45 protein-coding genes are annotated in these 45,541 nt (G+C 46.5%); 11 read left to right on the top strand and 34 right to left on the bottom strand.

Going from position 1 to position 45,541, the window contains the following annotated elements:
• Positions 1-171: 171 nt before the first annotated feature.
• The 4 genes from H8K52_RS18710 to H8K52_RS18695 form a co-directional block, all read right to left on the bottom strand.
• Complete coding sequence (locus H8K52_RS18710; protein WP_186924436.1) at positions 172-1,491, bottom strand: TolC family outer membrane protein; 1,320 nt, start codon at positions 1,489-1,491, stop codon at positions 172-174.
• Between the two features lie 107 nt (positions 1,492-1,598).
• Positions 1,599-1,922 carry a rhodanese-like domain-containing protein gene (locus H8K52_RS18705; RefSeq protein ID WP_186924435.1) on the bottom strand — a complete coding sequence of 108 codons (324 nt, stop codon included), beginning with the start codon at positions 1,920-1,922 and terminating at the stop codon, positions 1,599-1,601.
• 26 nt (positions 1,923-1,948) lie between these two features.
• Positions 1,949-2,599 (bottom strand): protein-L-isoaspartate O-methyltransferase family protein, encoded by a 651-nt coding sequence (locus tag H8K52_RS18700; protein ID WP_186924434.1) that lies wholly within the window; start codon positions 2,597-2,599, stop codon positions 1,949-1,951.
• 242 nt (positions 2,600-2,841) lie between these two features.
• Entirely contained in the window at positions 2,842-3,477 is a 636-nt protein-coding gene (locus H8K52_RS18695; protein ID WP_343044253.1) for a TetR/AcrR family transcriptional regulator, read from the bottom strand.
• Positions 3,478-3,627: 150 nt separating this feature from the next.
• Here H8K52_RS18695 and H8K52_RS18690 point away from each other — a divergent pair, with 150 nt between their 5' ends.
• From H8K52_RS18690 to recQ, 3 genes are all read left to right on the top strand, one after another.
• Positions 3,628-3,891 (top strand): YkgJ family cysteine cluster protein, encoded by a 264-nt coding sequence (locus H8K52_RS18690; RefSeq protein WP_186924439.1) that lies wholly within the window; start codon positions 3,628-3,630, stop codon positions 3,889-3,891.
• Between the two features lie 126 nt (positions 3,892-4,017).
• Positions 4,018-4,857, top strand: a complete 840-nt coding sequence (locus H8K52_RS18685) for an undecaprenyl-diphosphate phosphatase (protein WP_186924432.1) — start codon at positions 4,018-4,020, stop codon at positions 4,855-4,857.
• A gap of 20 nt (positions 4,858-4,877) precedes the next feature.
• Positions 4,878-6,710 carry a DNA helicase RecQ gene (recQ, locus tag H8K52_RS18680; protein WP_186924431.1) on the top strand — a complete coding sequence of 611 codons (1,833 nt, stop codon included), beginning with the start codon at positions 4,878-4,880 and terminating at the stop codon, positions 6,708-6,710.
• A 21-nt stretch (positions 6,711-6,731) separates the two neighbouring features.
• Here recQ and H8K52_RS18675 read toward each other — a convergent pair whose 3' ends face one another.
• From H8K52_RS18675 to H8K52_RS18625, 11 genes are all read right to left on the bottom strand, one after another.
• The gene (locus H8K52_RS18675) at positions 6,732-8,195 is read right to left on the bottom strand and encodes a hypothetical protein (RefSeq protein WP_186924430.1); all 1,464 of its coding nucleotides are present in this window, start codon (positions 8,193-8,195) and stop codon (positions 6,732-6,734) included.
• Positions 8,192-9,094 (bottom strand): ABC transporter ATP-binding protein, encoded by a 903-nt coding sequence (locus tag H8K52_RS18670; protein WP_246464682.1) that lies wholly within the window; start codon positions 9,092-9,094, stop codon positions 8,192-8,194. Before H8K52_RS18670 ends, H8K52_RS18675 begins: the two co-directional genes overlap by 4 nt.
• 70 nt (positions 9,095-9,164) lie before the next feature.
• The gene (locus tag H8K52_RS18665; RefSeq protein ID WP_186924429.1) at positions 9,165-10,109 is read right to left on the bottom strand and encodes a TraB/GumN family protein; all 945 of its coding nucleotides are present in this window, start codon (positions 10,107-10,109) and stop codon (positions 9,165-9,167) included.
• A 52-nt stretch (positions 10,110-10,161) separates the two neighbouring features.
• Positions 10,162-10,566, bottom strand: a complete 405-nt coding sequence (locus H8K52_RS18660) for a GntR family transcriptional regulator (RefSeq protein ID WP_186924428.1) — start codon at positions 10,564-10,566, stop codon at positions 10,162-10,164.
• A 333-nt stretch (positions 10,567-10,899) separates the two neighbouring features.
• Complete coding sequence (locus H8K52_RS18655; RefSeq protein WP_186924427.1) at positions 10,900-11,391, bottom strand: hypothetical protein; 492 nt, start codon at positions 11,389-11,391, stop codon at positions 10,900-10,902.
• Positions 11,376-12,593, bottom strand: a complete 1,218-nt coding sequence (locus tag H8K52_RS18650) for an MGDG synthase family glycosyltransferase (protein WP_186924426.1) — start codon at positions 12,591-12,593, stop codon at positions 11,376-11,378. Before H8K52_RS18650 ends, H8K52_RS18655 begins: the two co-directional genes overlap by 16 nt.
• Before the next feature lie 110 nt (positions 12,594-12,703).
• Positions 12,704-13,447 (bottom strand): tRNA (guanosine(46)-N7)-methyltransferase TrmB, encoded by a 744-nt coding sequence (trmB, locus tag H8K52_RS18645; protein ID WP_186924425.1) that lies wholly within the window; start codon positions 13,445-13,447, stop codon positions 12,704-12,706.
• A gap of 213 nt (positions 13,448-13,660) precedes the next feature.
• Positions 13,661-14,194, bottom strand: a complete 534-nt coding sequence (locus H8K52_RS18640; RefSeq protein ID WP_186924424.1) for a DUF3016 domain-containing protein — start codon at positions 14,192-14,194, stop codon at positions 13,661-13,663.
• A 176-nt stretch (positions 14,195-14,370) separates the two neighbouring features.
• Positions 14,371-15,381 carry a porin gene (locus tag H8K52_RS18635; RefSeq protein ID WP_186924423.1) on the bottom strand — a complete coding sequence of 337 codons (1,011 nt, stop codon included), beginning with the start codon at positions 15,379-15,381 and terminating at the stop codon, positions 14,371-14,373.
• A gap of 292 nt (positions 15,382-15,673) precedes the next feature.
• On the bottom strand, positions 15,674-16,891 hold the full coding sequence (locus H8K52_RS18630) for a multidrug effflux MFS transporter (RefSeq protein WP_186924422.1): 1,218 nt from the start codon (positions 16,889-16,891) through the stop codon (positions 15,674-15,676).
• Positions 16,892-17,155: 264 nt separating this feature from the next.
• On the bottom strand, positions 17,156-18,628 hold the full coding sequence (locus H8K52_RS18625) for an NAD-dependent succinate-semialdehyde dehydrogenase (RefSeq protein ID WP_186924421.1): 1,473 nt from the start codon (positions 18,626-18,628) through the stop codon (positions 17,156-17,158).
• A 291-nt stretch (positions 18,629-18,919) separates the two neighbouring features.
• Between H8K52_RS18625 and H8K52_RS18620 the strand changes: the two genes are divergently transcribed.
• A complete protein-coding gene (locus H8K52_RS18620) occupies positions 18,920-19,513 on the top strand; it encodes a hypothetical protein (RefSeq protein ID WP_186924420.1) in 594 nt (197 codons plus the stop codon).
• Between the two features lie 231 nt (positions 19,514-19,744).
• Here the strand turns inward: H8K52_RS18620 and H8K52_RS18615 are convergent, their stop codons facing one another.
• From H8K52_RS18615 to H8K52_RS18565, 11 genes are all read right to left on the bottom strand, one after another.
• Entirely contained in the window at positions 19,745-20,965 is a 1,221-nt protein-coding gene (locus H8K52_RS18615; RefSeq protein ID WP_186924419.1) for a THUMP domain-containing class I SAM-dependent RNA methyltransferase, read from the bottom strand.
• Between the two features lie 257 nt (positions 20,966-21,222).
• Positions 21,223-21,825, bottom strand: a complete 603-nt coding sequence (locus tag H8K52_RS18610) for a 2-hydroxychromene-2-carboxylate isomerase (RefSeq protein ID WP_186924418.1) — start codon at positions 21,823-21,825, stop codon at positions 21,223-21,225.
• 86 nt (positions 21,826-21,911) lie between these two features.
• The gene (locus H8K52_RS18605) at positions 21,912-22,334 is read right to left on the bottom strand and encodes a CopD family protein (RefSeq protein WP_186924417.1); all 423 of its coding nucleotides are present in this window, start codon (positions 22,332-22,334) and stop codon (positions 21,912-21,914) included.
• A 19-nt stretch (positions 22,335-22,353) separates the two neighbouring features.
• A complete protein-coding gene (locus tag H8K52_RS18600; RefSeq protein WP_186924416.1) occupies positions 22,354-23,643 on the bottom strand; it encodes a glutamate-5-semialdehyde dehydrogenase in 1,290 nt (429 codons plus the stop codon).
• Between the two features lie 350 nt (positions 23,644-23,993).
• On the bottom strand, positions 23,994-25,013 hold the full coding sequence (gene holA, locus H8K52_RS18595) for a DNA polymerase III subunit delta (RefSeq protein ID WP_186924415.1): 1,020 nt from the start codon (positions 25,011-25,013) through the stop codon (positions 23,994-23,996).
• A 13-nt stretch (positions 25,014-25,026) separates the two neighbouring features.
• Positions 25,027-25,545, bottom strand: a complete 519-nt coding sequence (locus H8K52_RS18590) for an LPS-assembly lipoprotein LptE (protein ID WP_186924414.1) — start codon at positions 25,543-25,545, stop codon at positions 25,027-25,029.
• Positions 25,546-25,622: 77 nt separating this feature from the next.
• The gene (gene leuS / locus H8K52_RS18585; protein ID WP_186924413.1) at positions 25,623-28,250 is read right to left on the bottom strand and encodes a leucine--tRNA ligase; all 2,628 of its coding nucleotides are present in this window, start codon (positions 28,248-28,250) and stop codon (positions 25,623-25,625) included.
• A 120-nt stretch (positions 28,251-28,370) separates the two neighbouring features.
• On the bottom strand, positions 28,371-28,856 hold the full coding sequence (locus H8K52_RS18580) for an ExbD/TolR family protein (RefSeq protein ID WP_186924412.1): 486 nt from the start codon (positions 28,854-28,856) through the stop codon (positions 28,371-28,373).
• 10 nt (positions 28,857-28,866) lie between these two features.
• The gene (locus tag H8K52_RS18575) at positions 28,867-29,526 is read right to left on the bottom strand and encodes a MotA/TolQ/ExbB proton channel family protein (protein ID WP_186924411.1); all 660 of its coding nucleotides are present in this window, start codon (positions 29,524-29,526) and stop codon (positions 28,867-28,869) included.
• A 27-nt stretch (positions 29,527-29,553) separates the two neighbouring features.
• Complete coding sequence (dapB, locus tag H8K52_RS18570; protein ID WP_186924410.1) at positions 29,554-30,360, bottom strand: 4-hydroxy-tetrahydrodipicolinate reductase; 807 nt, start codon at positions 30,358-30,360, stop codon at positions 29,554-29,556.
• Between the two features lie 12 nt (positions 30,361-30,372).
• Complete coding sequence (locus tag H8K52_RS18565) at positions 30,373-30,897, bottom strand: outer membrane protein assembly factor BamE (RefSeq protein WP_186924409.1); 525 nt, start codon at positions 30,895-30,897, stop codon at positions 30,373-30,375.
• Between the two features lie 124 nt (positions 30,898-31,021).
• Here H8K52_RS18565 and fur point away from each other — a divergent pair, with 124 nt between their 5' ends.
• Complete coding sequence (fur, locus tag H8K52_RS18560) at positions 31,022-31,450, top strand: ferric iron uptake transcriptional regulator (protein ID WP_186924408.1); 429 nt, start codon at positions 31,022-31,024, stop codon at positions 31,448-31,450.
• A 44-nt stretch (positions 31,451-31,494) separates the two neighbouring features.
• Here the strand turns inward: fur and H8K52_RS18555 are convergent, their stop codons facing one another.
• The 3 genes from H8K52_RS18555 to H8K52_RS18545 form a co-directional block, all read right to left on the bottom strand.
• Complete coding sequence (locus H8K52_RS18555) at positions 31,495-31,926, bottom strand: response regulator (RefSeq protein WP_186924407.1); 432 nt, start codon at positions 31,924-31,926, stop codon at positions 31,495-31,497.
• 53 nt (positions 31,927-31,979) lie between these two features.
• Positions 31,980-33,011 carry a heat-inducible transcriptional repressor HrcA gene (gene hrcA / locus H8K52_RS18550; protein WP_186924406.1) on the bottom strand — a complete coding sequence of 344 codons (1,032 nt, stop codon included), beginning with the start codon at positions 33,009-33,011 and terminating at the stop codon, positions 31,980-31,982.
• An 81-nt stretch (positions 33,012-33,092) separates the two neighbouring features.
• Positions 33,093-33,782, bottom strand: a complete 690-nt coding sequence (locus H8K52_RS18545; RefSeq protein ID WP_186924405.1) for an HAD family hydrolase — start codon at positions 33,780-33,782, stop codon at positions 33,093-33,095.
• A 102-nt stretch (positions 33,783-33,884) separates the two neighbouring features.
• On the opposite strand from H8K52_RS18545, the gene H8K52_RS18540 reads away from it, so the two are divergent.
• The 5 genes from H8K52_RS18540 (at position 33,885) to H8K52_RS18520 (ending at position 39,430) form a co-directional block, all read left to right on the top strand.
• Entirely contained in the window at positions 33,885-34,364 is a 480-nt protein-coding gene (locus H8K52_RS18540) for a GNAT family N-acetyltransferase (RefSeq protein WP_186924404.1), read from the top strand.
• A 234-nt stretch (positions 34,365-34,598) separates the two neighbouring features.
• Positions 34,599-35,492 (top strand): NAD kinase, encoded by an 894-nt coding sequence (locus tag H8K52_RS18535; RefSeq protein WP_186924403.1) that lies wholly within the window; start codon positions 34,599-34,601, stop codon positions 35,490-35,492.
• A gap of 283 nt (positions 35,493-35,775) precedes the next feature.
• The gene (gene recN / locus H8K52_RS18530; protein ID WP_186924402.1) at positions 35,776-37,422 is read left to right on the top strand and encodes a DNA repair protein RecN; all 1,647 of its coding nucleotides are present in this window, start codon (positions 35,776-35,778) and stop codon (positions 37,420-37,422) included.
• Between the two features lie 77 nt (positions 37,423-37,499).
• Complete coding sequence (gene hemH, locus H8K52_RS18525) at positions 37,500-38,606, top strand: ferrochelatase (RefSeq protein ID WP_186924401.1); 1,107 nt, start codon at positions 37,500-37,502, stop codon at positions 38,604-38,606.
• Positions 38,606-39,430, top strand: a complete 825-nt coding sequence (locus H8K52_RS18520; RefSeq protein WP_186924400.1) for a symmetrical bis(5'-nucleosyl)-tetraphosphatase — start codon at positions 38,606-38,608, stop codon at positions 39,428-39,430. Before hemH ends, H8K52_RS18520 begins: the two co-directional genes overlap by 1 nt.
• Before the next feature lie 52 nt (positions 39,431-39,482).
• On the opposite strand, the gene H8K52_RS18515 is transcribed toward H8K52_RS18520, so the two are convergent.
• From H8K52_RS18515 to H8K52_RS18495, 5 genes are all read right to left on the bottom strand, one after another.
• Positions 39,483-40,226 (bottom strand): lysophospholipid acyltransferase family protein, encoded by a 744-nt coding sequence (locus H8K52_RS18515; protein WP_186924399.1) that lies wholly within the window; start codon positions 40,224-40,226, stop codon positions 39,483-39,485.
• A gap of 111 nt (positions 40,227-40,337) precedes the next feature.
• On the bottom strand, positions 40,338-41,621 hold the full coding sequence (locus H8K52_RS18510) for a dihydroorotase (protein ID WP_186924398.1): 1,284 nt from the start codon (positions 41,619-41,621) through the stop codon (positions 40,338-40,340).
• Between the two features lie 47 nt (positions 41,622-41,668).
• Positions 41,669-42,640: an aspartate carbamoyltransferase catalytic subunit gene (locus H8K52_RS18505; protein WP_186924397.1), complete on the bottom strand. Its 972-nt coding sequence runs from the start codon at positions 42,638-42,640 to the stop codon at positions 41,669-41,671.
• Positions 42,641-42,674: 34 nt separating this feature from the next.
• The gene (gene ruvX / locus H8K52_RS18500) at positions 42,675-43,082 is read right to left on the bottom strand and encodes a Holliday junction resolvase RuvX (protein WP_246464680.1); all 408 of its coding nucleotides are present in this window, start codon (positions 43,080-43,082) and stop codon (positions 42,675-42,677) included.
• The gene (locus H8K52_RS18495) at positions 43,082-43,792 is read right to left on the bottom strand and encodes a YqgE/AlgH family protein (RefSeq protein ID WP_186924396.1); all 711 of its coding nucleotides are present in this window, start codon (positions 43,790-43,792) and stop codon (positions 43,082-43,084) included. The genes ruvX and H8K52_RS18495 overlap by 1 nt, the downstream gene beginning before the upstream one ends.
• 111 nt (positions 43,793-43,903) lie before the next feature.
• Here H8K52_RS18495 and H8K52_RS18490 point away from each other — a divergent pair, with 111 nt between their 5' ends.
• Complete coding sequence (locus H8K52_RS18490; RefSeq protein ID WP_186924395.1) at positions 43,904-45,391, top strand: cryptochrome/photolyase family protein; 1,488 nt, start codon at positions 43,904-43,906, stop codon at positions 45,389-45,391.
• Positions 45,392-45,541 lie beyond the last annotated feature (150 nt).

Here is a 45,541-nt window from a genome sequence, read left to right as displayed (position 1 = left end):
CATTGAGTCTTCGTTTGAAAAATACGTGGCGAAGTTCTTTTATTTTTAAAGTGCCTACTAGAGACGCAATCATTACCCAATAAAAAACCCCGCTTTTAATAAAAGACGGGGTTTGTCAGCGATCTGACCCGCATTTGGCGGGTTTTTTTATTGAACAACAATCGACCAGACTTATTGCGTCAACAAAGCATTCACTTCTACCAGGTCAGCTTCTTTCAAAGTACCTGCAGCAGCTTTCAAACGCAATCCACTCATGATGGAATCGTAACGCGCTTTAGCTAGACTTTGACGGGTATTTGACAGTTTTTGCTGTGCATTCAACACATCAATATTGATACGCACACCTACCTGGTAACCTAATTTCGTTGAATCGAGAGCTGATTGGCTTGAAATTTCCGCAGCTTCAAACGCTTTAATCTGCGCCAAACCACTGACCACACCGATGTACGATTGACGTGCGCCCTGCGCTGCTGCTCTGCGTGCTGTTTCGAGATCATTGCGTGCTTTATCTTCTAACGCGATTGTTTCACGCACGCGGCTATCTGTTGCAAAGCCACTGAAAATAGGAATCTTAACCGACACGCCTATCGTTGTTGGCTTAGAGACGCCAGATGGAAGCGTGGCCGCAGATGAGCCAGTACTACGCCCGGTCGTCGCGGAGAAATCGACAGTCGGCAAATGCCCTGCGCGACTCTTTTTAATTTCACGCTTTGCAACTTCCAAAGAAACCTCGGACGCCGCTACAGAAAAATTTTGCTTTTCCGCAGATGCCACCCAGTCATTCAGTTGTGCAGGTACTGGCGCGCTCAGCTGCACGCCCTCTTTCAATATAGCCAGATCACCAGCATCTTTACCAATGATTTGGCGAAGTGCTGCACGTTTCACATCCAAATCACCTTGTCCTGCTAATTCTTGCGCAGTGATCAGATCGTATTGTGATTGTGCTTCGTGAGTATCGGTAATAGTTTGCGTTCCCACCTCAAAATTACGTTTAGCGGAAGCGAGCTGTTCTGCCACCGCAACCTTTTGCGCCTGCAGAGTCTTTAAGGTATTTTGCGCACCCAACACGTCAAAATAAGCCTGACTAACGCGCAACATCAAATCTTGTTGCGCTGCTGAAAACTGCAAATCTGCACCTAAAACTGCTAACTTTGATTGCTCGTAGTTTTCCCAAGTCGCCATGTTAAACAAGCTCTGGGTTAACGACAAAGTCATAGAACGACCAGTACTATTACCGGTTGTAGTCGGTCCGACGTCTGGATCAAATTCCGAATGCGTCTTAGTCACACCAGCGCTTAGACCGACATTTGGCAAAAGGCTAGAACGGCCCTGTACAGAACGTTCTTGACCAGCCAATTTAGCTGCACGTGCGCTACCAAACTGTGCGTCATTGACTAAAGCTTCTTTGTAAATTTGCAGCAAATCGCTAGCACCAGCATTTAGGGAAATAAAAGCGGTCGCAATAAAGGTCGCGATAATAGATTTACGCATAACATGCTCCGAAAAAATTAAAAGTCGCCTGCTTGATCTTATCTAAAAAAGCAAAAACGACAACAAATCACTAACACCGAGATCTTTAGCACCACTAAAGACGACTCTTAATATGTGGGCATAGAAGTATCAACTTGCAATGCCCACGCGTGTACTCCACCGGTCAAATTCATAACTTGATTAAAGCCATTTCTCTCAAGGAAATGGGCGACTTGCATACTACGTCCACCATGATGACAAACACAAACGATCTCTGTATCAGGGTCTAACTCGTCTAATCGCAACGGTATGACGGACATTGGTATTAACTGAGCTTGGGCTATATGACAAGTCTCATACTCCCAAGGTTCCCGAACATCTAACAAGATCGGGGCTTTTTTTGTAGAATCAGCCAGCCATTGGGCTAATTCGGGAGCAGTAATGTGTTGCATAGTTAGCTTTTATTTTTATAGCAAAATTATAAAGTGAAAGTCGATACTGGTTCCATCTGAGATAACGCTGGTACCGAAGTTTCAAACAACTGCTTAGTATTAAAAAACAACTCTGATTCACGCGAAACAAGTTGCGCTGTCATCACCGGTGCTTTGCCGCATACGACGAACAACCGACCACCAACATTTAGTTGTTCTTGCAAGTTTTGTGGCACAGATTCTAGAGAACCGGTCACCACAATCACATCAAATGTTGCAAAATTGGAGTTCTTTAAAGCATCGCCCCATTGCACATCAACATTCGTAATGCCATTTTTAGCGATATTTTCTTGTGCCAAATTTTTAACTTCGGCAACAGCTTCCATCACTGTAACGTGACGCGCCTGGTGCGCTAACAAGGCTGCCAAATAGCCACTATCTGCACCAACGACAAGAACGGTATCGGTCTTTTTCGCAGCCACTTCTTGTACGATTCTCGCCTCTAGTTTAGGGGTTAAGGACAGGATACCCGACACCAATGGCAGATTAGTATCAAAAAAAGCCAAACTCTTTTGTTCTTGCGGGAAGAAATTTTCCCGTTTCACCGTTTCCAGCAATGCCAATACTTCTGGAGCACTCACATTAGTAGGACGAATTTGCTGCTCTATCATGTTAAAACGGGCTTGTTCGATATTCATGTTAGTTTCTCGTTGCATTAAATGTAAATATGTCTAAAGCGAATTTGCTTATTTGATGAGGCTAAATCAATGAAATCGCGTTTCACGAAACAAGCAAAAGACGCATTTTATCAAAGCGTTACTGTAAAAGAAGATTTTCCGAAGAGTTTTGCAGCATTCGACGCAGATAAATCAATTTCTCGAGCAAAAAATGCCTATTTCATCATACGCAATTACACAAAAACCATGTTTTACCCAACTTTTTACCTCTCGACCAAAATGCCTCGCAATGCCATGTCGATATAAAATGCCAGAAAAGAACCTAATTTTTCCGACTCCACATGACAAACGCCGCCAGAATGTTTCCACATCATCATCATAATGATTGGTGAAATTAAGATCTTGGGCGCCAATTCCAAATCCATTTCACGAATTTCGCCTCTAGCAATGCCACGCTTCAACATGGTGGTCACCAGCTTTTCACCACGATCAACCACTTCTTCTTGGTAAAATTTTGCAAGCTCAGGGAAATTTCCTGCCTCTGCAGTCATTAATTTCGGCAAACCAGAGAGCTTGGATGCACCAACATTGTCCCACCAGGTTGTCATCACCAGACGAAACAAATCTTCACTACTACCGGTAAATTGTTCAATAACACCTTCGGCTTCGCCTAATAAAGGAACAATAGACTCACGCACAACAGCCTTAAACAATTCCTCTTTGCTGCAAAAATAAAAATACAGAGTGCCCTTTGAAACACCTGCCGATTTCGCGACATCATCCAAACGTGTTGCCGCGAATCCACGAGCAACAAAATGATCCAACGCGGCATCCAACAACTCTTGCGGACGCGCATCTTTGCGTCTTTCCCAGCGTGGCTTAAATGGACATGACATCATGACGAAAAACACTTTAAAATTAACTTACTCAAGAGTCAGTAATGTAAGCTGACAAGCGAAAATGGTCAAGTCAAGATCTCTCGAATCCTATGGCGCCCAAGACATTTCAGATAGAATGCGCTTTTCCGATGAGCCCCTTCCATGAGCACGATGATCTGCCGCACACATTGCGCTGCTTGCTGTATTGCACCTTCGATCAGTAGCCCTATTCCCGGAATGCCTAATGGCAAGCCAGCTGGCGTCGCCTGCGTACAATTAACCAGTGACTTGCGCTGTGCGATTTTTGGCCGAGCAGACCGGCCTGCATGCTGCGCGGGTTTACAGGCATCGTTAGAAATGTGCGGTGAAACAAGGGACTATGCAATTACCTGGCTAAGTCAGCTGGAAACAGCGACAGCACCTTCCCTCCGATAATTCTGCAGATAAGCAGCACAACAATTTGCGGTCTATTTGTGGCACATGCATATGCAATTATCACTGCCAATCACATCGCCACATGATAAGCTTCGTGCCTTCGTTTTTAATTAGCAAGCTTGTACTATGGATTTTTATCTCGCACTCAAAATCATTATCATGGGGATCGTCGAAGGCTTGACGGAATTTTTACCCATTTCATCGACCGGACATCTCATCTTGGCTGGTAGTTTGCTCGATTTCACCGGCGAAAAAGTTAAAGTTTTTGAGATTGTGATTCAAGCTGGGGCGATTTTTGCTGTGTGTTGGGAATACCGAAAAAAAATCATCAATCTCATCACCGGATTAGGCAGCGACATCAAAGCACAGCGTTTCGCATTGCACGTCATCGTGGCATTTTTACCAGCGGCGATACTAGGACTTCTGTTTAGCAAATACATCAAAGCTTACCTGTTTAAACCCGTACCTGTCGCTCTGGCCTTCATTCTAGGCGGGATCTTTATCCTATGGACGGAACGGCGCCATCAACTCAGTGCACAACATCGCGCGCCACAAATCGACAATCTTGACGATATGCGTCTAATCGATGCTCTCAAAATCGGTCTGGCCCAGGCGTTTGCCTTAATTCCCGGCACCAGTCGCTCTGGAGCCTCAATTATCGGTGGTATGTGGTTCGGTATGTCACGGAAAGCGGCCACAGAATTTTCATTTTTTCTGGCCATTCCCACCTTACTTGGGGCGACCGTCTATTCCCTGTATAAAGCACGTAATGAATTATCGAGTGCCGATATTCCGATGTTTAGCCTCGGTACCGTAGCTGCATTTATCTCTGCATTTTTTTGTGTGCGTTGGTTGTTACGTTATGTCAGCACCCATAACTTCAATGCATTTGCCTGGTATCGGATTGCCTTCGGTTGCATGATTTTAATCACAGCCTACACGGGCGCAATCAATTGGGCCGAATAGGATCGTAGGAATAACATTCAATGCAATACGCCACCACGCCTGAACAAGATCAAGCACTGCATTTATTGCAGACCGTTTTTGGGTATCCGGCATTTCGATCACAACAAGGTCAAATTGTGGATCATGTGGTCAAGGGTGGCGATGCTTTAGTATTGATGCCAACCGGTGGCGGCAAATCTTTATGCTATCAAATTCCAGCATTAATCCGCCACGGTGTAGGGATTGTCGTGTCACCGCTGATCGCTTTGATGCAAGATCAAGTTGATGCTCTGGCTGAAGTCGGCGTGCGCGCAGCCTTCCTCAATTCCACACAAAGTTTTGAAGAAGCAATGCGAATCGAACGCCTGATGCGCGAAGGTGAAATCGATATGGTGTATATCGCACCAGAACGCTTGATGACGCAGCGTTGCCTCGAACTACTCAGCGTCACACCACTAGCACTGTTTGCCATTGATGAAGCGCACTGCGTATCGCAATGGGGGCATGATTTCCGTCCCGAATACATCAAGCTCTCTGTGTTGCACGAACGTTTTCCTGATGTGCCGCGCATCGCCTTAACGGCAACTGCGGATCAACAGACGCGTGATGAAATTATTCATCGCCTGCAATTAGAAAATGCGATGCAGTTTGTGTCTTCGTTTGACAGACCAAACATCCGTTATCAGATCGTTGAAAAAGCGAATGGACGCAAACAGTTACTCGATTTCATCAATGCCCAACATAGTGGCGATGCCGGCATCGTTTACTGCCTGTCGCGAAAAAAAGTCGAAGAGACCGCCGAATTTCTCAATGAAAATGGCATCACTGCCCTGCCCTATCATGCGGGCATGGAACAATCTGATCGCTATCGCAATCAAGCCCGTTTCTTGCGCGAAGATGGCATCGTCATGACCGCCACCATCGCTTTTGGCATGGGCATAGATAAACCCGATGTCCGTTTCGTCGCGCATTTAGATTTACCGAAAAGTATCGAAGGCTATTACCAAGAAACTGGCCGCGCTGGTCGCGATGGTGCTAGCGCGAATGCCTGGATGGCTTATGGTCTGCAAGACGTGGTACAACAACGCCGCATGATCGATGAATCGGAAGCCAACGAGACTTTCAAGCGCGTGCAGGGGATTAAGCTCGATGCCATGTTGGGCCTGTGCGAAACCTTAAATTGCCGGCGCGTGCACATTCTTGATTACTTCGGTCAAAGTTCACAGCCTTGCGGTAATTGCGACACCTGCTTATCGCCACCAAGTTCATTTAATGGAACGGTCTCGGCGCAAAAAATTCTCTCCACCATTTATCGTGTCGATCAGCGTTTTGCTGCGGGTCATGTGATTGACGTTATCCGCGGTATTGATACTGAACGGGTCAAACAATGGCGCCATGATCAATTATCAACATACGGCATTGGCTCGGACAAGAGTGAAGCCGAATGGCGCGCACTATTGCGCCAAATGATCGCTCTGGGTTTAGTCTCGGTCGATTACGAAAACTATAGCTCACTCAAGTTAACCGAGAGCTCGCGTGCAGTGCTGCGCGGAGAAACCCAGATACAACTGCGCCAATATAAGAAAGCCGAAAAAGCGGTTAAGCATAAACGTCAATCGGCAAAAGACTTTTCCGAAGCGAACTTATCGAATAGCGAGCAAGCGATCTTTGAACGCTTACGCTGGTGGCGCGTAGAAACCGCAAAGGCGCACAATACCGCCGCCTTCATTATTTTTCACGACAGCACCTTGCGGGAAATCGCCAAAGCCAAGCCACGCTCGCTCGATGATCTGCGCGGTGTGACTGGTGTTGGGGCGAAGAAACTAGAAAGTTATGGCGAGGAATTAGTCAAGTTGATTGCGGAGTTTTTGTAGACCCCGACATCAATCAGTCAGTTAGACAGCACGTCCCACCGGAAACATATTATTCTGCAGGTTCGACTGCATTTTTTTCCACAGCATGATCGAAGTTACCACTAGAACGACGCCGCAGTAACCCCATACTGCCTTAGGTGAAATCGCCAAAGCTAGTCCGCCACCAACTACAAACAACAACACACCAGACAGCAATAATTTCATCAGAGGATGATCATGAACTGATTTCATGTGTCCAAATCGCACGGTCAAACTCAAGCTCAGTGGGAACAAACAGGTAAGAAACAAACTCAGCATCGCTAATTTCATCTCACTCAAATTACCAAATTTCGCTATTAGGCATGCTGCCAATACACTGATACCGTACAGAATAAAAAACTGCTTCGTCAGATATCGCATATAAGTTTTATTTTGCTGTGCGCTATTGCCCAGATTGGGTGCCAGACTTAAGATTGATTGCTCTGCGCGAGTTTGGTATACCGTAAAAAACAGCATCAATACCATCGTGACCGGCAATATCAGAGCCACTAACCCACCAAAACCGACGCCGAATCCAAGTATAAAATCGTATGAATTGCGCATTAGTAAAACCTGTAACAAAGTGACAGCGAAAATGCCCGCGACAAGCAGGCCGAACATTTGGCCTGCAATTGTTGTCCAATGCAAACGAGGGCTAAGGCAAAAGATCAATAATGACGATTTGGACACCGCTCCTTGTCTTTGATGAGCGCGCACATTTTGTTCCATCCATCTGAAAAACAGAGTAGAGAAACCAAGCGTGATTTTATTGTCATTCGATTTTTTACCGTTGATACCGTCTTGAAATGCCAGAGTGCGTTTATGCATTTTGAACAAAGCATCGCCTTTAGCCGAAAACATCCAGTGAATACCGGCGACTAGCATCATAATCATGGTAATGAACAAAAACAGAGAAAATGGTATGCCTAGCACTTCCACCGCCTGATCCAGTTTTTGGTATCCCGCACGTTCAAAAATTCCCGGCAATTGAAAGCTCAAAATCATAGGAACCATCATCCACGGTGAACGTACACTTATTGCAAAAAACAGCATACCTGTGACACAAACAAAAGCAGGCCAAATCGAAAAATGTTTGTCTACAACGAATGAGATCATTGTTATCACGCACGCCGCCAATACAATAGGCAAGGCTATCGCTATTTGCATATATCTTTTTATTCTTGGTATCAAGCCAGCATTCGCAGGGGAATATTGCTGTCCCTGATATTGTGCCAGAATCAAAAACCAAACTACGAAAACGATAACCAGCATGACACCGAGGCTCATCAAAAAGGCATAGAGAAATATTTCAGCACCATACTTCTGACGATTACTCAAAAAAACCAAAAAAGCCAGTAATAGTCCAACAAGAGGGAAAATACTCAAAATCCAATACAAAGACTTCTTGCCATCGAGATTCATACGAGCGTAAATCGGTTGCACCCAAAGATTCAATATCGGCTTCATTTGGTCATCTCAATAAACAAATCTTCCAAACTTAAACGTTCGGTTCGCAGATCGCTGCGGGCAAACAATTCAGCACTTTGCGTGGCATTCCACTGACCAAGCAAGCGAGTATTGCCATCTGCTAAACGACTGGTTTGCAAAATTTTCTGTGGTGCCAGTTGATTGATTAATGGCGTCTCCCCAGTTACCAAGACAGTCACTTCCATCATGTCATCCAACATTTGTTGATGGGCGATTCTGCCATTGGCCAGAAACGCGACTTTCATCGCCACCCTTTCCAGATCTGACAAAATATGGGTGGAAAACAGGATGGTTGTGTTTTGATCGATGACGCTATCGACGATCTCTCGTAAAAAATCTCGACGTCCGGCAGGATCCAAGCTAGCGACTGGTTCATCTAAAATCAATAATTCCGGTTCGTAGGCCAGCGCCCGAATAATCGACAAACGTTGTTTCTGTCCACCCGACAATTGGCTAATCAGTTTATCGGCCGGCAGCGCCCAACGTTCCATCAGAGCCTCTACCTTGGCATCATTCCAACGTGGGTATAGCGCTTTGAAATACGCCAGCATTTGACGCGGGGTCAACCATTCAAATAAGTCACTGTTCTGTGGGACATAGGCAATCTTGGCTTTGGTAGCATCCGACAGTTGGCGTACATCCTCACCAAACAAACGCACTTCACTTTCCGGCTCGACATCACGCAATCCCAGCAAACATTCAATCAATGTCGATTTACCTGCGCCATTACGCCCCAGCAAGCCAACGATACTGCCAGCGTTGATATCCCAATCCAAATTTTTTAATACACGCTGTGGTTTAAACTGCTTACTCAAGCCTTTGATACTGATAACCGCTGGTGCGGTGGGCTGCAAAGTCGTTTGCATAGTGGGCTGCATAATATGTCCTGAATTCTTACTAAAAAATTGAAAATATTGCGAAAGGTGCGTTGAAGAAAACTCGCAATAATTACCGAATCTGCTTCACGTCCAAGCCTTGTTTTTTCAAAAGATCGACAACACTTTTTTCACCCGCAAGATGCCCTGCGCCAACAACCACAAACAATTTCTTACCCGCTCTCATCATGTCATTAATCTTGGCCACCATCCCCTCGTTACGATCATCCATCAGCATTTTCATCATCCTTTTCGACGCAGGATCTTTATTTGCTGAGGTCACAAATATTTTGGCAATGGCTTCAGCATCCGCAGCGTTCCAACTATCTACGATATGTTGAAACTCCTGCATCATTTCACGCTTTTTCATCGACTCTATCAAAGAAGAAATCAAGGCATCGCTTTCTTCATCATTGAGACTACCTACGATATTCGCTTGAAAATCTAAGCTCTCCAATTCAACTAGAGATTTTTTATCTTTCTTACTTCGATTAATGAAATGCAGATCAATGCCTTGCATTGGATCGAAACCCATTTGCATACCCATTTGAATGGCGATCATAGAGGTAATCATGAACGGTTTTAAACTCTGCATTTGCTCGGCACCTGGACCAAATAGGGTCTTAAAATTTGCCCAAGTTGCTGGCGTCAGATGCTTCTCTAATTTGTCCGGTGCGGTGTACATCAACTTAGGCATGAATGACTGTGAAGCTACAGGATCCGAGGTATCTGCTTCTACCGCGACGGTATCAGCCTGCAGATATGCCGCCTCGACTTTCGGTGACATAGGATAAAAGTCAGCCTTGGCGATATGAATAGAGCCAAATAGATAAGCGACTTTATCACCGGACTTGATCTCGTATAGCAAACCACGAGTATCGGACTTAGTGCTCGCCGTCGCTTGCATGTCAGCTTTGCTTACGAGATTTTCCGCCTGTACATTAGCAACAAAAAGTCCTAAGACCCCCAACGCAATTATTTTGACAAAAAGGGTATAAATTTGATGAAACATCCGCATATCCATTCTCCTAAAAAAATCCATTCAATACCGCTCAAACCCGTGTTCCGCGTTACGCTCGTTCTAAAATTTCTCTTAACATCTGCAATACATCCGCTGTTGCCAACTTGAGCTGCTGTGCTTCTAAGCCGACTCTCTCCAAACTAGGGCGCAGCAATTCCAAGCGTGACTCGGCTTCGTTAAATTGCGTATGTCGTTGCGCGACGATCATGCCAAGACCACGCCGACGCACCAGCAGGCCATCACTTTCTAGGAGGCTGTAAGCCTTCGATACCGTCATTGGATTAACACCAAGACCGCTCGCCACATCACGTACCGATGGCATTGCATCGCCGGCATGAATTTGTCCGCCTAAGATCTGGCGTCGTAATTGCTCGACCATTTGGCGATAGATAGGCTCGCTACTGCCAGTCGTGATCTGAAAAATATCGACCGATAAATCAGCGTTTTTCGTCATAAGATCGTCTTCAAAATATACTGTATGAATATACTAATACAGCAAAGTAAAAACTTCAAGAAATTTTTAAAACCATTGTAAAAATGTGACGGGAGTTGGCTTTACGTATGTCGACAAAGAGTCATTGCGGCATAGATGGGATGTGAATACACCGCTAAGAAGAGAACTCCACACAAGTTACAGTGCGACCGACTTTTGAATCTGCGATGCTCGCTGTGCGCCTGCGCAGATAGACCTCTCAACTGAAATGTAGACTAGTCGCTATGATTGTGCAGAGGCCGAAAGAAGAAAAAAGTAAGGGGTAAATACGCTCAAGACAATGTCCTTGAAACACTACGCCTGATTCATTGTGGAAATTTTTTCTCGGAATGAAAACCAAAACAAAATGACGGCAACGGTCGAAAATGTCCAATAATCTTTAGGCGCACCTAGCCACCATTGCTTATGCCAGAACACATCGACAGGATTAAATCTCGCCAATCCAAAGGCTGGATTCAACACAAACCAGAGAAAATCTTCGACGATCCAGAACAACATAATGCAAGCGAATGCGCGTGCTTGCAATTTCCATGACCAGGTCTGCAAAAAGAAAAAAGGTAAGTGAAAAATCATTGCGATAAATGGAAATACCCAGGCGTGATAGCCTGTCATCGCACGCCCACCCCAAAAAATATCGAGCAACCAGTGTTGCTCAATACGCCAAGTTGGCAAACTGGTCGCCCAACCGGCATCACCTTCAATTTGGATTTCGACCTCAGCAAAAAAGAACGCCATCAGGCTTACCCAAAACATGGTCAGCAGTAGCCCTTTTACATTGAATCGCATGCGATGTTTCCTTGTGCAGATTGACTTTGAAGTTGGTGTAAATCATTGATCACGCGATCAAATACCTGTTGCGCCGCATGTGGTCGCCCCAATCGCTTTGCTTGTGCTCGCATGTGATTTAATTTGTGTGGGTGCTCAATCAAGTCGCGTAGGCGAAACTCAAGCGCGAGACTATCCACAGCTTTAAGAGCCGCGCCCTGCTCCATCACATAGTCGGCGTTACGCTCTTCTTGACCTGGAATGGGGGCATTGACGATCATCGGCAAACCCAACGCAAGAGACTCTGAGGTCGTGAGTCCACCTGGTTTGGTAATGAGCACGTCAGCGCAAGCCATCAAGCGTTCCACCTGCGAAGTGAAACCGACAGGAAAAAGTCGGGTTGGATAAAGTTGCGCTAAGGCCTGTAAGGCTGCCAGGGCTTGACTATTTTTTCCGGCGAGGACAATCAGTTGAAAAGTCGGATCAGCGGAATGTTCGTCACGTTTCATCCGAAGCAACTGCGCCGCAAGCGTATCTAAATTACCTAAGCCAGCGCCGCCACCCATCAACATCAAAGTCAACTGATGCGGATCTAGCCCTAATTCTGATGCACACGTGTCGCGATCTAAAGGCTGAGTAAAAGCTGGCATGATGGGAATGCCTGTCACCTGAATACGCCCAGCTGGAATACCGCTCGCCCGCATACGAAACGCTACTTCCTCGTTCGCCGCAAAATAACCAGCCATCCCAGCATGTACCCACATACGGTGCAGATCAAAATCCGTCACCTGCACCCACACTGGGCAGCTTAGTTCCTCTCTTGCAATCAGCCGTGCCAGCATCTCAGCAGGCAGAAAGTGGGTGCAAATAATCGCGTCGGCCTGCAGTTGCTTTATCTCACGCAAGAGTGCTTTGGCATTCCACCGCTCGACACTGCGGCGCAATTTTTCCATTGAACTATCGCGCTTCGCTTCGTTGGTGAAGTTATACAAATAACCCCAGAGAGTAGGCGCTCGATTAACTAATTGCAGGTAAAAATCGGTATAGATCTTTCGAAATCCACTCGTGACAAAGTCCATCACATCGAGGTGAATTAAGGTACAAGTTGGATCCGCTTGTGCCGCATAAGCACGGATAGCCTCTGCCGCACGCGCATGCCCTGCACCTGCCGACACGCTGAGTAATAAAATGGTCTTGCGAGATTGTTTTGAGAAGTCTGCCATATGCGGCAGATTGTAAAGAGGCTACATGACAGAAGGATGACAAGTCATGCTATCAAGTTACAGAAATAGGAAACGCAGCTTCGCTATCAAGCTGCGTTCATTTTGTCAGTTTATCTTTTTTCAAAAACCAAGTCCCAAACACCATGGCCTAATTTCAAACCACGATTTTCAAATTTCGTCACTGGGCGATAATCTGGGCGAGGTGCGTATCCATCAGCAGTATTTTTCAAGCTAGGTTCTGCACCTAGCACGTCCAACATTTGCACTGCATATTCTTCCCAATCGGTAGCACAATGAATATACCCACCAGCTTTAATGCGAGAAGCCAATAAAGCGACCAATGGCCCTTGAATGAGACGGCGTTTGTTGTGGCGCGCCTTGTGCCACGGATCAGGAAAAAAGACGTGGACACCAGCCAAGGATTCTGGCGCGATCATGTGCGTCAAAACCTCAAAAGCATCGTGTTGAATAATGCGTTGATTTGTTAGTCCTGCGGCTTCGGTTAACTTTAATAAATTGCCGACGCCTGGCGTATGAACCTCAACACCAATAAAATTTTTCTCTGGCATCAACGCGGAAATTGTGGCACTGGTTTCGCCCATGCCAAAACCAATTTCAAATATCGTCGGTGCTTGACGTGCAAAAGCTGTATCTATATCAAGGATCGCTTTTTCGTAAGCAATCATGTACTTTGGCCCCAAATTCTCTATTGCTTTCGACTGTGCCTCGGATAAGCGCCCGGCACGGGTGACAAAGCTACGGATACGATACTCAGTTGGATCGTAAAAGAGCGATTTACGAGGCTCATCATCTGGCGTCTGTGATGCGCCTGTTTTTGGATTTTCTGTTGACATGGATAATTTATGAGGAACAAAATAGAAGTGAAACTGTGTCGATTACGCCGAAGTCGCATTTTCAAATTCGGCGCATTTACTTCCAGAAGGCGCTATTTTACGTGGCTTCGCCTGAGCTTGGCAAACAACAGCGAAAACGAGCACCAACTAAAAAGGCTAATCCAAATTTGAATTAGCCTAAAATCAACAAAAACAAAAATAAGTTTGCTACATTTACTGACTCGTCACGACAGCCTTCACTTCTCGCGATGGAAAGTGACCGGCAAGTACTTGCTTCTTAAACCAGTCTTGCAACATCTTTTCTTCGAACTCAAAAGTGGTATTGCCTGATGGGATACGAAAACGATGCAAGTAATCCATGTCTCGTAACTCTTCCTTGCCACTGATGATAATTTCTTGCTTTGCATTTTTCAATGTGTAGCTGAAATTCATACGCGGCCAATAAATCTCTCGCATAACCCGAATTTGCTGACCATACATCCATTGACCAGGGCGGGCATCGCCAGCCAAATCAATATCGGTAACATCAATATTCAATTCATAACCATCTGGAAGTTTCTTTGCAAACGCAGAAAACACGGCTTCGAATTCTTTAGTCAAGCGCTCTTGAAACCGCTCCTTGAATTCAGATCCAGCATGGATATCCGTAAATTCGTCCAATTTACCCCAAATGACCTTCGCCTCGCCAGCACTAGCTGCCGAAGAATACAATCCACATAATAATGCGGCAATTAAGATTTTCTTCATCATGACACCTCACTATACAAATCGGTTAACGCTTGCATTGTAGTGCAATTAAAAAGTGGGGCAAGGCTTATTACATTTACCTAAAATTCTTAGACAGTTTTTCACAAAAAAAAGCTGCCTTAACAGCAGCTTTTTTTCATTGAGCGCACAAACCTCATGCAAACAAATATCAATTATTAGAACTTATGACGGATACCAAAGTTGAACAAACGTGCAGTCGCGCCATTCAAGTCAGCCAAAGTTTTAACAGATTTTTCATTTTCTACACGTGCCAAAGACGCATACAAATTCGTGCGCTTAGACAAATCATAGGTGTAACCCAATGCAATACGGCTAGAGTTTGCATTTGTGCTAGTTTTCACGTTGGAATCTGTGTAGCTAACGATAAAAGTATTAGCACCATCCTTGATAGAACCACCAACCATGTATAACTGCTCTTTAGTTTCTTTCAACACTGTCAAACTTGTAGAGCCTTTGATTTCTTCGTACATGGCGTTCAACTTTACGCCAAAGAAATCTTTACCCAAATCATAAGAGACACCAGCCAACAATTTTTCACCACCAACAGCCAAATTGCCGTTTGTATCCTTCATCTGATCCCAAACGATATTCGCATTCAAAGGACCATTGATGTAAGAAGCAGCAACGCTTGTTACACGATTTGCTGTTGCATCACCAGTTTTTTCGCCAAAACCGTACTGACCTGCTACGGAGAAACCACTGAAACTGTTTGATGTGTAAGTGATAGAGTTATCACGCACAGTATTTAATTTGAACATCAAATCTGTTTTACCCAACAAACCATCCATGAATGGATCGATTTGTGCGCCGTAGATGTAAGTCAAAGATTTATGACGGCCCAAATTGACGGAACCGAAATCTTCGCCAGACAAACCTACCCATGCGCCACGTGCAAAGATTGCAGCGTCATTTGCGCCTGTGTCAGCTTTCAAACCCATTTCTAAGTTGAAATTGGCTTTCAAACCGCCGCTCAATGTTTCTGTTCCTTTAAAACCCAAACGAGATGTGGAGTTCAAGCCACTGTCGAGGGAAGTCAGTGTACCTGCGCCTGCATTTTTATAAGCCGCACCCACGTCAACAATACCATAAACGGTAACTGAGGATTGCGCCATTGCGGCACCAGAAAATGCACTCAAAGCGGCCAATGCAAGAATTGATTTTTTCATAGCTAAAGTTCCAGAAAATTAAAAAATAGTTTTTTTACAGCCTGCCAAAACAGCGCAGCAAAAAGCGGATTACAAGTCTAAAAATAAGCCTTGAACCATTTCAGCGATCCAACGACAGGCCGAAGTATAGAGAGTAAAAATGACATGTATGTGACATGGAAGTGACGGTTATATGACATAGAAAAAGGACACATACCTAGAAAATAAAAAAGCCGCATCATAAAACGCGGCTTCCATTCGCAATCAATGGGTCAGCGAAAGAACCGACCAGCTGAAAAATCAGTATGACATATCAATGCCCATCATTCACTTTACGTGAGCGCGCATAAACCCGACCTGCAGACCAAAGGCATAAGCCAAACAAAGCGAAACCTAGTTGTCCCAAGGCTAATGACAACACCGAATGATCTAATGCAGGTGCCATCACGCCAGCAACAAAAGCACTGAGTAAAGTTACAGAAGCTGATTGGCAAGACGCAACAATGCCGCGAATGTGTGGAAACAATTCAAGCACCATTAAGGTTACGCCCGGAAACACCACCGACATTCCAAAAGCATAAAAAAACAAAGGAATCACTGACCAAGGCAACATCGGCATAGCAAAGAAATGGAATGCTACATTCGCCACTGCAGCAATCAACAAAAACATAAAGCCGATACTGACCTGCCGCGCAATCGTCAAACGTCCAGCCAAACGATTCGCCGCCAGTGAGCCTAGGAAAATACCACCGACCATAGGCACAAATTGCCAGCCGAAGCTCTGTGCATCCAACTTCAAATGTTGCGTAACGAAAGCAGGTGCAGAAGAGATAAACAAAAAGATCCCTGCAAAATTACAAGCAATCGTACCCGCCATGAAATGAAAGCCCGGAGACTTAAACACGTCGCGATAACTTTCCCATAAAAAATTCACGTTAAACGGTTGCCGTTTCTCGACGGGTAAAGACTCCGGCAGGTATTTGTAACATGCAATCAACAGTAAAACGGTGTACACAAATAACAATAAAAAAATCGTTCGCCAATCCGAGTGCGACACCACCCAACCGCCGAGAATCGGCGCAATCGCTGGCGCGATTGAAAAGATCATCGTGACCAAAGATAACAAACGCTCTGCTGGAGCGCCTTCATATAAATCACGCACAATCGCCCGACCGATCACCATCCCCGCACCGGCCGCCACGCCTTGCATGATGCGGAACACCCACAGATAATGCACAGTATGCGCGGACGCACAGCCCAAAGAGCCGATTGCGAACACCACCAAAGCAACCAACACAACATTACGTCGACCAAAAGAATCAGACAATGCACCGTGCCACAAGGTCATTGCGGCAAACGACAGCATATAGGCGGTCAATGTCTGCTGCACCTCGATTGAAGACGCATGCAGACTAGCCTGTATAGAAGAAAACGCAGGTAAATAGGCGTCAATCGAGAAAGGACCCAGCATCGACAAGGCTGCGAGTAAAGTAGCTAGTCCCGCGTTGCTGAGTTTAATTTTGGAATGCATGAAGTGCTTTCATTGACTTACAAACTAATTTAAAGCGTAGGGTGCGCTATGCGCACCAAACATCGACCGACAATCATCAAAACGGTGCGCATGGCGCACCCTACCGACTCATACTGTTTCAAGCATTACCCACAAAACCAAAAGTATCGCTAGAACAAAACAGACTTTTAAAGACCCGTAGGGTGCGCCGTGCGCACCACAAATCGACCACCAAGCATCACAAGGAATACAAAATTTAAACGCCTGCGATCAGCATTCAACATGCTACATCCCACCGAGACACACATATTTCATTTCCAAATACTCCTCCATTCCATACTTAGATCCTTCACGTCCAAGCCCAGATTGTTTGACGCCACCGAACGGCGTAACTTCATTCGCGATCAAACCAGTGTTCACACCGACCATCCCGTACTCAAGCTTTTCAGCCACACGCCAAACGCGACTGATATCACGTGAATAAAAATAAGCAGCCAAGCCAAAATCGGTGTCGTTTGCAGCAGCGATCACTTCTTCTTCGCTACTAAAACGCGCAACCGCGGCTAAAGGGCCAAAGGTTTCTTCACGCATCACCAGCATCTGATGATTGACGTCAGCAATGATGGTTGGTTCAAAAAATAAACCACCTTTTTCATGTAACTTTCCGCCTGCCATGACACGAGCGCCTTGAGCTACCGCATCGGCCACATGCGCTTGCACTTTTTCTAAAGCTTGTTGATCAATCAAAGGACCTTGTTTCACACCCAGTTGCGTCCCTTCACCCACCACGACTTTTTTACTAGCGAGAGCAAATTTCTCCAAAAATTCTTCATACAAGGAATCATGTACATAAAAGCGATTCGTGCACACGCAGGTCTGTCCGGCATTACGGAACTTCGATTGCAATGCTCCTTCCACCGCAGCATCGACATCTGCATCTTCAAACACAATAAACGGTGCATGACCACCCAACTCTAAAGCCAGTTTCTTCAAAGTCGGCGCGCATTGCTGCATCAAGATACGACCCACTGGCGTCGAGCCAGTAAACGACAAATGACGCACCACCGAACTACCGCACAACACGCGACCAATTGCGATCGATTGCTCTGCATCTGCGGTTAACACATTCAACACACCAGCTGGCATACCAGCACGCAAAGCCAATTCCGCCAAAGCCAAAGCGCACAAAGGCGTTTGCTCAGCAGGCTTAATCACGATGGTGCAACCCGCCGCCAGAGCCGGCGCCACCTTACGCGTAATCATCGCCAAAGGAAAATTCCAAGGCGTAATCGCCGCACACACGCCGATAGGCTGCTTCAATACCAAGGTGCGCTTATCCGCCCAAGTCGATGCCAACACATCACCAGAAACCCGCTTCGCCTCTTCCGCAAACCATTCAACAAAACTCGCCCCATACAAAACCTCGCCCTTCGCTTCCGCCAAAGGCTTACCCTGCTCCGCCGTCATGATCGCGGCTAAATCGTCTGCATTCGCCACGATCAAATCGAACCACTTACGCAAAAGATTCGCGCGCTCTTTGCCGGTTAAAGCAGACCAAGCTGGTAAAGCGGTTTGTGCGGCGTGGATTGCGTCTTGTGCGTGTGAGATGTCTAGGTTAGCTACCTCGGCGATCAATGCTCCCGTTGCTGGATTATGAACAGCGAATTTCGCAGGGGTTTCTATCCAATTGTTTTGGATGAAGGCGTGATCGTGGATTAACTTGTTATTGATGAGTTGCGGACGGATGAAAGTAGTCATTTTTTAGTGTTCGAAAAATTTACTTAGTAGGAGGAGGAATTTGCAGCGACCAAATATTTAATATAAATGCATGAATAATGTCGACAAAAATGCTTTATGGCAATGTGTAAGGATACGCCAAAAAACTGACGCAGCCAAAATTGAAACTCTTAACAGGGAAATCTATCGTGATTAAAAAAAAACGCTTATCAACATTCAGTAATAAATTGTTAATATCTCATTTTCTGTACTCAAAATCTAAACAGGGCTATTATTTAAAAAAATAGCATTTGAATATTCACTCACAACAAAATGATATTTAGCCAAACCATTTCACTCAAAAAATCCAAATCAAAGATTCTCGCAGCCTGTGCACTGTTCTTAGTTTTTTGTATCTTTATGGCTGGTTTTTTCTTAAATATCGCACTAGAGGAGCATTTTTTCTTTGCATCTACAATTCCAATTGCATCGACTTCGTTTTGGGTATTCCTCGCCTTGATTCCATGCTTCACTGTATTGCTTATCAAAGCTAATTTTGACAAGCAGCATAGCGATTATTATCCAACTTGGTGGGTACGCCGTCTCATCATGTTCCCACTATTTGTCCTATTCTCTGCTGCCTTGGTAGCAACGGCACCGCTTGGTTGGCTCATCACCTATACATGGCTAGGAGAGCACCCAAACACACAAGTCTCAGCAAGAATAATAACGATTGAAAAATATCGCCAAAAGACACGGAGCTGCGATCAACAAGGCGAGGTCGTAGTCGGAGCAAGGCAAATTAGGATTTGTTTTGAGGGATTGATCGACTTACCTATCAAGCGTAAGGGTGATATCAAACTGTTAGGGAGACAATCATCATTTGGTTTTATGATCGAACGCATCCAGTACAATCAAACAGAATAAAAATGTGGCTAACAACTATACTCAGTCACACTTTTTATTATTCAAAACGATAAGTAGTCGTTCGCCACATCTTCAAATGAAACACCGTAGGCGCGATTAGTGAAACGTAATCACATGTATTGTTCGTATTGATCGGCGTGCAGATAACGCGTAACACCTCTACATGACGCATTTCACGGAATCTATACGTGCGAATACACTACGCCATTCGCACCTACGGAAAATAAAAAATCACTCAGCGTCTTTCGGCTTCGCCGCTTCTCTACGATTAAACCCTGCCACCATATCAAAGCGGAACAAACGACATTCCAATGCACCGTTAAAGAATGGTGTTTTGCGCGATTCTTTTAAACGCAAAAGTTTTGGCAAACCTAAATCTGCGGTGAACAGGAATACGCTCCAGCCTGAGAAACGTTGCTTGAGTGTGCTGCTGAAGGCAGCGAAAAATTCGCGTGCTAAATCATCCGGTTCAAAGCTTTGATCACCCCGCACGCCAATACGTTCGCCGTACGGTGGATTGGTTAATAAAATGCCTGGTTGTTCTGTCGGCGCTTTGATTTCTTGGGCTTCAATTTGCTTTAGGGGGACGTCGAATTTGATGCCTGCTTTATTCAAATTATTGCGCGTCATGATGACCATGTCGCCGGAAATATCACTACCGAAAATTGTCGGTTCAGTTGGTAGTGGATTGGCGCGTATGCTGTTTTTGATGTCTTGCCATTCTTCTTCGACAAAGCTGCCGAATTTTTCGAATGCAAATTCGCGGCGCATGCCGGGTGGAATGCCTGCGACCATTTGTGCTGCTTCGATCAAAATGGTACCTGAGCCGCACATAGGGTCGAACAGCGGTACGCCTGGTTTCCAACCTGAGGTGCGCAGTAAACCAGCGGCGAGATTTTCGCGCAAAGGGGCGTCGCCGGTTTCTAAGCGCCAGCCGCGTTTGAATAGCGCTTCGCCTGAGGTGTCAAGATAAACAGTGAAGTTATGTGCATCTAAAAAGCCAACGATGCGCATATCGGGTTGTTTAGTATCGACCGATGGTCGTTGTGTGAATTGATCGCGGAAACGGTCGCAGATCGCGTCTTTAATTTTGAGCGTGGTGAACTCTAAACTCTTGAGTGGCGACTTGACTGCGGTGACATCGACGCGGATGGTGTGGTGATAGCCAAACCAATCTTCCCACGGTTGTTCCAACGTCATATCGTAGATATCGTTCTCGTTACTGTAACCGCCATGCGCCATGCGCAGCAGTACGCGGGAAGCAATACGAGAATGCAAATTGACGCGATACGCATCCGTGATTTCACCTGAAAAATGCACACCACCCGGCACTTGCGTGTGCACGTGGATAGTCTTGAGTGATTTGAGATCGGCGATCTCGTTGAGTTCTTCTGCTAAGGCAGTTTCCAAGCCGCGTGGGCATGGACAAAAATAGGAATAACGTGTTTTCATGGGGGACCTTTTTTCCATCATGGTTTTAAAAACTCTGAACACGCTGCGTATCCAGAGGGCTTACTAAAAAATTACTACAAAATATTTTTTCGACACAGATAACATAGAAATCAATTTGATCCCGTAGGGTGCGCCGTGCGCACCGTCTTTATGTTTAAACGTATAAAACATACGGTGATCTACAATGATTTGGTGCGCATGGCGCACCCTACAGGTGCTCTATATACTCTGCGCTTGTGCAACTAATACCTTTCAATCTATCGAGCGAATTCGCGCTCCAAAAAATCTAACCGATCTTGCCCCCAAAAACCTTCGCCCTTGTACACATACCAAGGAGCACCAAAGACGTTGGCGGCGATCGCGTCATTCGTATTGCTATCGTAATCGCCTTGCACGGCTGAAGTCTCTGCCGATTTCACTAATTGTTTTCCGTCTAAATCGGCATCACAGGCGATGCCAATCAACGTTGCTTCATCCGCGATATTTTTTTGTTCAGCCCACATCGCACGCATAATCGCTGTCGATAAATTTAAGGCAACTTCGTTACCGTGCGCGATCTGTGCTGCAATAATCAAACGCGCTGCTGGATCGGGCGTTACCGGAAAAAACTGCGGTTGCACATGCATGGGCACTTGCAAAAAATCACTCCAGCGTTGCAGCTCAATCAAGCGATATGCCTGTCTTTGTGGTGCACGTTTGGCTAATGGCAAACCACCTGATGCAGCAAAAACCCGACTGAGATCACAGGGTTTTATTGCTACTTTAATTTTATGTTTTGTTGCGATGTCGATGAAGCGTTGATGTCCTAAGTAAGACCAAGGTGAATGTGGTGCGAAATAGTAATCACAAACTTTGCTCATGCAAGACACTCCACAGATTAGTCAATTAATTTGTTCACCTAGTAACAATCGCCAGTTACAACCGTCCCGCCTTCAAACTACGCGTTTCAGAACGGCTTCACCACCACCAAAATCACCGCCGCAATCATCATCAACACGGGCACTTCGTTAAACACGCGAAACCACTTGTGACTACGTTTGTTTTGACCATGTTCAAACTTCTTCAAAATACTACCGCAAGCGTGATGGTAGCCGACCAGCAAAACCACAATCGCCATTTTTGCATGCATCCAACCATTGCCTGGACCTTTGCCTATGCCATAGCCCAGCCACAGCCAAAATCCCAACACCAAGGCTGGAATCATCAATATTGTCATGAACCGGTACAACTTTCGCGCCATCAACAATAAGCGCTCAATGCTAGGCTGATGCGTTTCCATCGCCAGATTCACGAATATTCTTGGCAGATAAAACAGACCCGCAAACCAAGAAGCGATAAAAACGATGTGAAATGCTTTGACGTATAACATAGTGCCCTTTATTTTTTAACTATTGTCGAATCTCGCCGTGCCCAAAGACCACGTACTTCAATGAGGTTAAGCCTTCCAGGCCAACAGGCCCACGCGCATGCAGTTTATCATTAGAAATGCCAATCTCTGCACCGAGGCCATATTCAAATCCATCGGCAAAACGAGTTGACGCATTGACCATCACCGACGCCGAGTCAACTTCGCGCAAAAATGCCATGGCGCGGCTGTAGTCTTCGGTGATGATAGATTCTGTATGTTTAGACGAAAAGTGATTGATATGCTCAATGGCCGCTGCCATATCTGCGACGATTTTGACTGACAGGATCGGTGCTAGGTATTCGGTAGACCAATCGGTCTCATGCGCCATTGCCAGATGTGGATAAGCATGCAGAATTTGTGCGGCTTGTTGATCGCAACGTAATTCTACTTTTTCCGTTACATAGCGTTCAGCCAATAATGGCAATACTTGTGGTGCAATCGCCTCTGCCACCAACAAAGTTTCCATCGTATTACAAGTACCATAGCGGTGGCATTTCGCGTTGAAACCGATATCGACGGCTTTTTGCAAATCTGCCTTATCATCGATATAGACATGACAAATGCCGTCCAAATGTTTAATCATCGGCACAGTCGCTTCGCGCATCAATCGTTCTATCAAACCTTTACCGCCGCGCGGGACGATTACATCGACGTATTCTGGCATGGTAATTAAAGCCCCCACGGCTGCGCGATCTGTCGTATCAACGACTTGCACCGCCTGCTCTGGCAAACCCGCATTACGCAAGCCTTCTTTCACTAAATTGGCCAGTGCACGATTACAATTGATCGCTTCGGAACCGCCGCGTAAAATCGTCGCATTGCCGCTCTTAATGCACAAACCAGCTGCATCAACGGTGACGTTAGGGCGTGCCTCATAAATGATACCAATCACACCAAGCGGCACCCGCATTTGTCCAACTTGTATGCCGGATGGGCGATACTTCATGTTTGAAATTTCACCGATAGGATCGGATAAGCGCGCGATTTGCTCCAAACCTTCCGCCATGGTGGCGATGGCTCTATCGCTTAACGCAAGACGATCTAACATGGCGACTTCCATGCCCGCCGCTTTGGCTGCGGCTAAATCAAGTTGATTCGCTGCGCGTAGAGCTGGTGCTTCACGGCGAATCGCTGTTGCTATCGCAAGCAAAGCTTGATTCTTGGTTGCTGTATCTACCTTAGCCATTGCACGTGAAGCAGCGCGGGCTTGCTTGCCTAGCGTTTGCATGTAGTCTTGGATGCTGTTGGTATTAATGTGCGTTGTAGTCATTTGTAAAACCTGAGATCAATCTATTACCAAATATGAGTCATTTCACTCGCACATCTACTTTTCTCATCAAAAAATTTGGAGTGCAAAGTGCTCGACCACCAGTAGGTCGGGGGTGGCCCGACAGCCACATTCTTTCTTTGCTTCGCCAAAGAAAGAATGCAAAGAAAGGCGACCGCGCTTCGCCGCCCTTCGGGTGCCCAATGCTGCAAGACAAAAAATGGGAAAGCGTTGAAACTCGCCTTCGGCTCAAACAGCAACGCTTTCTTTATCCATTTTCTGTCTCGCATCATTGGCGACTCAGAAGCGGAAACATCGCTGGCTCAACCGCAATGAGAAAACGGATTAGTTAGCTATGTTGCTTTAGCGACTCGCAACCCCAGATGCAACAATGCATCCCAAGCATCGCCCGCAAACTTTGGTGCGCGTAGGCCTTTGACCATTTTGTCGATTTGTGCAGCGTCTTGTAGTGCTGCTTGCAGGGTCGCTAAACTGACGCGACGTAGTGCTGGCTCCATGAGTTTTTCTCTTGGTCCCCAGATACGATACTCTTTTAAGAGGGCCCCTAATGGGCGTCCTTGTGCGACGCCGGATTTTAATTTAAGTAATGTGCGCAGCTCTTCTGCCATCGCCCACAGGACTAAAGGCAGAGCCTCGCCCTCACCTTTCAGTCCATCTAGCATTCTGACTAAGCGTGCTACGTCACCGACTAACATCGCTTCATTCAACTTGAAAACGTCATAACGTGCCACGTTCAGCACGGCATCATGAATGATCTCAAAACTGAGCTTGCCTTGTGGATGCAGTAGACCTAATTTCTGTATTTCTTGATGTGCTGCCAGCAGATTGCCTTCGACACGATCGGCGATAAATTCCAGACTTTGTTTGTCCGCGCTTTGCCCTTGTGCTGCCAGTCGTTGACCTATCCAATTCGGTAAGGCGGCGCGTTCGATCAGCGGGATCTCAATATATACGGCTGCTTGTTGCAACATCGTGACCCAGGCCGCTTTTTGTGTAGCCCAATCGAGTTTGGGTAGCGTAATTAAAGTGATGTTATCAGGCGAAAGATCACGTACATATTCTTGTAAAGCTGCACCACCGTCTTTGCCTGGTTTGCCAGTTGGGATGCGCAGATCGATCAATTTTTTATCGCCGAATAAAGATTGCGATTGATTCGCTGCCAGTAATTCACCCCATTTGAAATAGCGTTCCACCGTCAAAATATCACGCTCTAAAAAACCCTGAGCTTTGGTGACTTTGCGTATCTTGTCGGCGGTCTCTTGTACCAGCAAATGCTCGTCGCTAGAGATGACATACATCGCCGCCAAACCTTTGGCGAGATGAGCATCGATAGCGTCGTAGCGTAATTGCATATTCTGATTGGCCTTAATCTAGCTTCGCTGGCGCTTCCATCCTGACGACGGCAAGACGACGCATAATTTGTTGCACGAGCTCAGATTGCATATCGCGATAGAGCAAGGCTTCTTCTGCCTCTTTCGCTAAGACTTCATTTTCTTTAAAACTGAGATTACGTTTTAGGCTGATTGTAGTTGGTTGTAAAACCTCGCGTCCAGCTTTGTCACGCAAACGGAATTTCAAGTTGTAAATCAAGTTAAATTCACGGACACGACCTTGACTGTTCAAGGACAGAATCACTTTATCGCGCGTCTCACCAAGCACATCCAAAATCACTTCCGCATTGTTTGCTTGTGAAGTGACTTCGGTTTTTCCATTGGCTCGCAAATTACGTTTAAGCTCACCACCTAAAGCGGAACTTTCTGGCAATCCTACATAAATACTTTGAAACGGAAACACCACTGCGCCGCGCAGAGCGAAACCACAAGCACTAAGACTCGCCAGCAGAACGAGATAGCTAACAATTTTCAGAAAACGATTTTTGCTCATGGGTCTTTCGATCTACTTAACAACGATTCAAAACTCCCTTCTCCCACTTGCGGGAGAGGGATTTAAAAGTACTAAACTCAAACAACAATATTAACCAGCTTACCAGGCACAACGATGATCTTCTTCGGCGTTCCTTCAATAAAGCGCGCGGCACTTTCGTTAGCCACAGCAGCCGCTTCGATCGTCGCTTTGTCAGCATCCTTGGCAACCTTAATACTGCCGCGCAATTTGCCATTGACCTGCACCATCAATTCAATTTCATCTTGCACCAAGGCTGTTGCATCGACTTGTGGCCAAGGTGCATCGATAATGCCGCCCAAATCTTTATCGTAGCCAAGCTCATTCCACAATGCATGTGTGATGTGCGGACAAACAGGATACAAACCGCGCAACAAGATGCCAAAAGCTTCACGTACCGCAGCAGCAGAACCTTCTGCTTCCGATTTGAACGACTCAATTGTGTTCAACAATTTCATCGCGCCAGACACAACGGTGTTGTATTGCAGACGATCGTAATCGCTATCGATTTGTTTCAAGGTGCTGTGCACTTCAAAACGCAATCCTTTAACATCCGCTGCATAGTTCGCTGTTGGCGTTGCGCCTGCAGCGATCGTTGCAGAGAACTTCAATGCCGTCGCCCACAAACGACGCAGGTAACGAGATGCGCCTTCCACGCCGCTACTGCTCCACGCAGCACTTTGATCTGGAGGACCAGCAAACATCGTAAATAAACGGGCTGTATCTGCGCCGAATTGGCTGATGATATCTTTCGGTTCCACCACGTTATTCTTAGACTTGGACATCTTTTCGATGCCGCCCATTTGCACAGGCTGACCATCACTCTTCAAACTAGCGGAAATTGGACGACCTTTTTCATCGTGCTGCACTTCGACTTCATTTGGATAGAACCAGACTTTCTTACCACTGGCTTCTTCACGATAATAAGATTCGTTGAGCAACATGCCTTGCGTGAACAAATTCTTAAATGGCTCGTCGATTTTTACCAAGCCCATGTCGCGCATGGCCTTGGTCCAGAAACGCGCATACAGCAAATGCAGAACCGCATGCTCAACACCACCGATGTACTGGTCCATCGCCATCCAGTAGTCATTGCGTTCATCGACCATGGTCGTCGCATCTGGACAGGTATAGCGCATGAAGTACCAGCTAGAATCAACGAAGGTATCCATCGTGTCGGTTTCGCGATGTGCTGGCTTGCCGCATTTTGGGCAAGGCACATTCAAGAAAGCCGCATGTGTTTTTAATGGATTACCGGAGCCGTCTGGAATACATTCAGTCGGCAATACCACTGGCAAATCTTCGTAAGGCACTGGCACGTCTCCGCAATCATCGCAATGAATGATAGGGATAGGCGTGCCCCAATAACGTTGACGAGAGATACCCCAGTCGCGCAAACGCCAAGTGGTTTTCTTCTCACCTACGCCTTTGGCGACGAGGTCGGCAGCTACCGCATCGACTGCGGCTTTGTAAGTCAAGCCGTCGTACTTACCAGAATTGACCGTCACACATTTTTGCTTATCGCCATACCACTCTGCCCAAGCATCAGTTGTGAAGCTCTCGCCCTCAACAGCGACTACTTGTTTGATCGCGATGTTATATTTTTTCGCAAACGCAAAATCACGTTCGTCATGCGCTGGGACGCCCATCACGGCGCCATCGCCATACGTCATCAAGACATAATTACCAACCCAAACTTCGACCTGTTCGCCCGTCAACGGATGCGTGACGAACAAACCTGTAGGCAAACCTTCTTTTTCTTTAGTCGCCATCTCGGCTTCTGTAGTACCACCGGCTTTGCATTCTTCGATGAACGCAGCTAACTTCTCATTGTTTTTTGCAGCGACAGTAGCGAGTGGATGTTCTGCTGCGACTGCGCAGAAAGTCACGCCCATAATGGTGTCAGGACGAGTCGTAAAGACATACATCTTACCGTCTTGAACTAACGCACCAGATTCGTCTTTGATCTCATGGCTGAAGGCAAAACGTACGCCTTCGCTCTTACCGATCCAATTGCGTTGCATCGTACGAACTTGATCTGGCCAGCCATCGAGTTGATCGATACTAGACAAAAGTTCTTCCGCGTATTGCGTGATGCCGAAGTAGTAGCCTGGGATTTCACGTTTTTCCACGACTGCGCCTGAACGCCAGCCTTTACCGTCAATCACCTGCTCGTTCGCTAACACGGTTTGATCAACTGGGTCCCAGTTCACGACTTGGGTCTTTTTGTAGGCAACACCTTTTTCTAGCATTTTCAAGAACAACCATTGGTTCCAACGATAGTAATCAGGATCGCAAGTTGCCACTTCACGTGACCAGTCAAACGCTAAACCCAATGGCTGCATTTGCGATTTCATGTCTTCGATGTTGGCGTAAGTCCATTCTGCAGGCGACTTTTTGTAGGCAATCGCCGCATTTTCTGCCGGCAAGCCAAAGGCATCCCAACCCATAGGCATTAAGACGTTATAACCCTTCATGCGCAATTGACGCGCCAACATGTCGTTGATGGTGTAGTTACGCACATGGCCCATGTGCAGTTTGCCCGATGGATAAGGCAACATAGAACAGGCGTAGTATTTACCTTTTGGAAAACGCGGATCGTTTTCTACCGTTTTAAACGCGTTGGTTTCAGTCCAATGTGACTGGGCGGCTTGTTCAACTTCGGCTGGGCTGTATTTGTCTTGCATGACGATTCGATTGAAGAAATAAGTGAATTTATAAAAAAAGCAAAGGCTACATTAACCTTAGATTATAAGGCTAAAGCATAGACATATGAGGGAATACACGGAGAAAAAGCCAGCTGCAGCTTACTTTTTCAAGCTATCGGTAGGTAAATGCGAGGATGATTTGGCAGACATCGTGGCCGCTTTTGCTTCAGTCGCAAAACCTATCTTATTCAAACCATGGACTTGGGCAGCAGACATCACTTGTGCTATTGACTCAAAGCGAGTTGATTTATCAGCACGCAATAAAATTTCTGGTTGCGGCTTTTGTTTCGCACTTAGAACAAAACGCTGCTCAATTTGCTCTATCGTCACCAGCTCCGTATCCCAAAAGAGCTTGCCAGCAGAATCAAAAGATAAAGTAATCGTTTTCAGCTCTTGCGGTAAAGCTTGCGACTCGGCTTGTGGTAATTCCAGGCGTATAGCGTGATTGAGTAAAGGTGCGGCAATAATGAAAATCACTAGCAGCACTAGCATCACATCGACCATCGGTGTGACGTTAATATCGGCCATTGCCACCATCGGCTTACCTGACCGTCCACCGACATTTTTGAATTGACCAAATCCCATGGGGTGACTCTTAGTTGGCTTTACTTAAATGCGCATGCAAATCAAAAGCAAAACCATCCAATTCTGCAAACGTGATGCGATTAATACGATTGAAAGCGTTATATGCAAGTACCGCAGGAATCGCGACGATCAAACCTAATCCGGTCATCACCAATGCCTCACCAACTGGCCCTGCGACCAAATCAATTTGTATCGCCGTCGAACCTGAAACCGCAGTCAGCGCATGATAAATGCCCCACACAGTTCCCAACAAGCCAACGAACGGTGCGGTCGCACCTACCGATGCAAGCAATGTTAAGCCAGACTCTAAACGTACGGTGACTCGATTCAATTCATCGCGCAACACCCGCGTCATCACATCTGCCGCGTCAGTCTTTACCATGATGGTTTTTGCGCGGTTATGTGGATTGGCCGCCATCAAACCTTGCTTCGCCAATGGCGTATAGATATTTTCCACATCCAAGGCATCGAGTAAAGTCACAGCATCTTCTATTGTTGGCGCATTCCAAAACGCATGCAAAGCATTGGTACTGCGTCGAATACGCCAGAAAGACCAAGCCTTAGTAAAAATCGTGAACCAGCTCACCAGCGACATCAAGATCAAAAAGACCGCAACCACACGACCTAAATCGTCTAATTGCATCCAGTATTGGCTAAGCGTAATTGGCATAAGAAAGTAGTGATCTCGAATTTGAAATTATTGCAAACCTAACACGTCATACATATCAAACAAGCCTGTTTTCTTGTCTGCGAGAAAACGTGCTGCGCGCAAACTACCATGTGCATAGGTGACACGACTTGATGATTTATGGGTAATTTCAACCCGCTCGCCGATTCCAGCAAACAAGACGGTATGGTCACCGACAATATCGCCACCGCGTATGGTCGCAAAGCCGATCGACGATGGATCACGCTCACCAGTCACGCCTTCGCGCGAAAATACACCAACTTCTTTCAAATCACGACCTAAGGTATCCGCAATCACCTCACCCATTTTGAGTGCAGTACCGGATGGCGCATCGACTTTATGGCGATGATGGGCTTCAATGATTTCGATATCGTAACCGTGCGAAAAACTCTTGGCAGCCATTTCTAACAATTTCAGCGTCACATTGACACCAACGCTCATATTCGGTGCAAATACAATTGCCGTTTTCTTTGCCGCTTCAGCGATTGCCGCTTTGCCAGCATCATCAAAGCCCGTGGTACCGATAATCATCTTAATGCCGTGCTCGGCACAAAATTTCAAATGCTCTAAAGTTCCTTCAGGGCGCGTAAAGTCGATCAAATAATCGGCATTCGCTAGTGCTTTTGCAAAATCCGCTTCGATATTGACGCCAGTGACTTTACCCAAAGAAGATCCAGCGTCCATGCCCAAAAATGCATTCTTCGAACTACCCAAAGCGCCAGTCAAAATAGTATCTTCAGCACTATCAATGGCTTCAATCAACATCTTACCCATGCGACCGGAAGCACCAGCCACAGCGATTTTCAGACTAGACATAATTTACTCAACTTATTTTTTCTTAGGTGTTTCTAGAGGACTGGACTCACTGCGTGAGGCAATTGCAGAATTGGTAATGTGAGCCAAATATTCTTTTTCCGTCGGCAGATCACCACCCTCAAAACGTTCCACTGTATTATTTTTGAAGAAAATTGCCACGCGGCTAGCGATTACCTCGCCATTTGGCTTCAACATGCGGAAGGGATAATCCCAACGGTCTTCATGAAACATGTCGGTCAATAATGCGGTACCCAATAAAAAGCGAACTTGCTCACGAGTCATGCCCTCTTTGAGCTGCGCAACCATTTCTTGCGACACAAAATTACCCTGTTGAACCGAGATACGATAAGGGGAAATTAGTCCAAATAATTTATCAAAACCAGTAGGTTTGACGATTTGCGTGCCCTTAGCGGCATTGGCATCGGCAGTATCGACTGCGGCTTTCTGTGTAGCACAACCAGATAACAAGACAAGCAAGGAGGTCAAACCTGACAAAGCAAATTGACTTGATTTTTTCTTAAACAACGTGAATGGCATAAACTACCTCAAATTTTCAAGCAAGAATGTCGAACCGTGAAACTTCGGATAAGATAACAGAAATTTCTTAGCCAGCTCCAAAACCCGATATCATAAAGCACTTAGCCTTCTTTTGACTGAAAACATGACAAATAACACGCCTGATCTGAAAGCTAGCGGACTGAAAGCGACTCTGCCACGTCTGAAAATTCTAGAAATTTTCCAAAATAGCGCTGTTCGCCACCTTACTGCGGAAGACGTCTACAAGATACTGTTGACGGAAAATATGGATGTCGGCTTAGCGACTGTGTATCGGGTACTGACTCAGTTCGAACAGGCTGGGCTGTTGCATCGCAATCATTTTGAGTCTGGCAAAGCGATTTTTGAATTGAATGAAGGTTCACATCATGATCATTTGGTGTGCTTAGACTGCGGTCGCGTTGAAGAGTTTTTTGACGATCAGATAGAAAAACGTCAGCACGCGGTGGCTGAAGAAAGAGGCTTTGAAATTGCCGAACATTCTTTGGCGATTTATGGCAACTGCACCAAAATCAATTGCGTCAACAGGAAATAAACTAAGGGCGAGTCTGACTCGCCTTTATCAAGAATTGCGACGATTTATGGCGCAGGACCGGCACCAGACTCAGTAATCTTCGCGGTACGGGCAGCGCGAACTTTAACTGCCACCCCTTGTATGGTATCGAGGACTTTTTTTGCATTAAATGGCTTAATGATATAGCCACTAATACCACTCTTCACTGCCTCGGCGACTGTATCCTGATCTTTATTGGCGGTTACCATCAACACGAAGACATCACGCATTACCATGCGTATGCTTTTCAAAGCCTCAATCCCACTAACCTTGGGCATTACCACATCCATCAAAATCACATCCGGCTTGAGACGAGTTGCCATATCGACCGCACTATCGCCATCTAAGGTCTCCCCGACGACGTCATAACCATCATGGCGCAGAATTACCCTCAAGGTTTCACGAGTCATATCGTTATCGTCGACGATCAACACAGTAATATCTTTGTTATCTGCCATTTTATTCAATATTCAAAAGAGTTTTATATAAATTGATTAAACGGTCGCCAAATCTAATGATTCAAAGCATTCGATAAAAGCTTCGCGGTAATATCGACAATCGGAATCACCCGTTCATAAGCCATACGCGTAGGACCAATAACACCTAAGGTTCCGACAATTTTACCATTCACCTCATAGGGCGCGGTGACCACACTCATCTCTTCCATAGGTACTAGTTGCGATTCTCCACCAATGAAGATGCGCACGCCTGACGCGTTGCTTGAGACATCTAATAGTTGCATTAAACCACTTTTTTGCTCAAACAAATCAAATAACCTGCGCAAGGAGCTCATATTTGATGACAAATCGCTGACGTTCAATAAATTTCGCTCCCCCGAAATCACCATATCTTCCGTGTTTTCCGCCATTGCTTCACTGCCAGCCTGCAACGCTGCGTGCATCAATCGGTTCATATCCCCTTGTAACTCGCGCAATTCGCGAGTGATATTTATCCTAGCCTGATCAAAACTCTGACCAGCAAAGTGCTGATTCAAATAGTTAGCTGCCTGTACTAACTGCGTCGGTGAGTAGTCAACATCCGTTAACAACAGTCGATTATGCACTTCGTCATTGGGCGCGACCACCACCAACAAAATTCGTTTTTCAGACAATCGCAAGAATTCAACTTGTTTAAAAATAGATTCCTGCCTAGCTGTCATGACGACACCAGCAAATTGCGACAGGGAAGACAACACCTGGGCGGCATTCGCAATAATTTTTTGTGGTGAACCAGTAATAATTGACGACTGCAATCGAACCCCTAAAGCTGTCTCCAGGACAGATTCATCGAGTTCTTGCACGGTCAGCAATTGATCGACAAATACCCGGTATCCTCGTGGCGTCGGAATACGTCCAGAAGAAGTATGAGGACTCGTTACGAAACCCATTTCCTCCAAATCCGACATGACATTACGAATGGTAGCTGGAGACAACTCCAACCCCGAAATTTTTGAGAGCTCACGGGATCCAACCGGTTGTCCATCGGCGATATACCGTTCAACCAGGGCTTTGAGTAAAGTTTGTGCGCGATTATCGAGTTGCATAGGTTTATTTTAGGCTAGCTGGAGCGGAAACGCACAGTTTTTGCAAGACAGATCAAAGACTTTTCACGCCGATTTGAGATCTCACAATACTTTCTGCAACAGTTCTTGCAAGTCTTTCACAATTAAGTCAGGTGTTATATTCGGATGCCCAGCCTCTTCAAGCGACATATGTCGTCTATTCAGCCACACGCCGGTTAGACCAGCCTGCTGGGCGCCCTGCACGTCTAAACGCAAGTCATCCCCAATATACATGAGTTCCGCCGGTTCCAAATTCAAGCGTTGTGCCATCGCGTGAAAAATCTTGGGATCTGGCTTAGCACAACCAAAAGTATGTGCCGCAATTGACTCGGAAAAATGGTGATGCAATCCGACTGCTGCAACGTCAGCAAATCCATTTGAAATTGATCCCAAAACAAAATGTTGTTTAAGTGCATTAATGGATGGCATCACGTCCTCATACAGACTGACTTGATTACGCGCATCAGCGAACACAAGCATTGCTTGGTCAGCGAGGGCATGGTGCGCCCCGTGTTCTGCAAAAACTTGCTTGAGCAAGGTGTGTCTCAGCGCCCATAAGTCAAAACTAAAACGGGTATCCGTCAACATCAAGGCCTGACGCCGAATACGCAAATCCTCGATGCTGTATTTGGCAACAACATCGGGCAGTTCCTCCCCAATCCAAGCATGCAAAGTGGACTCTGCGTGTTGAATCAGTGGCGCAATCGGCCAAAGAGTATCGTCGAGATCAAAAATAAGTGCTTTTATTGGCATATAGCTCGTTCAAAAAAATTCCAGTTTCATTTGACACGATTATACGAGCTTATAATCATCGACCAACATCAGTTTTATGCTCTACACGACAGGAGAGTTCCAATGCCAACACAAATCTTACAAGCCACCATGGCTGAGCTTGAAACGATTATCCCTTTATTTGATGCTTACCGTGTGTTTTATCAACAGGCGAGTGATCTTACCGTAGCCAGAACATTCCTATCCGAACGATTGAGACATCAAGACTCTGTCATTTTTTTAGCCGTCGATAGAAATTCCAACGGCATTGGATTCGTCCAACTTTATCCCAGCTTCTCATCCGTATCGGCCAAACGTCTATGGATATTAAATGATCTGTTTGTGGCAGAATCTGCACGACGCCAAGGTATCGCAAAACATTTAATGGACCGTGCGCGTGAATTCGCTGTGGAGACCAATGCCAAAGGTCTTTTTTTAGAGACCGCACACGACAACTTCAATGGGCAAAGCCTATACGAATCCTTGGGCTACCAAAGAAATTCGGAATTCTATTATTTCTTGGATCTGCAAAATCCAGCGCCAGTTGATGCACACCGGATTTGAGGATTACCGCACCCTCACCTATCTGGTGCATTTTATGAAAACAACAAACGCTAAGTTGGCGATCAACGCAAGTCTTTTGACCGCCAGCAAAACTATTGATTTGCACACGAGCAGAAGTTTCTAAGCTAGTACATTCGATTCTGCAACATCACAAAGACTTTCTCGGCGACCACGGCTCACATTTGCAAAGAATAGTGTAATCTAAAGCCTTCTCGAAAACCCTCAACATCATCCATGATCACATCCGCGAAAACCATTGCTATTATTGGGAAATACAACGCCCTAGGCATGGGAGATTCGCTCAATGAACTGGCGAATTTTCTCAGCGAATCCGGTTATGCGGTCATCTTCGATAATGAGTCAGCACAAAATCTAGGACTACATTCTCATCCACACATGTCAATCGCGGACATCGGACGTAGCGCGGATGTCGCGATCGTTCTCGGTGGTGATGGCACCATGTTAGGAATTGCACGTCAACTAGCGCCCCATGATGTGCCATTAATCGGAATCAACCAAGGTCGGCTTGGATTTATCACCGATATACCGCGCGACCAGATGATCCCGGCAATTGCAAAAATCCTCGAAGGCAAACACATAGCAGAACAACGCTGCATGCTACAAGCGATCGTGGTGCGGGACGGCGAACAGATTTTTAGCGGAGTTGCGTTCAACGATATCGTGTTATCACGCGGCGGTGGTTCTGGCATGATTGAATTGCGGGTCGAAGTGGATCAACATTTTATGTACAACCAGCGCTCCGACGGTTTGATTGTTTCTACGCCGACTGGCTCTACAGCCTATGCCTTATCTGCTGGTGGCCCCCTGCTACATCCTAGCTTAGGCGGTATCGCCATGGTACCGATTGCGCCACATGCACTGTCCAACCGCCCTATCGTTTTACCCGAAACCAGTGTTATCAGCGTGGAACTGGTCGCGGGACGCGATGCCAGTGTGAATTTCGATATGCAGTCGTTTGCTAACTTAATTCACAACGACAAGATCATCATTAGTCGCTCCACGCATCACATTACTTTCTTGCATCCGGAAGACTGGAACTACTATCACACCTTGCGCGAAAAACTGCATTGGAATGAGTATCCCTCGGTCGAAGGCGCGTTGAATTAATTGCGGCGCTCATCTTCAGCGCGAACCGAAAAAGAACTGTAATTAAATACAGTATTTAGTCGCACTTGGCCGAACGCCCTGAGGTAAAATAAAGCCTCTCTTGTTCATAATGCTGTTCAGTTAAGCCTTATTCCACGTATCGTCATTCCCGCGAAGGCGGGAATCCAGCGACGTCAAAGTCAAAAGATACTGGATCCCTATCATCGAAGGGATGACGCCTCGATATTTTGAGCTTAACTGAACAGCATTACTCTCTTGTCCATGACTTTTACAGATAAAATTTATGCTGCGCACGCTTGCTATTCGTGATTTTGTTATCGTTGATGCGATAGAACTAGAATTTTCCGCTGGCTTCACCGTATTTACTGGCGAAACAGGCGCGGGCAAATCCATACTCATCGATGCCCTCGCCTTAACTTTAGGCGGGCGAGGCGACGCCAGCATGGTGAGAGAAGGCGCACAAAAAGCTGACATCAGCGCTGAATTTTCCTGCAATGCCGCTACCACGGATTGGCTCAAACAGCATGACTTTGCTAACGATGATGAGCAATTACTGATACGCCGCGTGATCGACAATGCAGGTCGCTCCAAAGCCTATATCAACGGCATCAGTGCCACCGCAACCCAGCTACGTGAATTGGGTGAATTTCTGGTCGACATCCATGGTCAGCATGCCCATCAATCCTTATTAAAAAGCGATGCGCAGCGTGCCTTACTCGACATGCAGGGCGGCTTGCAGGCGAATACCGCCGAGGTTGGTCGTCTGTATAAACACTGGCGCAATCTCGCGAAACAAAGAGCAGAATTCGAACAGAATGCCAAAAACATTTTACAAGAACGCCAAAGATTAGAATGGCAGGTCGGCGAACTCGACAAATTACAGCTCAAAAAAGGCGAATGGGATGAAATCACTCAAGAGCATAGTCGCTTAGCGCATGCCGCTAGTTTGCTTGAAGGCGCACAAGAAGCCGCGGATTTGATTTCAGAATCCGAACACCCCGTTCTCTCTCAGGTTTCTTCCATTTTACAAAAATTGGGCAAGCTTGAAGAATATGACCTCAAGTTAAAGCCCATTCTCGAATCGTTAGAATCAGCGCGCATCAATTTACAAGAATGTTCCTACGCGCTGAATGACTATTTAGGACGGGTCGAACTCGATCCTGCGCGCTTGCGAGAAGTCGAACATCGAGTCGAAACCTTGCATAGCACAGCGCGGCGCTTTCATGTAGAACCAGAAGGATTAATTGCTGAGTTGGACAATTTGAAACAACAATTACAGCAACTCGCTGGCGCCTCCGATATGGATGCACTGAAAAAACAAGAAGAACTCGCCAAACAAGCCTATCTCGACCAAGCCCATCATCTCAGTCGCCAACGGCAAGTGGTCGCTCGTGACTTAGAAGCCGCCGTCACCAATGCGATGCAAGATTTGAGTATGGCTGGCGGACGCTTCGCGATCGATTTAGCAAGCCGCGAAGCCAGCGTTACGGGCCTAGAACAAATTGAATTCATGGTTGCCGGTCACGCCGGAGTACAAGCCAGACCATTGGCAAAAGTTGCCTCTGGTGGCGAATTAGCCCGCATTTCCTTAGCCATCTCCGTCATCACCTCCTGCGCCACCGCGACGCCGACATTAATTTTCGATGAAGTTGATAGTGGGATTGGTGGTGCCGTAGCAGAGGTTGTGGGTCGCTTACTAAAACGCTTGGGTCAAGATCGTCAGGTCTTATGTGTGACGCACTTACCGCAAGTGGCCAGCCAAGGCAATCAACATTTTGAAGTCAGTAAAACGCAAAACAAGGGCAAGACCTATTCGCAAATTACCGCGCTCGATCACAAACAACGCGTGGAAGAAATTGCTCGGATGCTCGGTGGCTTAGAAATTACCGCGACCACACGTAAACACGCGCGTGAGTTACTCGCGCTCTGACATATTGCACTACAATCGCGCCAAATACACAAAACTACAGTGTTTGTTGAGCATTTAACCAATTAAGAAAGGCGACCATGGCATTTTTAAAAGAACCAGATTACTCGCACGGTAGAGCCGAAAAAACAGCGGTCGTGTTAATCAATCTTGGAACACCCGACGCGCCCACGACCAGTGCTGTTAGACGTTATTTGAAACAGTTTTTGTGGGATCAACGTGTGGTCGAAATCCCGCGAGCAGTATGGTGGATGATACTGAATTTGATCATTCTGCCATTCCGTTCAAAAAAATCTGCTGAAAAATACGCAGCAATTTGGAGCAATGATGGCTCGCCTTTATTAGTCCACACACGCAAACAAGCAGTCTTACTCAAAGGCTATCTCGGTGAGCGTGGGCACGAAGTCAATGTGGTACACGCGATGTGCTACGGTTCGCCATCGATCCCCGAAGTCTTGAGTCAACTCAAAGCCGAAGGCCACGAACGCATCTTGATTTTACCTGCTTATCCTCAGTATTCAGCAACTACCACGGCCGCGAATTTTGACGCTGTCACTCAGCATTACCAACAAACGCGCAACGTGCCGGAACTACGTTTCATCAAGCATTACCATGACCACCCTGCTTACATCCATGCGTTGAAAGTCTCCGTTCTGAAATCATGGGAAATCAATGGCAAACCCGAAAAACTCGTGATGAGTTTTCATGGACTGCCAAAAGCTTTCTTGATGCGCGGCGATCCTTATCACTGCGAGTGCTACAAAACGGCACGCCTGCTTGCGGAGCAATTAGGTCTCGGCAAAGAGGAATATATCGTTACCTTTCAATCACGTTTGGGTCGCGCTGAATGGTTACAACCCTACACTGAGCCAACCGTACAAGCCCTCGCGAAACAAGGCGTTAAACGCATTGATGTGGTTTGTCCAGGATTCTTGGCCGATTGTCTAGAAACACTAGAAGAAATCGCGATGGAAGTACGCCAAGCATTTTTGGGCGCGGGCGGTCAGACCTTTAACTACATCCCCTGCTTAAATGAATCCCCAGACGGCTTACGTGCTTTAGCGGAAATCAGTGAACAACATCTGATCGGCTGGCCAACCATGAAAACTGCCAGTATGCGCGAACAAGAAAAGCAACAAGCACTGATTAGCCGTGCCGAAGCAAAGCGTTTTGGAGCCGACCACTAATGTCGCAATCAATATTTGTAATTGGCGATGTGCAAGGCTGCTACGATCAGCTTGTCGCGCTGATTGCGAAGATAGATGCGATTGACCCGCAGGCGCGCTTACTGTTTGCTGGCGACTTAGTGAATCGTGGCCCTAAATCATTAGAGACTCTACGTCTAGTCAAAAATTTAGGAACACGTGCGGATACGGTTTTGGGCAATCATGATTTGCATTTGCTAGCTGTCGCCTGCGGCGCCCGTTCATTACACCGGAGCGACACCTTAGACGCTATTTTAGAAGCTGAAGATAGAGAAGATTTATTGCAATGGCTACGTCGTCGTCCGATGGCAATCGAGCTCAATGACGGTCTGCTGGTACACGCGGGTGTTTTCGCCAATTGGGATAAAACCAAAACACGACAACTAGCGCAAGAAATTGAAATCGAACTGCGCGGCGACAATTGGCAAGACCTGCTAAGCACCATGTACGGCAATACGCCGACTCTCTGGAACGATCATTTACAAGGAACAGAACGCCAACGCTGCATTATCAACGCCCTCACCCGTATGCGTTTTTGTCATGCCGATGGAAGTATGGACTTTGACCTCAAAGAAGGTGCGGCAAAAGCACCTGAGCATCTAGCCCCATGGTTCGACCTAACCAATCGCCAAACCCAAGACTGCACGGTCATTTTCGGGCATTGGTCAACATTAGGTTTAGTCTTACGAGAGAATGTAATCAGTCTGGATACGGGCTGTGTCTGGGGCGGTCAATTAACGGCGGTACGATTATCTGATCGACTAGTTTTGCAAGTGCAAAGTCCGCAACATCAGACACCCTTCTAGCCTGTGCCTTGAATCGTGTTGACAGCAGCTAGCTTCATACTCAGGTCAAAAACTAAACACTATCCAAACTAACGCCAAGCGCTTTAGCAACGATTACACGCGCTGCTTGTGCAACCTCACGACGATGGGCGCCTTCGGTTGGGATATTCGGTAATTGAATTAACTCCGCAGTCATTTCACCAGAGGCCAAAATCAATTTCATACTTTCGGCAAAAGTCATCTCACCAATAAAATCGGCTGCAGGATGAAGTTGTCCTTGCGCATCAACGTATCGCACTGCAAAAGGTAGCACGGGGACTTTGGCTTCGATCGCTGCTTCAAATAAGTTCGGATGAAACGGTAGAACGCCACCTTGCGCGCCTGTTGTTCCTTCTGGAAAAAAAGCGATGCGTTTGTTTTGCTCTAATTGCTGGACTAAGCCTTCGTAAATACGACGCACTTCGCGCTGTTTGCCACGTGCCAAAAAAATGGTGCCAGCTTGTGCGCTCAACCATCCGGCGATAGGCCAACTACGAATATCTGCCTTGGCCACGAAATGACATGCTTGCCAAGAATTGATCACAAAAATATCTAGCCACGAAACGTGATTAGCAATGATCAAAGCATGATCGGCGATTTGGCCGCCGCTTTGATCGATGAACTTCACGCGAACGTTACACAGGCCGAGTAATTGCGATGACCAACGACGCACCAAAGCCTCGCGTTTACCCGCTGCGATGAAGGGAAAAATAAAGGCACAAGTCAAAACGCCTGCAAATACGTGCAACATGACACGGGCGAAACGCAGTTTAGGCATGCAACACCGAAAGAATAATGAAAGAAAAAGGTCGAAATGAAAAACGACAATTCCTCAAATTAGCGACTCATAGGCAACTTAGTGCTAACTCAAGGAATGGTCTGACGTCGACTACATAGAGCTATAGGCAATACGACCGTGGACAATAGTTGCCTTGACCACCGCAGGCAATTCATAACCGAGGAAAGGCGTGTGCTTACCTTGACTTACCAAGGCATCGGCCTTCACCATCCAACGAGCGCTTGGATCAAATATACATAAATCTGCAGCTTCACCAACCTTGACTTGTCCGCATACCAAGCCGACCAAGCCTGCTGGATCACGCGTAATTTTGGCTATGGCATGCGCCAGACCGATGGCGCCACGGCTATCATCTGACCATTTCACGACCAAAGATAGTAATAGCTCTAAACCTGTTGCACCAGGTGAAGCTTCGGCAAACGGCAAAGCTTTTTCATCATCATCGACGGGCGTATGATCAGAGCAAATCGCATCGACGGTGCCATCTACTAATGCTGCCGAAATCGCATCACGATCACGCTGACTGCGCAATGGTGGCGTTAAACGCGCGTTCGAGTCGAAGTAACCGATATCGGTATCTGTCAAGTGCACATGATGAACCCCAACATCACAAGTTAATGGCAAGCCCTCTTTTTTCGCCTGACGAATCAATTCGAGACCAGCAGCCGAGGAAATTCGGCACAAATGCACTCTTGCGCCGGTTGCGCGCATCAATTCAAATAGGGTATGCAAGGCGATGGTCTCGGCCATCACCGGTACGCCGGACAAACCAAGGCGGGACGCTAATGGTCCACTATGCGCAACGCCGCCCTTCCCCACAAAAGCATCTTGTGGGCGCAACCAAACGGTGTAGCCAAAAGTGGCAGCGTAGGACAAGGCGCGTTGTAAAACATTGGTGTCAACAATCGCTTCTTCAGCTTGTGAGAAACCCACACAGCCAGCGGCAGTCAAGGCTGCCATCTCGGTCAGATTTTGTCCTTTCAAACCGACGGTCAATGCGCCCAAAGGATAAACGTTTGCCTTGTGCTGCATCTTGGCTCTTTGCTTGAGCATTTCCACTAAACCGGCTTCATCCAAAACTGGATCGGTGTCCGGTGGGCACACCAAACTGGTCACACCACCACGCATGGCTGCCTGCAATTCAGATTCCAGAGTCGCTTTGTATTCAAAACCAGGTTCGCGCAAACGAGCGCTCAAGTCGACTAAGCCCGGCGTCACAATCAAGCCACTCGCGTCGATGGTTTGCGTTGCCGTAAAATCAGCTGGTGGCAAACCCAATGACGCAATTTTTCCTGCACTGATAAAGATATCTTTAACTTCATCCAAGCCACTCGCAGGATCAATCACTCGACCATTTTTAATGTGAAGATTCATTTACATTCTTTCCGAAAATTCTTGTTCTATGTGGACATGTGTGAGGACTAGGCTGATGCATTACTGCCTGAAACGATACTCATAACGGCCATCCGCACCGCGATTCCAAACGTCACCTGAGGCAAAATGACAGCCTGTGGGCCATCGGCAACTGCAGAGTCAATTTCCACACCGCGATTCATGGGACCTGGATGCATCACGATGGCATCCGATTTGGCTAAAGCTAAACGCTCAGGTGTCAAACCATATTGTTTGAAGTATTCCTGTGTCGACGGCAACAAGGCACCGTTCATACGTTCATTTTGCAAACGCAACATGATGACAACATCGACGCCTCGCAAACCTTCGTTCATGTCGGTAAAAACACGGACGCCCATTTGCTCTAATCCGCCTGGCAACAAAGTTCGTGGGCCGATCACACGCACTTCGGCTGCACCCAATGTCGTTAAAGCATGGATATCCGAACGCGCCACACGACTGTGCAAGACGTCACCGACAATCGCTACCGTCAGATTACTAAAGTCTTTTTTGTAATGACGGATGGTGTACATGTCCAACAAACCTTGGGTCGGATGCTCGTGTCTGCCGTCGCCAGCATTCACAACATGGACATGGTGCTGCTTGGTGTCGTTCAAATGTTGGGCGATTAAGAATGGCGCGCCCGAGGTGGCATGACGTACCACAAACATATCCGCATGCATGGCGGCCAAATTGTCTATCGTATCAAGTAAAGATTCGCCTTTACTTGCGCTGGATGCGGCGATATTTAAATTAATGACATCGGCCGACAAGCGTTTTGCGGCGATTTCAAAAGTGGTACGTGTGCGCGTCGAGTTTTCAAAAAATAAGTTAAACACGCTTTTGCCATGCATCAGCGGCACTTTCTTTAACTCGCGTTCACCGATACTGACAAAGGACGACGCCGTGTCGAGAATATGATTGATGATGGATTTCGGTAAGCCATCAATTCCCAATAAATGTTGTAGCTCGCCGTTTTTATTTAACTGTGGATTTTTCATCTCGACTCTTTACCTAGTTATAGGAGTTTTTACTTTACGTTTGATCAAAATACTGTTGCAAGATCACGGCTGCCGCCTGATCATCAATGCGTTCACCCTGCTTTGCCTGCAGTACTGCAGACGAATAGCGCTCGTCGACCAAGGCGATTTTGACGCCATAACGGCCATGTAATTGATTGGCAAATCGCTGACAACGCACTGTCATTTCGTGAGCAGCACCATCCGGGTGCATGGGCAATCCAACCACGCACAAAGCCGGTTGCCACTCTTTAATCAACTTGGCAACCGCTTCGAACTTCGCCTCATTACTGGCTGCACTGATGATCGCTAAGGGCTGTGCTTGACGGGTCACGGTATTGCCAACAGCGACGCCTATTCTTTTCAAACCAAAATCAAAAGCCAGTATGGTGCCGCTCACTGGCATCGTCTCAGGCACACTCATCAAGCATGTCCCGCGACTGAAGCCAGCATTAATGGATCAAAACCGAGTAATTTCATCGCCGCATCAAAGCGCTGTTCGATAGGGACTTCAAACATCACGTCTAAGTCTGCAGGAACCGTCAGCCAGCCATTGTCGAGTATTTCTTTTTCCAATTGCCCAGCATCCCAGCCTGCGTAACCTATGCTTAACAATAAGCGCTGTGGTGCTTCGCCAGTTGCCAACAACTCCAAAATATCGCGTGAGGTCGTAAAACTCACCTCGTCACTGACCTTGAGCGAGGAAGTAAATTTACCGGCTGGTGCATGCAAAACAAAGCCGCGATCACTTTGCACGGGACCGCCAAACATCACGGGCTTTTGCCCCAAGGGGTGGGAGTTAGGAATAATTTCCAATTGCAAATCAATACGATCAAACAGCTCGGCAATGGTCATATCAGTGGGACGATTGATCACCATGCCCATGGCGCCGCGCGAATTATGTTCACACATATAAACCACACTGCCGCCAAAAACAGGGTCTTGCATGCTTGGCATGGCAATTAAGAAATGATTACTCAAATTGAGTGTTTGCTTCTCTGCATCCTCACTGGCATTGGCATGTTGGAGCTTAATCGTTTGATCTAAGAGATCGGAAAAATCATGTCCGACGAGTTCAATTTCCTCGTCTTCAAAGTCTTCTATTAGGGAATTTAATGGTTTTTGCTTCTTCATACCGCTATTTTATCAGTTTTAGCTGAGTTATTTGATCTGTGCTATCGTCTCCAAGCTGACTTTATGCCCAAAATAAAAATTAACAAAAAATACAAATTAATTAGTTGACGAATGACAAATCACTCCAAAAGCCTAGTCTGGTTCCGCCGCGATTTACGCTCCTACGATCACGCTGCGCTCTATCGAGCCCTGAGTCAAAGCGAGCATTGCTACTGCGTTTTTATCTTTGACACCACGATTTTGCAGCATTTACCAAAACGCGATCGACGCGTGCAATTTATTCATCAAAGCATTGTTGAACTGCGCGCTGAACTCAAAAAACTCGGGTCAAATTTAATCGTACATTATGGCGACCCACAACATTTAATCCCCAAGCTGGCGGCAGAACTCGAAGTCAACGCTGTTTTCGTCAACCGCGATTATGAACCCACCGCCAAAACGCGGGATCACACAATTGAACTGGCATTGCAGAGTTTCAATTGCCAGTTCATAGCTTGCAAAGATCAAGTGATTTTTGAAGACAATGAGGTCTTAAGCTTGGCAGGCAAGCCTTTTTCTGTCTTTACACCCTATAAGAATGCATGGCTAAAAAAACTAGCTTCGGAAGCCGATGCGGAACCTGACTTTTATTTCAAAGCCTATCCGATCGAAAAATATGCGCATCGCTTTGCTCCGACTTTACCGACACAACTCGACGCCGAATTGCCAACATTAGCAGACATGGGATTTGAGCCTTTTGAAGACGCGGAAATCAAGCTACAAGGTGGCATGTTAGCGGCCAATGCCCTACTTGACGATTTCTTAAATCGTATCGATCAATATGGCACTACACGCGACTTTCCTTCGATCAAAGGTCCCTCCTACCTTTCCGTGCATTTGCGTTTCGGTACGGTGTCGATACGCTATTTGGTCAGGCTCGCCATTGAACACATGCGCGTTGCAAGCAACGTGGCTGGCGCTAGCGTGTGGCTATCTGAACTCATCTGGCGTGATTTTTACTTCATGATTTTGGATCATCATCCGCATGTCGTTAGCAAGGCGTTTAAACCCGAATATGATGCGATCACATGGGAAAACGGTGATCATGCGCAAGCCTTGTTTCAAGCATGGTGTGATGGCAAAACTGGCTATCCGCTGGTCGATGCAGCGATGTTGCAATTGAACCAAACTGGCTACATGCACAATCGCTTGCGTATGGTGGTGGCAAGTTTCTTGGTCAAAGATCTCGGTATAGATTGGCGCTGGGGCGAAGCCTATTTTGCCTCGCACTTAAATGACTTTGATCTTTCTGCGAATAACGGTGGTTGGCAATGGGCAGCATCAACTGGCTGCGATGCTCAGCCTTACTTCCGCATTTTTAATCCGATTACACAATCTGAGAAATTCGACAGTGAAGGTAAATTTATCAAACGCTACTTACCACAGCTCGCCGCCCTGAATCACAAACAAATCCACGCACCTTGGACTTTGCGTCCTTTAGAGCTGCAAGCTGCCAATCTCAAGATCGGCATCGACTATCCCAACCCTATCGTCGAACATGATGTGGCACGTAAAAAGACTTTAGAACGATACAGCGTCGTCAAAAAAGTGCAGGCATAAAAAAAGCCGGAGATTTCTCTCCGGCTCAGATCGCTGACAAACCCCGTCTTTTATTAAAAGCGGGGTTTTTTATTGGGTAATGATTGCGTCTCTAGTAGGCACTTTAAAAATAAAAGAACTTCGCCACGTATTTTTCAAACGAAGACTCAA

Source organism: Affinundibacterium seohonense (genome assembly GCF_014284305.1).
Taxonomy (GTDB): domain Bacteria; phylum Pseudomonadota; class Gammaproteobacteria; order Burkholderiales; family Burkholderiaceae_D; genus Undibacterium; species Undibacterium seohonense.
Note: the sequence above shows the minus strand (reverse complement) of the source record. Positions and strands in the feature narration are given on the sequence as shown.

Bases quoted from the DNA above. Each gene is read 5' to 3' on its own strand.
- H8K52_RS18575 (WP_186924411.1), bottom strand. From the start codon at position 29,526: ATGCCAATTACGCTTAGCCAATACTGGATGCAATTAGACGATTTAGGT.
- H8K52_RS18555 (WP_186924407.1), bottom strand. From the start codon at position 31,926: ATGGCAGATAACAAAGATATTACTGTGTTGATCGTCGACGATAACGAT.
- H8K52_RS18615 (WP_186924419.1), bottom strand. From the start codon at position 20,965: ATGAAAACACGTTATTCCTATTTTTGTCCATGCCCACGCGGCTTGGAA.
- H8K52_RS18490 (WP_186924395.1), top strand. From the start codon at position 43,904: ATGACAAATCACTCCAAAAGCCTAGTCTGGTTCCGCCGCGATTTACGC.
- H8K52_RS18690 (WP_186924439.1), top strand. From the start codon at position 3,628: ATGATCTGCCGCACACATTGCGCTGCTTGCTGTATTGCACCTTCGATC.
- hemH (WP_186924401.1), top strand. From the start codon at position 37,500: ATGGCATTTTTAAAAGAACCAGATTACTCGCACGGTAGAGCCGAAAAA.
- H8K52_RS18625 (WP_186924421.1), bottom strand. From the start codon at position 18,628: ATGACTACTTTCATCCGTCCGCAACTCATCAATAACAAGTTAATCCAC.
- hrcA (WP_186924406.1), bottom strand. From the start codon at position 33,011: ATGCAACTCGATAATCGCGCACAAACTTTACTCAAAGCCCTGGTTGAA.
- H8K52_RS18590 (WP_186924414.1), bottom strand. From the start codon at position 25,545: ATGAGCAAAAATCGTTTTCTGAAAATTGTTAGCTATCTCGTTCTGCTG.
- H8K52_RS18670 (WP_246464682.1), bottom strand. From the start codon at position 9,094: ATGCAGCCCACTATGCAAACGACTTTGCAGCCCACCGCACCAGCGGTT.
- H8K52_RS18695 (WP_343044253.1), bottom strand. From the start codon at position 3,477: ATGATGTCATGTCCATTTAAGCCACGCTGGGAAAGACGCAAAGATGCG.
- H8K52_RS18515 (WP_186924399.1), bottom strand. From the start codon at position 40,226: ATGCCTAAACTGCGTTTCGCCCGTGTCATGTTGCACGTATTTGCAGGC.
- H8K52_RS18655 (WP_186924427.1), bottom strand. From the start codon at position 11,391: ATGCGATTCAATGTAAAAGGGCTACTGCTGACCATGTTTTGGGTAAGC.
- H8K52_RS18685 (WP_186924432.1), top strand. From the start codon at position 4,018: ATGGATTTTTATCTCGCACTCAAAATCATTATCATGGGGATCGTCGAA.
- H8K52_RS18605 (WP_186924417.1), bottom strand. From the start codon at position 22,334: ATGTTATACGTCAAAGCATTTCACATCGTTTTTATCGCTTCTTGGTTT.
- recQ (WP_186924431.1), top strand. From the start codon at position 4,878: ATGCAATACGCCACCACGCCTGAACAAGATCAAGCACTGCATTTATTG.
- leuS (WP_186924413.1), bottom strand. From the start codon at position 28,250: ATGCAAGACAAATACAGCCCAGCCGAAGTTGAACAAGCCGCCCAGTCA.
- H8K52_RS18635 (WP_186924423.1), bottom strand. From the start codon at position 15,381: ATGAAAAAATCAATTCTTGCATTGGCCGCTTTGAGTGCATTTTCTGGT.
- H8K52_RS18510 (WP_186924398.1), bottom strand. From the start codon at position 41,621: ATGAATCTTCACATTAAAAATGGTCGAGTGATTGATCCTGCGAGTGGC.
- H8K52_RS18675 (WP_186924430.1), bottom strand. From the start codon at position 8,195: ATGAAGCCGATATTGAATCTTTGGGTGCAACCGATTTACGCTCGTATG.
- H8K52_RS18545 (WP_186924405.1), bottom strand. From the start codon at position 33,782: ATGCCAATAAAAGCACTTATTTTTGATCTCGACGATACTCTTTGGCCG.
- H8K52_RS18520 (WP_186924400.1), top strand. From the start codon at position 38,606: ATGTCGCAATCAATATTTGTAATTGGCGATGTGCAAGGCTGCTACGAT.
- H8K52_RS18620 (WP_186924420.1), top strand. From the start codon at position 18,920: ATGATATTTAGCCAAACCATTTCACTCAAAAAATCCAAATCAAAGATT.
- H8K52_RS18705 (WP_186924435.1), bottom strand. From the start codon at position 1,922: ATGCAACACATTACTGCTCCCGAATTAGCCCAATGGCTGGCTGATTCT.
- trmB (WP_186924425.1), bottom strand. From the start codon at position 13,447: ATGTCAACAGAAAATCCAAAAACAGGCGCATCACAGACGCCAGATGAT.
- H8K52_RS18710 (WP_186924436.1), bottom strand. From the start codon at position 1,491: ATGCGTAAATCTATTATCGCGACCTTTATTGCGACCGCTTTTATTTCC.
- H8K52_RS18600 (WP_186924416.1), bottom strand. From the start codon at position 23,643: ATGACTACAACGCACATTAATACCAACAGCATCCAAGACTACATGCAA.
- H8K52_RS18660 (WP_186924428.1), bottom strand. From the start codon at position 10,566: ATGACGAAAAACGCTGATTTATCGGTCGATATTTTTCAGATCACGACT.
- ruvX (WP_246464680.1), bottom strand. From the start codon at position 43,082: ATGAGTGTGCCTGAGACGATGCCAGTGAGCGGCACCATACTGGCTTTT.
- H8K52_RS18505 (WP_186924397.1), bottom strand. From the start codon at position 42,640: ATGAAAAATCCACAGTTAAATAAAAACGGCGAGCTACAACATTTATTG.
- H8K52_RS18610 (WP_186924418.1), bottom strand. From the start codon at position 21,825: ATGAGCAAAGTTTGTGATTACTATTTCGCACCACATTCACCTTGGTCT.
- H8K52_RS18495 (WP_186924396.1), bottom strand. From the start codon at position 43,792: ATGAAGAAGCAAAAACCATTAAATTCCCTAATAGAAGACTTTGAAGAC.
- H8K52_RS18650 (WP_186924426.1), bottom strand. From the start codon at position 12,593: ATGGCAGACTTCTCAAAACAATCTCGCAAGACCATTTTATTACTCAGC.
- dapB (WP_186924410.1), bottom strand. From the start codon at position 30,360: ATGTCTAGTCTGAAAATCGCTGTGGCTGGTGCTTCCGGTCGCATGGGT.
- H8K52_RS18665 (WP_186924429.1), bottom strand. From the start codon at position 10,109: ATGCGGATGTTTCATCAAATTTATACCCTTTTTGTCAAAATAATTGCG.
- H8K52_RS18580 (WP_186924412.1), bottom strand. From the start codon at position 28,856: ATGGGATTTGGTCAATTCAAAAATGTCGGTGGACGGTCAGGTAAGCCG.
- H8K52_RS18700 (WP_186924434.1), bottom strand. From the start codon at position 2,599: ATGAATATCGAACAAGCCCGTTTTAACATGATAGAGCAGCAAATTCGT.
- H8K52_RS18565 (WP_186924409.1), bottom strand. From the start codon at position 30,897: ATGCCATTCACGTTGTTTAAGAAAAAATCAAGTCAATTTGCTTTGTCA.
- holA (WP_186924415.1), bottom strand. From the start codon at position 25,013: ATGCAATTACGCTACGACGCTATCGATGCTCATCTCGCCAAAGGTTTG.
- H8K52_RS18630 (WP_186924422.1), bottom strand. From the start codon at position 16,891: ATGCATTCCAAAATTAAACTCAGCAACGCGGGACTAGCTACTTTACTC.
- recN (WP_186924402.1), top strand. From the start codon at position 35,776: ATGCTGCGCACGCTTGCTATTCGTGATTTTGTTATCGTTGATGCGATA.
- fur (WP_186924408.1), top strand. From the start codon at position 31,022: ATGACAAATAACACGCCTGATCTGAAAGCTAGCGGACTGAAAGCGACT.
- H8K52_RS18640 (WP_186924424.1), bottom strand. From the start codon at position 14,194: ATGAAGAAAATCTTAATTGCCGCATTATTATGTGGATTGTATTCTTCG.
- H8K52_RS18540 (WP_186924404.1), top strand. From the start codon at position 33,885: ATGCCAACACAAATCTTACAAGCCACCATGGCTGAGCTTGAAACGATT.
- H8K52_RS18535 (WP_186924403.1), top strand. From the start codon at position 34,599: ATGATCACATCCGCGAAAACCATTGCTATTATTGGGAAATACAACGCC.